Annotated in this window: 47 protein-coding genes, 1 tRNA gene and 1 riboswitch (1 of these 49 cut by a window edge); of the genes, 18 read left to right on the top strand and 30 right to left on the bottom strand. The window is 72.2% G+C overall.

What is annotated here, in order from left to right:
* Together ABT296_RS17580 and ABT296_RS17575 are read left to right on the top strand one after the other, a co-directional pair.
* Positions 1-522, top strand: partial view of an RNA polymerase sigma factor SigF gene (locus ABT296_RS17580; protein WP_351928125.1) — the 3' portion only. The gene continues 384 nt to the left of window position 1, outside the view; 522 of the gene's 906 nt are visible here — the last part of the coding sequence; its start codon lies off the left edge, out of view; it ends in the stop codon at positions 520-522.
* 201 nt (positions 523-723) lie between these two features.
* The gene (locus ABT296_RS17575) at positions 724-2,214 is read left to right on the top strand and encodes a ricin-type beta-trefoil lectin domain protein (protein ID WP_351928123.1); all 1,491 of its coding nucleotides are present in this window, start codon (positions 724-726) and stop codon (positions 2,212-2,214) included.
* A 46-nt stretch (positions 2,215-2,260) separates the two neighbouring features.
* Here ABT296_RS17575 and hutI read toward each other — a convergent pair whose 3' ends face one another.
* From hutI to hutU, 4 genes are all read right to left on the bottom strand, one after another.
* Positions 2,261-3,433, bottom strand: coding sequence for an imidazolonepropionase (gene hutI / locus ABT296_RS17570; RefSeq protein ID WP_351928121.1), 1,173 nt, complete (start codon positions 3,431-3,433; stop codon positions 2,261-2,263).
* A 20-nt stretch (positions 3,434-3,453) separates the two neighbouring features.
* The gene (locus ABT296_RS17565) at positions 3,454-4,794 is read right to left on the bottom strand and encodes a formimidoylglutamate deiminase (protein ID WP_351928231.1); all 1,341 of its coding nucleotides are present in this window, start codon (positions 4,792-4,794) and stop codon (positions 3,454-3,456) included.
* The gene (locus ABT296_RS17560) at positions 4,785-5,987 is read right to left on the bottom strand and encodes an allantoate amidohydrolase (RefSeq protein ID WP_351928119.1); all 1,203 of its coding nucleotides are present in this window, start codon (positions 5,985-5,987) and stop codon (positions 4,785-4,787) included. The genes ABT296_RS17565 and ABT296_RS17560 overlap by 10 nt, the downstream gene beginning before the upstream one ends.
* A 242-nt stretch (positions 5,988-6,229) precedes the next feature.
* Positions 6,230-7,894 carry a urocanate hydratase gene (hutU, locus tag ABT296_RS17555; protein ID WP_351928117.1) on the bottom strand — a complete coding sequence of 555 codons (1,665 nt, stop codon included), beginning with the start codon at positions 7,892-7,894 and terminating at the stop codon, positions 6,230-6,232.
* Positions 7,895-8,041: 147 nt separating this feature from the next.
* Here hutU and ABT296_RS17550 point away from each other — a divergent pair, with 147 nt between their 5' ends.
* From ABT296_RS17550 to ABT296_RS17530, 5 genes are all read left to right on the top strand, one after another.
* A complete protein-coding gene (locus tag ABT296_RS17550) occupies positions 8,042-9,421 on the top strand; it encodes a type III PLP-dependent enzyme domain-containing protein (protein ID WP_351928115.1) in 1,380 nt (459 codons plus the stop codon).
* Positions 9,422-9,665: 244 nt separating this feature from the next.
* The gene (locus ABT296_RS17545) at positions 9,666-10,076 is read left to right on the top strand and encodes a hypothetical protein (RefSeq protein ID WP_351928113.1); all 411 of its coding nucleotides are present in this window, start codon (positions 9,666-9,668) and stop codon (positions 10,074-10,076) included.
* Positions 10,073-10,951, top strand: coding sequence for a transcriptional regulator (locus ABT296_RS17540; protein WP_351928111.1), 879 nt, complete (start codon positions 10,073-10,075; stop codon positions 10,949-10,951). Before ABT296_RS17545 ends, ABT296_RS17540 begins: the two co-directional genes overlap by 4 nt.
* Positions 10,952-10,970: 19 nt before the next feature.
* A complete protein-coding gene (locus ABT296_RS17535) occupies positions 10,971-11,450 on the top strand; it encodes a roadblock/LC7 domain-containing protein (protein WP_351928109.1) in 480 nt (159 codons plus the stop codon).
* 14 nt (positions 11,451-11,464) lie between these two features.
* Entirely contained in the window at positions 11,465-11,839 is a 375-nt protein-coding gene (locus ABT296_RS17530) for a beta/alpha barrel domain-containing protein (RefSeq protein WP_351928107.1), read from the top strand.
* A 94-nt stretch (positions 11,840-11,933) separates the two neighbouring features.
* Here ABT296_RS17530 and ABT296_RS17525 read toward each other — a convergent pair whose 3' ends face one another.
* The 3 genes from ABT296_RS17525 to ABT296_RS17515 all read right to left on the bottom strand — a co-directional run bounded on the left by ABT296_RS17525 (position 11,934) and on the right by ABT296_RS17515 (position 14,969).
* Entirely contained in the window at positions 11,934-12,518 is a 585-nt protein-coding gene (locus tag ABT296_RS17525) for a hypothetical protein (protein ID WP_351928105.1), read from the bottom strand.
* An 88-nt stretch (positions 12,519-12,606) separates the two neighbouring features.
* Positions 12,607-13,467: a MurR/RpiR family transcriptional regulator gene (locus tag ABT296_RS17520; protein ID WP_351928104.1), complete on the bottom strand. Its 861-nt coding sequence runs from the start codon at positions 13,465-13,467 to the stop codon at positions 12,607-12,609.
* Positions 13,464-14,969 carry an aromatic amino acid ammonia-lyase gene (locus ABT296_RS17515; RefSeq protein ID WP_351928229.1) on the bottom strand — a complete coding sequence of 502 codons (1,506 nt, stop codon included), beginning with the start codon at positions 14,967-14,969 and terminating at the stop codon, positions 13,464-13,466. The genes ABT296_RS17520 and ABT296_RS17515 overlap by 4 nt, the downstream gene beginning before the upstream one ends.
* 195 nt (positions 14,970-15,164) lie before the next feature.
* Between ABT296_RS17515 and ABT296_RS17510 the strand changes: the two genes are divergently transcribed.
* On the top strand, positions 15,165-15,587 hold the full coding sequence (locus ABT296_RS17510) for a hypothetical protein (RefSeq protein ID WP_351928227.1): 423 nt from the start codon (positions 15,165-15,167) through the stop codon (positions 15,585-15,587).
* Between the two features lie 348 nt (positions 15,588-15,935).
* Here the strand turns inward: ABT296_RS17510 and ABT296_RS17505 are convergent, their stop codons facing one another.
* The gene (locus ABT296_RS17505; protein WP_351928102.1) at positions 15,936-17,324 is read right to left on the bottom strand and encodes a cystathionine beta-synthase; all 1,389 of its coding nucleotides are present in this window, start codon (positions 17,322-17,324) and stop codon (positions 15,936-15,938) included.
* Between the two features lie 162 nt (positions 17,325-17,486).
* Here ABT296_RS17505 and ABT296_RS17500 point away from each other — a divergent pair, with 162 nt between their 5' ends.
* From ABT296_RS17500 to ABT296_RS17485, 4 genes are all read left to right on the top strand, one after another.
* The gene (locus ABT296_RS17500) at positions 17,487-18,521 is read left to right on the top strand and encodes an SGNH/GDSL hydrolase family protein (RefSeq protein ID WP_351928100.1); all 1,035 of its coding nucleotides are present in this window, start codon (positions 17,487-17,489) and stop codon (positions 18,519-18,521) included.
* Between the two features lie 390 nt (positions 18,522-18,911).
* Complete coding sequence (locus tag ABT296_RS17495; protein ID WP_351928098.1) at positions 18,912-20,009, top strand: acyltransferase family protein; 1,098 nt, start codon at positions 18,912-18,914, stop codon at positions 20,007-20,009.
* Positions 20,010-20,123: 114 nt separating this feature from the next.
* Positions 20,124-21,344 (top strand): acetyl-CoA C-acetyltransferase, encoded by a 1,221-nt coding sequence (locus ABT296_RS17490; protein WP_351928096.1) that lies wholly within the window; start codon positions 20,124-20,126, stop codon positions 21,342-21,344.
* A gap of 266 nt (positions 21,345-21,610) precedes the next feature.
* A complete protein-coding gene (locus ABT296_RS17485; protein WP_453164419.1) occupies positions 21,611-22,402 on the top strand; it encodes a hypothetical protein in 792 nt (263 codons plus the stop codon).
* A gap of 3 nt (positions 22,403-22,405) precedes the next feature.
* Here the strand turns inward: ABT296_RS17485 and ABT296_RS17480 are convergent, their stop codons facing one another.
* Entirely contained in the window at positions 22,406-22,717 is a 312-nt protein-coding gene (locus tag ABT296_RS17480; protein ID WP_351928094.1) for a hypothetical protein, read from the bottom strand.
* A gap of 102 nt (positions 22,718-22,819) precedes the next feature.
* Between ABT296_RS17480 and ABT296_RS17475 the strand changes: the two genes are divergently transcribed.
* Complete coding sequence (locus ABT296_RS17475; RefSeq protein WP_351928092.1) at positions 22,820-23,050, top strand: DUF4287 domain-containing protein; 231 nt, start codon at positions 22,820-22,822, stop codon at positions 23,048-23,050.
* Positions 23,051-23,120: 70 nt separating this feature from the next.
* Here the strand turns inward: ABT296_RS17475 and ABT296_RS17470 are convergent, their stop codons facing one another.
* From ABT296_RS17470 to ABT296_RS17460, 3 genes are all read right to left on the bottom strand, one after another.
* A complete protein-coding gene (locus ABT296_RS17470; RefSeq protein ID WP_351928090.1) occupies positions 23,121-24,032 on the bottom strand; it encodes a Bax inhibitor-1/YccA family protein in 912 nt (303 codons plus the stop codon).
* A 190-nt stretch (positions 24,033-24,222) separates the two neighbouring features.
* Positions 24,223-25,398, bottom strand: coding sequence for a 4-hydroxybenzoate 3-monooxygenase (locus ABT296_RS17465; RefSeq protein WP_351928088.1), 1,176 nt, complete (start codon positions 25,396-25,398; stop codon positions 24,223-24,225).
* Positions 25,399-25,604: 206 nt separating this feature from the next.
* Positions 25,605-25,687, bottom strand: a tRNA-Leu gene (locus ABT296_RS17460).
* Positions 25,688-26,029: 342 nt separating this feature from the next.
* Here ABT296_RS17460 and ABT296_RS17455 point away from each other — a divergent pair.
* On the top strand, positions 26,030-26,878 hold the full coding sequence (locus tag ABT296_RS17455; protein ID WP_502977269.1) for an ABC transporter ATP-binding protein: 849 nt from the start codon (positions 26,030-26,032) through the stop codon (positions 26,876-26,878).
* Positions 26,878-29,406 (top strand): ABC transporter permease, encoded by a 2,529-nt coding sequence (locus ABT296_RS17450; RefSeq protein ID WP_351928084.1) that lies wholly within the window; start codon positions 26,878-26,880, stop codon positions 29,404-29,406. Before ABT296_RS17455 ends, ABT296_RS17450 begins: the two co-directional genes overlap by 1 nt.
* Before the next feature lie 48 nt (positions 29,407-29,454).
* Here ABT296_RS17450 and ABT296_RS17445 read toward each other — a convergent pair whose 3' ends face one another.
* From ABT296_RS17445 to ABT296_RS17380, 14 genes are all read right to left on the bottom strand, one after another.
* Positions 29,455-30,744, bottom strand: a complete 1,290-nt coding sequence (locus ABT296_RS17445; protein ID WP_351928082.1) for a class I SAM-dependent methyltransferase — start codon at positions 30,742-30,744, stop codon at positions 29,455-29,457.
* Between the two features lie 187 nt (positions 30,745-30,931).
* Positions 30,932-32,320 carry an NAD(P)/FAD-dependent oxidoreductase gene (locus ABT296_RS17440; RefSeq protein WP_351928080.1) on the bottom strand — a complete coding sequence of 463 codons (1,389 nt, stop codon included), beginning with the start codon at positions 32,318-32,320 and terminating at the stop codon, positions 30,932-30,934.
* A gap of 547 nt (positions 32,321-32,867) precedes the next feature.
* Complete coding sequence (locus ABT296_RS17435; RefSeq protein WP_351928078.1) at positions 32,868-33,809, bottom strand: Ppx/GppA phosphatase family protein; 942 nt, start codon at positions 33,807-33,809, stop codon at positions 32,868-32,870.
* Entirely contained in the window at positions 33,806-34,399 is a 594-nt protein-coding gene (locus tag ABT296_RS17430) for a DUF501 domain-containing protein (RefSeq protein WP_351928076.1), read from the bottom strand. Before ABT296_RS17430 ends, ABT296_RS17435 begins: the two co-directional genes overlap by 4 nt.
* A gap of 18 nt (positions 34,400-34,417) precedes the next feature.
* Complete coding sequence (locus ABT296_RS17425) at positions 34,418-34,894, bottom strand: FtsB family cell division protein (RefSeq protein ID WP_351928074.1); 477 nt, start codon at positions 34,892-34,894, stop codon at positions 34,418-34,420.
* A 110-nt stretch (positions 34,895-35,004) separates the two neighbouring features.
* The gene (gene eno, locus ABT296_RS17420) at positions 35,005-36,294 is read right to left on the bottom strand and encodes a phosphopyruvate hydratase (protein ID WP_351928223.1); all 1,290 of its coding nucleotides are present in this window, start codon (positions 36,292-36,294) and stop codon (positions 35,005-35,007) included.
* Positions 36,295-36,591: 297 nt separating this feature from the next.
* Positions 36,592-37,323 carry a transglycosylase family protein gene (locus ABT296_RS17415; protein ID WP_351928072.1) on the bottom strand — a complete coding sequence of 244 codons (732 nt, stop codon included), beginning with the start codon at positions 37,321-37,323 and terminating at the stop codon, positions 36,592-36,594.
* 4 nt (positions 37,324-37,327) lie between these two features.
* Positions 37,328-37,508: riboswitch (cyclic di-AMP (ydaO/yuaA leader) on the bottom strand.
* Positions 37,509-37,684: 176 nt separating this feature from the next.
* Positions 37,685-38,749 carry a transglycosylase family protein gene (locus ABT296_RS17410; RefSeq protein ID WP_351928070.1) on the bottom strand — a complete coding sequence of 355 codons (1,065 nt, stop codon included), beginning with the start codon at positions 38,747-38,749 and terminating at the stop codon, positions 37,685-37,687.
* A gap of 150 nt (positions 38,750-38,899) precedes the next feature.
* Positions 38,900-40,249: a cytochrome P450 family protein gene (locus ABT296_RS17405; RefSeq protein WP_351928068.1), complete on the bottom strand. Its 1,350-nt coding sequence runs from the start codon at positions 40,247-40,249 to the stop codon at positions 38,900-38,902.
* Positions 40,250-40,437: 188 nt separating this feature from the next.
* Positions 40,438-41,424, bottom strand: a complete 987-nt coding sequence (locus ABT296_RS17400) for a nucleoside triphosphate pyrophosphohydrolase (RefSeq protein WP_351928066.1) — start codon at positions 41,422-41,424, stop codon at positions 40,438-40,440.
* Between the two features lie 110 nt (positions 41,425-41,534).
* Positions 41,535-42,179 (bottom strand): SurA N-terminal domain-containing protein, encoded by a 645-nt coding sequence (locus ABT296_RS17395; protein WP_351928064.1) that lies wholly within the window; start codon positions 42,177-42,179, stop codon positions 41,535-41,537.
* Between the two features lie 228 nt (positions 42,180-42,407).
* On the bottom strand, positions 42,408-43,892 hold the full coding sequence (locus ABT296_RS17390; RefSeq protein WP_351928221.1) for a serine/threonine-protein kinase: 1,485 nt from the start codon (positions 43,890-43,892) through the stop codon (positions 42,408-42,410).
* Positions 43,893-43,930: 38 nt separating this feature from the next.
* Positions 43,931-44,593, bottom strand: a complete 663-nt coding sequence (locus ABT296_RS17385; RefSeq protein ID WP_351928062.1) for a hypothetical protein — start codon at positions 44,591-44,593, stop codon at positions 43,931-43,933.
* Positions 44,594-44,729: 136 nt separating this feature from the next.
* Positions 44,730-47,060, bottom strand: a complete 2,331-nt coding sequence (locus ABT296_RS17380; RefSeq protein ID WP_351928060.1) for an N-6 DNA methylase — start codon at positions 47,058-47,060, stop codon at positions 44,730-44,732.
* A 210-nt stretch (positions 47,061-47,270) separates the two neighbouring features.
* On the opposite strand from ABT296_RS17380, the gene ABT296_RS17375 reads away from it, so the two are divergent.
* Together ABT296_RS17375 and ABT296_RS17370 are read left to right on the top strand one after the other, a co-directional pair.
* Positions 47,271-47,963 carry an Rv1352/Rv1906c domain-containing protein gene (locus ABT296_RS17375; protein ID WP_351928058.1) on the top strand — a complete coding sequence of 231 codons (693 nt, stop codon included), beginning with the start codon at positions 47,271-47,273 and terminating at the stop codon, positions 47,961-47,963.
* Between the two features lie 167 nt (positions 47,964-48,130).
* On the top strand, positions 48,131-48,928 hold the full coding sequence (locus ABT296_RS17370; RefSeq protein ID WP_351928056.1) for a hypothetical protein: 798 nt from the start codon (positions 48,131-48,133) through the stop codon (positions 48,926-48,928).
* Positions 48,929-49,033: 105 nt separating this feature from the next.
* Here ABT296_RS17370 and ABT296_RS17365 read toward each other — a convergent pair whose 3' ends face one another.
* Positions 49,034-49,795: an HNH endonuclease family protein gene (locus ABT296_RS17365; protein WP_351928219.1), complete on the bottom strand. Its 762-nt coding sequence runs from the start codon at positions 49,793-49,795 to the stop codon at positions 49,034-49,036.
* Between the two features lie 141 nt (positions 49,796-49,936).
* On the opposite strand from ABT296_RS17365, the gene ABT296_RS17360 reads away from it, so the two are divergent.
* On the top strand, positions 49,937-50,122 hold the full coding sequence (locus ABT296_RS17360; protein WP_351928054.1) for an antitoxin: 186 nt from the start codon (positions 49,937-49,939) through the stop codon (positions 50,120-50,122).
* A 138-nt stretch (positions 50,123-50,260) separates the two neighbouring features.
* Here the strand turns inward: ABT296_RS17360 and mfd are convergent, their stop codons facing one another.
* From mfd to ABT296_RS17345, 3 genes are all read right to left on the bottom strand, one after another.
* A complete protein-coding gene (mfd, locus tag ABT296_RS17355) occupies positions 50,261-53,794 on the bottom strand; it encodes a transcription-repair coupling factor (protein ID WP_351928052.1) in 3,534 nt (1,177 codons plus the stop codon).
* 331 nt (positions 53,795-54,125) lie between these two features.
* Complete coding sequence (locus ABT296_RS17350) at positions 54,126-56,705, bottom strand: ABC transporter permease (protein WP_351928050.1); 2,580 nt, start codon at positions 56,703-56,705, stop codon at positions 54,126-54,128.
* Complete coding sequence (locus ABT296_RS17345; protein WP_351928048.1) at positions 56,702-57,490, bottom strand: ABC transporter ATP-binding protein; 789 nt, start codon at positions 57,488-57,490, stop codon at positions 56,702-56,704. The genes ABT296_RS17350 and ABT296_RS17345 overlap by 4 nt, the downstream gene beginning before the upstream one ends.
* Between the last annotated feature and the right edge of the window lie 181 nt (positions 57,491-57,671).

Here is a 57,671-nt window from a genome sequence, read left to right as displayed (position 1 = left end):
CCCACCTTCGCGATGCCCACCATCATGGGCGAGATCAAGCGTTTCTTCCGGGACACCTCCTGGTCCGTACGCGTACCGCGCCGGCTCCAGGAACTCAGGCTCGACCTGGCCAAGGCGGGCGACGAACTCGCCCAGCAGCTCGACCGCGCCCCGACGGTGGCCGAGCTCGCCGAACGCCTCGGGCTGACCAACGAAGAGGTCGTCGAAGGCATGGCGGCCTCGAACGCCTACACCGCCTCATCGCTGGACGCCCAGCCGGACGAGGACGACGCCGAGGGCGCGCTCGCCGACCGGATCGGCTACGAGGACCACGGACTCGAAGGCATCGAGTACGTCGAGTCGTTGAAGCCGCTCATCGCCCAACTCGCGTCCCGGGACCGCACGATCCTGTCGTTGCGGTTCGTCGCGGGCATGACCCAGTCGGAGATCGGCGAGGAACTGGGCATCTCCCAGATGCACGTCTCGCGCCTGTTGTCCCGCACCCTGGTGAAGCTGCGCAAGGGGCTGACCGTCGAGGAGTGACGGCACCCCGCGCGAACCTCCGCGACGCGCGGCACCCGTAAGACCTGTTGAGCGGCCCGGACCCCCTGGGGACCGGGCCGCCCGGCTTTTCCGCGCCCACGCCGCGAGTTACCGGCGGAAACTCTTTCCCCGGGGGCTCCCCGTCCCTCACCATGTGCCCTCATACCCGCCGGTAGGCGCGGGTTGCGAGGAGGCGAGTGCATGACGTGGGCCGACGAGAGTGACGCACGGCTGACGGAGCTGTTGCGGGGCGACTCGGCCACCGCGTACACGGCGCTCCAGGAGTTGCGCGCCCGTCACCGGCCCGCCGTGCTGGTGTACGCCCGACTCTGCGCCACGGGTGACACCGTGGCACGGCAGCTGGCCGGGCAGGTGTTCACCCTCGCGGCCCGCGAGACCTCGCGAGGCATCGACCCCGGCGGACCCTGGCGGCACCGGCTGCTGCTGCTCACCGGGCGGCTGGCCGCCTCCTGGGCCGCCGACGGGCGGGCGGCCGGCCTCGACCCCGGGCTGCTGCTGGTGCTCAGCACGGCGGAGCGGTCCGGTCCGGTGCCGCCCATGCTGGGCGCGTTCCGGTCGCTGACCGCCCGCGAGCAGGGCGTGCTCTGGTACGCCGTCGTGGAGCGCGAACCGGACGCCCGTACCGCCGCCCTCCTCGGCATCACCGCCGAGGACGTGCCCCGCGACACGGGTGCCGCGCTCCAGCGCCTGGGCCGTGCCTGTCTGCGCGCCCGCCTGGCCGCCTCCCCCGACCCCGACTGCCGTGACTTCCAGCGGCTGATCGAGGAGTCGGTACGGCCGGACGGTCCGCGTGCCAGCGCCGATCTGGACACCCACATGGCGCGCTGCGGAACCTGCACGGCCGCCCACGAGGAGCTGTCGGCACTGCGCGACGACCCGCGCGGGACGCTCGGCGAGGGCCTGCTGCCCTGGGCGGGGACGGCCTACGTCAGGGACGAGCCGGCGCCCGCGGCGGCGGAGCCCCGTCCCTCGGGCCGGCCGCTGTCCCGGCGCTTCGCGCTGATGTCGGCGGCGCTCGGGGTGGCGCTGGCGCCGCTGCTGTTCTTCCTGCCGGACCCGTCCGGCCCCTCGGGCCAGGCCCAGGAACCGGTGGTCTCGTCGGGCGGCCCGGTGGGCCCGCCGCCGGTGACCGTCACCGCCACGGTGTCGGCGACTCCGTCGCCCTCTCCCTCCAGGGCCTCCACGTCACCTTCCCCTTCCCCTTCCCCGACCAGGAGTTCGGCCGCCCCCACCAGGGCACCGAGCCCGACCCCGACCCCCGCGCACCGGCCGCCCGGTGCCGCGTACGCGCATGTGGTCAACGTCGCCAGCGGGCTGTGCCTGGACGTCCGCGACGGCGACTTCTCCAAGGGCACGGACGTCGTCACGGCACCCTGCACCTCCTCGCCCACGCAGGTGTGGCGGGTCGACTCCGGGCGCGGGGTCGTGCAGTCGTCCGCCGATCCCGACTTCTGCCTGGACAGCCGGGGTTCGGTGGAGCGCGGCGTCGGTATCTGGGAGTGCGACTCGGTGGACGGCGACAACGGCCGGAACCTGCGGTTCGCGGTCGACTCGCGCGGGGTCATCCGCCCGGGCATCTCCCCCGGCCACGCGGTGACACCGGCCGGCGGCGACACGGTGGCGCTGGTGCAGGAGAGCGGGGAGGCGGGGCAGCGGTGGCGGGCGGGGTGAGCGGGCCGGGCGCGGGGAGCGGGCGGGGCGGGCGGGAACCCGGTGGTCAGAGCTCGCGTACGCCCTTGCGCCACACCGCGCTGACCAGGGGCACGCCCGGCCGGTAGGCCAGGTGCACATGGCTCGGCGCGTCGAGCAGGACCAGGTCCGCGCGGGCGCCCGGGGCGATGCGGCCGACGTCCGTGCGGCGCAGGGCCGCCGCGCCGCCCGCGGTGGCCGACCAGACCGCCTCGTCCGGGGTCATCCCCATGTCGCGGACCGCGAGCGCGATGCAGAACGGCACGGACGAGGTGAAGGACGAGCCCGGGTTGCAGTCGGTGGACAGGGCGACGGTGACGCCCGCGTCGAGGAGCCTGCGGGCGTCGGGCCACTGGGCGCGGGTGGAGAACTCGGCGCCGGGCAGCAGCGTCGCGACGGTGTTCCCGGAAGCCAGCGCGTCGACGTCGGCGTCCGTGAGGTGGGTGCAGTGGTCGGCGCTGGCCGCGTCGAGCTCGACGGCGAGCTGGACACCGGGGCCGTGGGAGAGCTGGTTGGCGTGGACCCGGGGGTGCAGCCCCTTGGCCCTTCCCGCGGTGAGGACGGCGCGGGCCTGGTCGCCGTCGAAGGCGCCCTTCTCGCAGAACACGTCGATCCAGCGGGCGTGCGGCGCGCAGGCGTCGAGCATCTCGCCGGTGACCAGGGCGACATAGGCGGCCGGGTCGTCGGCGTAGTCCGGGGAGACGATGTGGGCGCCGAGGTAGGTGACCTCGTCGGTGTGGGCGGCGGCGATGCGCAGGGCGCGGGCCTCGTCCTCGGTGGTCAGGCCGTAGCCGGACTTGGTCTCGAAGGTGGTGGTGCCCTGGCGCAGGGCCTCGGCGAGGTAGCGGGTGAGGTTGGCCTCCAGCTCGGCGTCCGTGGCCGCCCGGGTCGCCGCGACCGTGGTGCGGATGCCGCCCGCGCTGTAGGAGCGGCCCGACATCCGGGCGTTGAACTCCTGCGTCCGGTCGCCGGCGAAGACCAGGTGGGAGTGGGAGTCCACGAACCCCGGCAGGACGGCCCGGCCCCCGGCGTCGACCCGGTTGTCGGTGGCGGGTGCTTTGCTTGACTCACCGGTCCACACGACGTGGTCGCCGTCGACGACGACGGCCGCGTCCTGGATCAGACCGAGAGGGGAACGGTCGCCGAGGGAGGGGTCGTTGGTGACGAGTGCGGCGATGTTGGTGATGGCTGTGCTGCTCATGGCGTCCTCGTGGGTGGTCGTCAGGCGCGGAGGGCTTCGACTGCCCGCGACAGGGCTCGCGGCACATCGGGGACGAGCGTGTGGGCCCCGTCGCGCACGATGTGCCGGCCCGCGACGACCGTGTGCCGTACGTCGGCCGCGGTCGCCGCGAATACGGCCGTCTCGGCGCCGAGCCGCGGCAGCGGCCCCGCCGTTCTGACCGAGTCCAGCGCGATCGTCGTGAAGTCGGCGCGGGCGCCCGTCTCCAGGGTGCCCAGGTCGTCCCAGCCGAGGGCCGCGTGGCCGTCGGCCGAGGCCGCCCGCAGGAGGGCCGCCGCCGTCCAGTGACCGCGGGTGCGGGTGCGCAGGCGCTCGTTCAGCTCCATCGCGCGCGCCTCCTCCAGCAGGTCGATGACGGCGTGGCTGTCGGAGCCGAGGGAGAGCGGGGAGCCCTCGTTCTGCAGGGCGACGGCCGGACCGATGCCGTCCGCGAGGTCCCGCTCGGTGGTCGGGCACATGCAGGTGCCGGTGCCGGTGCCGCCGATCAGGGAGACGTCCTCGGCGGTGAGGTGGGTGTTGTGGACGCCGGTGGTGCGCGGCCCGAGGACGCCGTGGAGGGCCAGGAGCTGGGTGGGGGTGCAGCCGTGGACCTCCAGGCACGCCTCGTTCTCGGCGGTCTGCTCCGACAGGTGCACATGGAGCGGGGCCCGCCGCTCCTCGGCCCAGCAGGCCACGGTCTCCAACTGGTCGGCGGGCACGGCCCGTACGGAGTGGATCGCCGCTCCGATCCGTGCGTGATCCCGTTCCTTGAGAACTGAACAGCGTTCGGCCCAGGCGTCCGCGCTGCCGTCGGAGAAGCGGAGCTGGTGGCTGTTGGGCGGCTGTCCGAAGCCGGCGGAGAGGTAGGCGGTGTCGAGGAGGGTGATGCGGATACCGGCGTCGGCGGCGGCCGCGATGAGCGCCTCGCCCATCGCGTTGGGGTCGGCGTAGGGGGTGCCGCCGGGGGCGTGGTGGAGGTAGTGGAACTCGCCCACTGCCGTGATCCCGGCGAGCGCCATCTCGGCGTACACGGCCCGGGCGAGGGCGTGGTAGCTGTCCGGGGTGAGCCGTCCGGCGGTCGCGTACATGACCTCGCGCCAGGTCCAGAAGGTGCCGGAGCCGACCTGGACGGTGCCGCGCAGGGCGCGGTGGAAGGCGTGCGAGTGGGCGTTGGCGAGCCCGGGGAGGGTGAGTCCGCGGAGGACCTCGGCGCCGGGGGGCGGCGCCGGGGTGCCGGTGCGGACGGCGGTGATACGGCCGTCGAGTACGTCCACGGCCGTATCGGGCTCGACATGGGTGCCGAGCCAGGCCTGCTCCAGCCAGTAGGTCCGGGTCACGGGCAGGCCAGTCCTTCCAGTACGTCGGCGAGTGCCAGCACTCCGGCGACGCAGTCGTCCTCGGCGGCGAACTCGGCCGGGGAGTGCGAGACACCGGTGGGGTTGCGCACGAACAGCATGGCGGTCGGGATCGTCCCGGACAGGATTCCGGCGTCGTGTCCCGCGCCGGTGCCGAGGACGGGCACCGTCAGACCGGTGTCCTTGCCGAGGATGCGGGCCAGTTCGTCGCGCAGGGCGTGGTCGAACTCGACGACGGGGGTGAAGGACTCCCGGACGATGTCGAGGGCGATGCCGTGGGCCTCCGCGTACTCGTGGGCCGCCCTCTCGATGCCGCCGACCACCTGGTCGAGGCTCGCCTGGTCCTGGGCGCGGGAGTCGAGCCAGCCGCGCACCAGGGAGGGGATGGCGTTGACGCCGTTCGGCTCCACGGAGATCTTGCCGAAGGTGGCCACGGCACCGGCGAGTTCCGCCTCCCGGCGGGCGGCGAGCACGGTCTCGGCGTACGACAGCATGGGGTCGCGCCGGTCCACGAGCCGGGTGGTCCCGGCGTGGTTGGCCTCGCCCCGGAAGTCGAACCGCCACCGGCCGTGCGGCCAGATGGCGCTGGCGATGCCGACCCGGTCGCCGCTCAGGTCCAGCGCCCGTCCTTGCTCGACATGGAGTTCGACGAACGCGCCGATCCGGGAGAGCCGCTCGGGGTCCGGCCCGATGGCCTCGGGGTCGTAGCCGGCGGCCTCCATGGCCTGCGGGAGGGTGACGCCGTTGCCGTCGGTCAGCCGGTGGGCGGCGTCCACGGTGAGCTGCCCGGCGGCCAGCCGGGACCCGACGCAGGCGAGCCCGAACCGGGCGCCCTCCTCGTCACCGAAGTTGACGATGGCGAGGGGCTTGCCGAACTCGGCTCCCCGGGAGCGCAGTTCGTCGAGCGCGGCGAAGGAGGACACGACGCCCAGGGGCCCGTCGAAGGCGCCCCCGTCGGGCACGGAGTCCAGATGCGACCCGGTGACCACGGCGTCCTCGGCACCGGGATCCCCGAGCCAGGCCCACTGGTTCCCGTTCCGGTCGACCTCGTACACCAGCCCCCGCGCCTCGGCCTCCCCCCGGAACCAGGCCCGACAGTCGACATCGGCCCCGGTCCAGGCATAACGCCGGTACCCACCGGACCCGGCATGCCGCCCCACGGCCAGCAGCTCCCGCCACATACCGTGAAAGGAGCTCCCACCCGACCCGGGCTGCGGTCCCCCAGGCTGCGGACCGCCGGGCTGCGGACGGCCGGGCTGCAGTCCCCCAGGCTGTGGGCAGTCGTTCCGCAGGGCGGAACGGGTGGGCACAGCCGGACCCGCGCCCGGCGACGAGGCACCCGCCCCCACCGAAGAGTCGCCGGCAGCCGGACCAGCGGCCGGCGACGAGGCGCCCGCCCCCACCGAGGAGTCGCCGCCCTCCGTCACGCGTCGTCACCCTCACGCATCGGCACCCGCACACCCTTGTCGCCCGCCACGGACTCCGCGATGTCGTACCCCGCGTCCACATGCCGGATGACCCCCATGCCGGGATCGTTGGTGAGGACCCGCCGGATCTTCTCCCCGGCCAGCGCCGTGCCGTCCGCCACCGTGACCTGCCCGGCATGGATGGACCGCCCCATCCCGACCCCACCGCCATGGTGGAGGGAGACCCACGACGCGCCCGAAGCCACGTTGACCATGGCGTTCAGCAGCGGCCAGTCGGCGATCGCGTCGGACCCGTCGAGCATGGCCTCGGTCTCGCGGTACGGCGAGGCCACCGACCCGCAGTCGAGGTGGTCGCGCCCGATGGCGAGCGGCGCGGCCAGCTCACCGCTGGCGACCATGTCGTTGAACCGCTCACCGGCCCTGTCCCGCTCGCCGTAGCCGAGCCAGCAGATCCGCGCGGGCAGCCCCTGGAAGTGGACGCGCTCCCCGGCCATCCTGATCCAGCGCGCGAGGGACTCGTTCTCCGGGAACAGCTCCAGCATCGCCCGGTCGGTCTTGGCGATGTCCGCCGGGTCACCGGAGAGCGCCGCCCACCGGAAGGGGCCCTTGCCCTCGCAGAACAGCGGACGGATGTAGGCGGGGACGAAGCCGGGGAAGGCGAACGCCCGGTCGTAGCCCGCCAGTCGCGCCTCGCCGCGGATGGAGTTGCCGTAGTCGAAGACCTCGGCGCCGGCGTCCATGAAGCCGACCATCGCCTCGACGTGCCGCGCCATGGACTCCCGCGCGCGGGTGGTGAACCCGGCCGGGTCCTTCGCCGCGGCGTCGGCCATGTCGTCGAAGTCGACACCGGCGGGCAGGTAGGCCAGCGGGTCGTGGGCCGAGGTCTGGTCGGTGACGATGTCGACCGGGGCGCCCTCGGCGAGCATCCTCGGCAACAGCTCCGCCGCGTTGCCGAGCAGGCCGATGGAGAGCGGGCGGCGGGCGTCGCGGGCCTCGACGGCGAGTTGGAGGGCGTGCTCCAGGGAGTCGGCCCTCACATCGAGGTAGCGGTGCTCGATGCGCCGTTCGATGGCGCGCGGGTCGCAGTCGATGCAGATCGCGACACCGTCGTTCATGGTGACCGCGAGGGGCTGGGCGCCGCCCATGCCGCCGAGGCCGGCGGTGAGGGTGATCGTCCCGGCGAGGGTGCCGCCGAACTTCTTCGCGGCGACGGCGGCGAAGGTCTCGTAGGTGCCCTGGAGGATGCCCTGGGTGCCGATGTAGATCCAGGAACCGGCGGTCATCTGGCCGTACATGGTCAGGCCGAGGGCCTCCAGGCGGCGGAACTCCTCCCAGTTGGCCCAGTCGCCGACCAGGTTGGAGTTGGCGATCAGGACGCGCGGCGCCCACTCGTGGGTCTGCATCACGCCGACCGGGCGGCCGGACTGGACGAGCATGGTCTCGTCCTGCTTCAGCCCCTTCAGCGTGCGGACCATGGCGTCGAAGGAGCGCCAGTCGCGGGCCGCCTTGCCGGTGCCGCCGTAGACGACGAGCTTGTCGGGGTGTTCGGCGACCTCGGGGTCGAGGTTGTTCTGGAGCATCCGCAGGGCGGCCTCCTGCTGCCATCCCAGGGCGCTCAGTTCCGTACCGCGCGGCGCTCGTACGGGGCGGGGTCCTGACATGGTCTGCCTCCTCGCGGAAAGTACTGCCGTTATTCACATCCTGACGCCCTGAATAGAGCTAGTCAATACAGGGGTGCGCCAGCGCGGGCGCGCCTCGGATGTTTGTCTGGATACGTGGTCTCGGGGAACGTCACGACGGGGGCGGCGATGAACGGTGCGAAGGACGGGCGGACGGACGGCGGCGAGCGGGCGGTCCGCCGGGACGAGGCGGTGCGGGCCGCCGTGGAGCGGGGGCTGCTGGGCCCGGACTCCCCCGTCGTGGGCCTGCTGGACGTCACCGGTATCCGGGAGTCGGCCGCGCGGCTGCGGGCGGCGTTCGACGCGGTCACCGCGCCGGGCACCCCGGTGCTGCACGCCTTCGCCGTGAAGGCGACCCCGCTGGTGCCGGTGCTGCGGCTGCTGCACGAGTCGGGGATCGGGGCGGAGGTGGCGAGCCCGGGCGAGCTGGAGCTGGCCCGCGCCGCGGGGCTGCCCCCGGAGCGGACGGTGCTGGACTCGCCCGCGAAGACGCCCGCCGAGCTGCGCCGGGCACTGGCGCTGGGCATCGCCGTCAACGCCGACAACCCGCAGGAACTGGCGCGCATCGACGCGCTGATGAGGTCGGCCCCGAGCCGCTCCCCGCTCGGGATACGGATCAATCCGCAGGTGGGCGCGGGTGCCATCGAGGCACTGTCGACGGCGACCGCGACCTCGAAGTTCGGGGTGGCGCTGCGCGACGAGGGCACGCGGGAGTGGGTGGTGCGGGCGTACCTGGACCGGCCGTGGCTGACCCGGCTGCACACCCACACCGGCTCGCAGGGCGTCCCGCTGTCCCTGATGGCCCGGGGGGTGGCGGAGGCGTACGCGCTCGCGGAGGAGATCAACGGCCGGGCCGGGCGCCGGCAGATCGACACCCTCGACATCGGCGGCGGTCTGCCGGTGAACTTCTCCTCCGACGTCACCACCCCGACGTACGCGCAGTACGCCCGGTTGCTGAGCGAGGCGGTACCGGGGCTGTTCGACGGGCGGTACGGGCTGGTGACCGAGTTCGGCCGGTCGCTGCTGGCCGAGCACGGCACGATCCTGGCCCGGGTGGAGTACACCAAGAGCGCGGGCGGGCGGCCGGTCGCGGTGACGCACGCGGGCGTCCAGGTGGCGACCCGGACGGTGTACGCGCCGGCGTCCTGGCCGCTGCGGATCGCCGCCTACGACGCCAAGGGCCGGCCCAAGGCGGGGGCCGAGGTGGTGCAGGACGTGGCCGGGCCCGCCTGCTTCGCGGGCGACCTGCTGGCCGAGGCGCGGGCGCTGCCGCCGCTGGAGCCGGGGGACCTGGTGGCGGCGCTGGACACGGGCGCGTACTACTTCGCCCACCACTACGCGTACAACTCCCTGGCCCGGCCCGGTGTCTACGGCTTCGCGCCGGACGGGCGCGGAGGTGTCGCGTTCGCGACCGTGCGGGAGCGGCAGGGCCTCGCGGAGATCGTGGCCGAGTCCGGCGGGGCGCACCCCACCGCCCTGACCACGCTCCGCGCACCCGGCCGCCCTTGACGCACTCCGGGGGCGCCGCGGTTCAACTGGTCCGTGAAACAAGCCGGTCGACTGGTTCGTGAAACAGGCCGGTCAACTGGTTCGTGAAACAGGTCGGTCGACGGGTCCGTGAACGGGGTCAGTCGACCCACCTTAGTCATCCGCAGCATGTTCCACCGGAAAATGCCAGATCCCTCACCCGCCGCCCACACGTTGCGTAGTTTCGCTGTCACTCAGCCGAACCGCAGGCGGGAGGGGAAGCAGCGTGCCCGGAATCGACGAGTGTCTGCTGGAGGCCATGCAGCTGCCCGGAGCCAGGGGCGCCGCACTGGTCGACTGGACCAGCGGGCTTGCCCTGGGCACGGTCGGCGAATCCCCGGGCGGCGACCCGGAGGCCAGCGCGGCGGAGGCGGCGGAGCTGGCCCGGCTGGCCGCCGAGCACCGGGCGTTCGCCCCCGCCGACGGCGCCGCCCCCGAGACCCCCGGCGAGGAGACGGACCCGCCCGTCGAGGACCTGATCCTCAGCAACCGGGACAGCTACCACGTCCTGCGCTTCGTGTGGACCTCGTTCGACAGCAGCGTGTTCCTGCACCTGTGGCTCGGCCGCGAGGAGGGCAACCTGGCGCTGGCCCGGATACGCCTCGGTGAACTGGCCGGACGGCTGGTGCTGGGATGACCACACTGCGCGCTGCCTCGGCCGCCCTGCCACCGCCCCGGCTGCCGGTACGGGACCGGAGCACCGCGGCCGAGCGGACCCCGCTGCGCGGGCTGTCGCCGATGCTGAGCCGGCTCGCCGCCGAGCGGGCCACCGGGGTCCTGCTGCGCGAACAGGGGACGCTGTACCTGGCCGAGGGCCGGGTGGTGCACGCCGAGAGCCCGGCCGCTCCCGGCCTGGACGTCCTGCTGACCACGCACGGCACCCTCTCCAGCGCCGCCTGGCAGGACGCCGTGGCCCGCGCCGACGAACGGCACGGCGCGGCCCGGCTGCTGGTCGACAGCGGCCGGCTCAGCCCCGGCACGCTGGAGCTGTGCCACCTGGGCGCCCTGTACGACGCCGCCTACTTCGCGCTCGCGCCGAGCAGCACCCCGGGCCGCTTCCGCTACGGCACCGGGCACTGGCTGGGGCCCGTGCACCCGGTGCCGGTGGCCGCCGTGGAGCGCGAGACGCTGCGCCGCCGCGACCTGCTGCAACGCATCTGGCCCGACCCCGGCACCGACAGCGCGCCGCTCACCCGCGCCGAGCCGCAGCCCGCGCTGCCGACGCTCACGACCCGTCAGCGGGCGGTCGTGGCACTGCTGGACGGGGCACGCACGGCGACCGACATAGCGCGGGTGCTGGGCCGCCCGGCGTTCCACACCCTGGTGGACATACGGCGGCTGGCGGCGGCCGGTGTCCTCGCCCCGCGTCCCGGGCGGCCGGCACCGGACCCGGCCGCCGGGCTGCCGAGGCTCCCCACCCGCCCCCGCCCGGCGCCCGCCGAGCGGCTGGCTCCCGACGACCCCGACGTCGCCCTGCTGAAGAGAGTCCGGGATGCGCTGGAGGCCCTTTGACCGACAGAGGAGAAACCTGATGGCCGCCGAGGCGCCGATACTCGACGAACTCCACCGGCTCAGAGCCCGCATCCCGCAGCTGACCGGCTCCCTCGCGGCCAGCGTCGACGGCCTCGTCGTCGCCGAGGACACCCCCGGTGTGGAACCGGAGGGCGTGGCCGCGCTGACCGCCGCCGCCCTCGGCGTGGCCGTACGGCTGAGCGACGTGACCGGCAGCGGAGAACTGCGCGAACTGCTCGTCCGCGGCCGGGACGGCTATGTGGCCACGTACGCGGCGGGCCAGGGCGCCGTGCTCACCCTGCTCGCCGGGGACGACGTCAGCGTGGGCCGGCTCCATCTGGAGGGCCGCCGCGCGGCGACCCGGATCGGGGAGCTGGTCGACGAGGCGGCACCCGAACCCAAGACCCGCACACCCGCGAGAGTGCCGGCCGCCCGGGCGAAGGCCCTGCGTGAACGGCGCACCGCACCCACCCATCCACGCACCACCACGGAGAGTTGAGAGGAAGTTCCATCATGGCCAACACCGAGACCTCGCTCAAAGAAGCGCTGACCTCGATCGAGGGCGCGACCGGCGTCGCGCTCGTCGACTACACCACCGGCATGGCACTGGGCACCATGGGCGGCAGCAAGAGCTTCGACCTGAACGTGGCCGCCGCGGGCAATACCGATGTGGTGCGCGCCAAGATGCGCACCATGGAACACCTCGGCCTCAAGGCCGAGATCGAGGACATCCTGATCACCCTGTCCGACCAGTTCCACCTCATCCGCCTGCTCAGCGGGCGCAGCGGCAACGGCCTGTTCATGTACCTGGTGCTCGACGCCAAGCGCGCCAACCTGGCGATGGCCCGCCACCAGCTCCGCAGGATCGAGCAGGACCTGGAGGTCTGATCCCGGGTCGCCAGCGCCTGTCGTCGGATTCGCGTCGTCCGCCCGCCGGGCCGACGGGAATCCGGCGACAGCCCCTGGAGGCCCGGCAGGCCCTCTAGGCGAGTGCCTCGGCGCGGCGGCGCGCTCCGCCCGGAGCCGCGTCGCCCGCCGCGATGCCGGTGCTGCGGAAGCCCTTCACCGCCTTGCCGGCCGGGCGGCCGCCGCGCGGGGTGAGCCAGTCCACCCGCACCCACAGCAGGGTGTCGGCGGCGTGTTCCCGGCGGCCGATCCAGGCGGACTTCAGCCACAGCCCGACGCCCGCCCCGGCGAGCAGCATCCCGCCCGTCGCGGGCACCGCGAACCCGCTGCCGAGGGCGCACAGGAACGCGAGCAGCAGCCACCGGCGGTGTCCCCGGCGCCAGACGCGCACGGTCACCGCGCGGTCCTGGAGCACATCGTGCTTGCCCGCGCGGGCCGCACCGTCCAGCAGGGCGCCGTAGCGCCGCCGTCCGCGGTACGCCACCACCGCCGCGGTGACGAGGAACAGCGCCGCTCCCGCCAGCACCCCGATCCGACGCCCCGTCACCCCCGGTACCAGTACGCCGATCCCGGCCGCACACAGCCCGAGCCACACCATCGGCGCCGCCCCGGCCCGTACGACGACGGCCACCCGAGCCAGTCCCTGACCTCCACGTGCCACGTCCGCCTCCTCGTCGTCCCGCACTTCGCGTGCCGGGGAGGTTAGCGGACCTGTGTGAGACGCGTCTGAGAACCGCGCCCCATCAGGCTCACTCCACGAACAGGCCCCGGGCCGCCGCCCGCGCGTCGAACTCCTCCAGGCGGGCCTGCGCGTCCGGCAGGTCGTCGCACATCGCCTCCAGCAGCACCCGGCCCAGCAGCATGGGCGCGCAGGCGGTGTCGAAGGCGAGCCCGGTGCCGACGGCGGCCGGGAGCAGCACGTCGGAGACCTTGGCGACGGGCGCGAAGGCGGAGTCGGCGACCGTCACCACGGCCAGCCCCGACTCGCGCGCGTGGGCGAGGGTGTCGAGGACCTCGCGCGGGTGCCGGGGCAGCGCGAAGCAGAGCAGGGCCGAGGCGCCGGCCCGGACGCAGGCGTCGATCCGGTCGTGGACCATCGTGCCGCCCTCGTTGAGCAGCCGGACGTCCGGATGGACCTTGGCGGCGAAGTAGGCGAACCCGTGCGCCTGGGCGGCCGCCGCGCGCAGCCCGAGCACCGGCAGCGGGCGGGAGGCGGCCAGCAGCCGGCCCGCCCGGTGCACCGGGCCCGGGTCGGCGAGCAGCTCCGCGAGGTGCCGCAGGTTCTCGATCTCCGCCTCGACGGCCTGCTGGTACTCGTTGAACGCGCCCGTGGCGGCGGCCGGTTCGACGGGCGCGACCTCGCGCAGGTGCCGGCGCAGGGCGGGGTAGCCGTCGAAGCCGAGGGCGACGGCGAAGCGGGTCACCGAGGGCTGGCTGACCCCGGCCAGCTCGGCGAGTTCGACGCTGGACAGGAACGGCACGTCGGCGGCCCGGCGCACCATGCTGTGCGCGATGCGCCGCTGGGTCGGGGTCAGCCGGTGCCCCTCGAACAGCGCCTGCAGCCGCGCCGCGGGAGTGTCCGCGGCCCTCGTGTTGCCGTCCGCGCTCATACGCCGTTCCCCCTCCAGATCTCCGTGAACCGGTCGAGCAGTCCCGCCGCCGCCGTCACGTCCCGTGTGAGCGGCCGGTCGGCCTGGTCCTCGTCGAGCACCGCCTCGGCCAGCTCCAGCGCCCGCGCCACCGGGAGCCCCGGGGCCGGCCTGAGATCGCGCTGGCGCAGCGCCCGTACGGCGGCGACGAGTTCGCAGCCGACGACGAGACGGTACGCGCCGCACGCGCGCAGGGTCTGCCGGGCGGCGAGCGAGGCGAAGCTGGCCAGCTCCTCGACGCCCCGGGAGAGTACAGCGTGGCCGAGGGAGGCGGGCGCGGAGAAGGCCCGCAGGTCACCGAGGGCGGCCGTGGCGGAGTACTCCAGGATCATCACGCCGGACGCGACGGGCACCTGGTCGGCGAGGAAGGGCCTGAGCCGGGTGTAGGCGGGTTCGTTGAGGGTGGAGAGCCGGGAGGTGGAGAGCCGGGCCACCTGGATCACCGCGAGCCGGAAGTGGTCCAGGGCGAGGGCGAGCTGGGCCTGGTAGAAGCCGCCGTGGTGGTAGGCGGCCAGGTCGTCCACGGCGATCAGGGGGTTCTCGGCGGCGGCGTTGAGCTCCACCGCGAGCACCGCCTCCAGGGCGTCGGCCGCGTCCAGCGCGGGTCCGTGTATCTGGGGCAGGCAGCGGAAGCCGTAGGGGTCCTGGATCCGGCCGAGCGGGGGTGCGGGGCGGTCCGCGGCGCCTGTCAGCTGCCGCATCCGGCGGGCCACCTCGGTGGAGCCGCGGTGCGGGCGGGCGGCGTGGACGGGGGCGGCGTACGGCTCGTGGGAGCCGTCGACGGCGAGCAGGGAGAGCGCGGCGACGACCTGGGTGGCGGCGACGAGCCCGCGCAGTTCGTGCAGGGCGAGGGCGGCCTGGCCGAGGGTGAGGGCGTTGCTGCTGATCAGGGCGAGGGCGTCGTTGTTGTCCAGCGGCTGCGGCGCGGGCGCGCCGGTGCCGCGCCAGGGGTGTTCCCCGGCGAGCGCGAGGCCGAGCTGGGCGAGGGCGGTGAGGTCGCCGGTGCCGACCGAGCCGAACTCGTTGACGACCGGGTGCGCCCCGTTCTCCAGCGCCTCGCACAGGGCGGTGACGACCGTGGGCCTCAGACCGGCGCCGCCGGCGAGCAGCTGGTTGGCGCGTACCGCGAGCATCGCCCTCACCTGCCGGGCGGGGAGTTCCTCGCCGATGCCGCCGGCGTGACTGCGCAGCAGGCGCAGCCCGTGTCCGGCGGCGGCCTCGGTGGGCACGTCCTCGTTGCGGTTGGCGCCGACCCCGGTGGAGCGTCCGTAGACGCGTCCGGTCGCGGCGATGTGCCGGGCGGCGTCCCAGGAGCGGGTGGCCCGCTTCATCGCCTCGTCCGCCGGGACGGGGCGGGCGGTCCCGTCCGCGAGCCGCACCACCTCGGCGACGGTGAGTTCCCGGCCGTCGAGGAGGACCGGGCCGCCGGTCACGGCCGCCGGCCCGTCCGCGATCCGAGGCATCGACACCACGCTCTGGACTCCCCTCACCCCGCACCGCCCATTCAAGCAAGGAGAACTCTGCATGAGGCCATACAGCCGGGCAAGCGGCGGCTCCCCCGCGCGGGCCGCGGGGGCGGTGCCGGCCCCCGTCCGGAGAGGGGGGATAGCCCCAGTGCCGGGGCCGCCGCCGCTCCCTACCGTGGTGCCATGACCGGAATGGACACACGGGACACCGAGCTGAAGAAGGAACTCGACGCCACCCTGCAGGCCCGCAGGGAACTGGGCGAGGAGTACGAGTCCGCGCTGGTCGACTCCTTCCTGGAGAAGGTCGACCAGCGGATCGACGGGGCGGTCGAGCGCCGGGTGCGCCGGCAGCTGGCCGAGCAGCAGATGGTGGTGGCCCGGGACTCCCGGTCACCGAGGCCGACGGACTCCTGGGGCGAGCGCTTCGGCTTCGGCATCGTCTCGCTGGTGCTGGCGATCCCGCTGTCCGGGATCGGCGGCGGGGTGGCGCATCTGCCGGGGCTGCTGGTCGCCTGGGCGGGGATCGTCGGCGTCAACGTCGTCCAGGCGGCCCGCTCCAACCCGGGCCTGTTCCGCCGGCGCAAGCCGCGCCGGGACGGGGACTGGGAGGACTGAGCGGGAGCGGTCGCCGCGTGAGAGGGATATGCGCGGGGACCGCCGCACCCCCGTTACCGGGGGGCGGGACGACGGCGGTCCCCGCGAGGGACGCTGACCGGGTCAGGGCCGGGCCTCGCGTCCGGCGTCCATGGAGGTCCGGGAGCCGCTCCGGAGGTCCTTGGACGTTCGGTGCCGGCCTGGGCGGGGAGCCGCTCCCGCCCCTGCCGACATCCACCAATGTGCCCGACGCGTGTTAAGCGTGTGCTGCGCGGACGTGACACGCTCGTACCACTTCCGCGAAGCGACGAAGGCTGTTGATCACCGTAAGTTCGCCGCCGACACGCCCTGTTCACCGCAGGTTCGCCGCTACTTCCCGCCCTTGGCGAGGAACGCCAGCAGGTCCTGGCGGCCGATCACCCCGGTGGGTTTGCCCTCGACGAGGACGATCGCCGCGTCCGCCGTGCCGAGCACGGTCATCAGGTCGCCGACCGGTTCTCCGGAGCCGACCTGCGGCAGCGGCGCGGACATGTGCTTCTCCAGCGGGTCGTCCAGCGAGGCCGCCTTGGTGAACAGGGCGTCCAGCAGCTCGCGTTCGACGACGGAGCCGATGACCTCGGCCGCCATCACGTCCGGGTGGCCCGCGCCTGGCTTGACGATCGGCATCTGCGAGACGCCGTACTCGCGCAGCACCTCGATGGCCTGGCCGACGGTTTCGTCGGGGTGCATGTGGACGAGGGACGGGATCGCGCCGTGCTCCTTGTCGTTGAGGACGTCGGCGACGCGGGCGCTGGGGCCCTCGTCCTCCAGGAAGCCGTAGTCGGCCATCCACTCGTCGTTGAAGATCTTGCTGAGGTAGCCGCGGCCGCTGTCCGGCAGCAGGACGACGACCACGTCGTCCTCGCCGAGCCGCTCGGCGACCCGCAGCGCGGCGACCACGGCCATGCCGCAGGAGCCACCGACCAGCAGGCCCTCCTCCTTGGCGAGGCGGCGGGTCATCTGGAAGGAGTCCTTGTCGGACACGGCGACGATCTCGTCGGCGACCGTGCGGTCGTAGGCGGTCGGCCAGAAGTCCTCACCGACGCCCTCGACGAGGTACGGGCGCCCGGAGCCGCCCGAGTAGACCGAGCCCTCGGGGTCGGCGCCGACGACCTGCACCCGGCCGTCACTGGCGTCCTTGAGGTAGCGGCCGGTGCCGGAGATGGTGCCGCCGGTGCCCACGCCCGCCACGAAGTGGGTGATCCGCCCCTCCGTCTGCTCCCACAGCTCCGGGCCGGTGGAGTGGTAGTGGGAGAGCGGGTTGTTGGGGTTGGAGTACTGGTCCGGCTTCCACGCGCCGGGCGTCTCACGGACGAGGCGGTCGGAGACGTTGTAGTAGGAGTCGGGGTGCTCGGGGTCCACCGCGGTGGGGCAGACCACGACCTCGGCGCCGTAGGCGCGCAGCACGTTGATCTTGTCGGTGCTCACCTTGTCGGGGCAGACGAAGATGCACTTGTAGCCCTTCTGCTGGGCCACGATGGCGAGTCCGACCCCGGTGTTGCCGCTGGTCGGCTCGACGATGGTGCCGCCGGGCTTGAGCGCGCCGCTCTCCTCGGCGGCCTCGATCATGCGCAGGGCGATCCGGTCCTTCACCGATCCGCCGGGGTTGAAGTACTCCACCTTGGCCAGGACGGTCGCCCTGATGCCCTGGGTCACGCTGTTGAGCCTCACCAGCGGGGTGTTGCCGACGAGGCTGATCATCGAGTCGTGGAATTGCACCGTTGTCTCCGGGATGCTGCAAAAGATGTGGTCACTAGTGGTTCCAGCCAGCCTATGACCTGAGCGACACCCGTGACGGTCGTTCACTCCTCGTTGGGATTGGGCCACGGTCCGTGCGGGGCAAGCAGTGGATGTACGGGTTCGAGGAGGTGACGGCGGGACATGACGAGCATGTCGAGGGCGCGGGCGGCCCGGCGCATCGCGACCGGGGCGGCGTACGGCGGCGGCGGGATCGGGCTGGCCGGCGCGGCCGCCGTGGGGCTGGTGCTGGCGGAGGCGCGGCTGGCCAGGCGGGCCGTGAACAGCAACGGCACGGCGCCGCACGCGCCGCGCGCGGAGGGCCGCTACGGCAACGGCTTCACCGTGGCGGGTGAACCTCCGCTCAGGCTGTTGCTGCTGGGCGACTCCACGGCCGCCGGCCAGGGCGTCAGACGGGCCGGGCAGACCCCGGGCGCGCTGCTCGCCTCGGGCCTCGCCGCGGTGGCGGAGCGCCCGGTGGAGCTGCGCAACGTCGCCCTCACCGGCGCCCGCTCCGACGATCTGGAACGCCAGGTGGCGGCCGCGCTCGCGGACCCGGGCCGGGTGCCGGACATCTGCGTGATCATGATCGGCGCCAACGACGTCACCCACCGCATGCCCCCGACCCGCTCGGTGCGCCACCTGTCCACGGCGGTACGGCGGCTGCGCACGGCGGGCGCCGAGGTGGTCGTCGGCACCTGTCCCGACCTGGGCACCATCGAGCCGGTCCAGCAGCCCCTGCGCTGGCTGGCCCGGCGGGCCTCCCGGCAGCTGGCCGCGGCCCAGACCATCGGGGTGGTCGAGCAGGGCGGGCGGACCGTGTCGCTGGGCGATCTGCTGGGCCCGGAGTTCGCGGCGAACCCGCGCGAGCTGTTCGGCCCGGACAGCTACCACCCCTCGGCGGAGGGGTACGCCACGGCCGCGATGGCGGTCCTGCCGACGCTCTGCGCGGCCCTCGGCCTGTGGCCGGCCGAGGAGGAGCGCCCCGACGTCGCGCGCCGCGAGGGCTTCCTGCCGGTCGCCCGGGCCGCCGCCGAGGCCGCTTCGGAGGCGGGCACGGAGGTCGCCGCGGCGATGCAGACGGGGCCGCGCGGGCCCTGGGCACTGCTCAAGCGCAGGCGCCGGCGGCGGGTCGGGGAGGCGGAGCCCTCACCCACCAGCACCTCGTCCGGCGTGTGAGGCAGAGCCTTCGCCCACCGGCACCTCGCCCGGCGCGTGAAGGCGCAGCCCTCACCCACCGGCGCGTCGTCCGGCGCGTGAAGGCGGAGACTTCGCCCACCGGCGCGGTCGCCCGGCGCGTGAAGGCGGAGACTTCACCCACCGGCGCGGTCGCCCGGCGCGTGAAGGCGGAGACTTCACCCACCGGCGCGGTCGCCCGGCGCGTGAAGGCACAGCCCTCGCCCACCGGCACCTCGTCCGGCGGGTGAAGCGGAACGTCCGCGTCCTGCGCGCAGCCTCGCGTACACGCATCGTTCACCGGGCGAACGGGGGCCCGTCACCGGATCACCCCCGGCTTTGGCGAGGGTGTGGCTCCGCTGTCGGTCCCCTGTCAGGAGTACCACCCCCGCGATGCGCGCCACGCCTCCGAGTTCCGCCGGTCCCGGCCGTGACCCCTGGTGGGACAACGCCCGGTTCGTCTCCGCGACGCTGATCGTCGTGCTGCACACGGTCGGCAGCATCATGGACCGGCACGACTCGCTGCACGTCTTCCATGTCGCGGCCTGGGCCTTCCGGGTGCCGGCCTTCGTGGTGCTGGCCGGTGTCTTCAGCAGCGCGGGTCCGCTCGGGCCGCGCCGGCTGCGCACCCTGCTGAGCAGCGTCGCGCTGCCCGCGCTGATCTTCAGCGTGCTGTTCTCGCTGGAGACGAAGGCGCTCGGCGGCCCGCTCGACCTGCATGTCGCCCAGCTGCCCTGGACGCTGTGGTTCCTGATGTCGCTGTTCTGCTGGCGGCTGCTGCTGCCGCTGGTCGTGCAGTTGCGCCATCCGCTGCTGGTGACCACCGCGGTGGCGCTCGGGCTCGGTTACCTGGACGAGTTCGGGCTCCAGTTCTCGGCCAGCCGCACCCTGGTCTACCTGCCGCTGTTCTACTTCGGCTGGCGTCTGGGCCAGGGCATGCTCCGGGACTGGTTCGACAGCCGCTGGAGCCTGCCGGCCGCCGTCGCCGGAGTGCTCGGCTCGGTCACGGCGGCCGCGCTGTGGCACCGGGACATCAAGGGGCAGTGGCTGTCCATGCGCCACGCCTACCGGGCCGACACCCCGCTGGGCCTGGAGGGCGCCTGGCTGGTCCGGCTGGCGGTGCTGGCCGCGGCGGCGGCGCTGGTGCTCTGTCTGCTGCGGCTGATGCCGAGGCGGCGGCTGCCCCTGGTCTCCGCGCTCGGGGCGGGCGGCTTCACCGTCTATCTGCTGCACCCGCTGGTCATCCTGCCGCTGCGGGAGAAGGGCCTGATCGCCCGGGCGGACACCCCGGCGGAGCTGGTCGCGCTCGTCACCTTCGGCGTGCTGCTCACGGTCGTGCTCGCCTCGCCGTGGGTGCGCCGCCTCGTCCGGCCGCTGACCCACCCCGCGGCCACCTGGCTGCTGGCCCCCGCGCCGGCGCGGCCGCCGGCCCCCGTACCGGCGCCGCGGGCCCCTGAGTCCGCTCCCGCCCCGGCCGTCCGTACACCCTAAGCAAGCGCTTGGAAAAGAGTCCCGCATCACACCGTGATGGCCGTGACCGACGGCTTACGTACAGGTAACTTCCCAAGCAGCCCTGACTGCCCCCGGAACGCCAATGGAGCCGTGATGCCCGAAGCCGTGATCGTCTCGACCGCCCGCTCCCCCATCGGCCGCGCTTTCAAGGGCTCCCTGAAGGACCTGCGCCCGGACGACCTCACCGCCACGATCATCCAGGCGGCCCTCGCCAAGATCCCCGAGCTGGACCCCCGGGACATCGACGATCTGATGCTCGGCTGCGGTCTGCCCGGCGGCGAGCAGGGCAACAACCTCGGCCGGATCGTGGCCGTGCAGATGGGCATGGACCACCTGCCGGGCTGCACGATCACCCGCTACTGCTCCTCCTCGCTCCAGACCTCCCGCATGGCCCTGCACGCCATCAAGGCCGGCGAGGGCGACGTCTTCATCTCGGCCGGTGTCGAGATGGTCTCCAGCTTCGCCAAGGGCAACTCCGACTCCCTGCCGGACACCCACAACCCCTTCTTCGCCGAGGCCGAGGCCCGCACCGCGGCCGTCGCCCAGCAGGAGGGCACCACCTGGCACGACCCGCGCGAGGACGGCCTGGTGCCGGACGCCTACATCGCGATGGGCCAGACCGCCGAGAACCTCGCCCGCTCCAAGGGCGTCACCCGCCGGGACATGGACGAGTTCGGCGTCCGCTCGCAGAACCTCGCCGAGGAAGCCATCAAGAACGGCTTCTGGGAGCGCGAGATCACCCCGGTGACGCTGCCCGACGGCACCGTCGTCGCCAAGGACGACGGCCCGCGCGCCGGCGTCACCCTGGAGGGCGTCGAGGGCCTCAAGCCGGTCTTCCGCCCCGACGGACTGGTCACCGCCGCCAACTGCTGCCCGCTCAACGACGGCGCCGCCGCGGTCGTGGTCATGAGCGACACCAAGGCCCGCGAGCTCGGCCTCACCCCGCTCGCCCGCATCGTGTCGACCGGCGTCTCCGGCCTCTCCCCCGAGATCATGGGCCTCGGCCCGGTCGAGGCCTCGCAGCAGGCGCTGCGCCGGGCCGGTCTCACCGTCGGCGACATCGACCTGGTCGAGATCAACGAGGCGTTCGCCGCCCAGGTGATCCCCTCCTACCGGGACCTCGGTATCGACCTCGACAAGGTGAACGTCAACGGCGGCGCCATCGCGGTCGGCCACCCCTTCGGCATGACCGGCGCGCGCATCACCGGCACGCTCATCAACTCCCTGCAGTTCCACGACAAGCAGTTCGGCCTGGAGACCATGTGCGTCGGCGGCGGCCAGGGCATGGCGATGGTCATCGAGCGCCTCAGCTGAACGTAGCCGTCACCGGACCCTGAGTGACGAGGAGGCCCGGGACCCGGTAACCACCGGGGTTCCGGGCCTTTTTGTGATCGAATCTCCCTCAGGATGTGACCTATCTCCCTCGGTTGAGGGGTTTTCGCAGGTCAGAGGCGATTCACCCCCACCGGGCGAGCCCAAAGTCCTGTCCGATTCGTGACGTTACGCACTGACAGCTCGGTAGTCCACCCTTCAAGCTGATGTAGGAAGTCGGGGGTCGACTTTGAACCGGGAGTACGTCAGTGAGCGCCATGCCGATCGCCCTGCTGCTCACCACGGCAGCCACCGGCGCCGTGGGCGTCGCCGTCCTGCGCACCCTCATGGGTCTGCGCCGGGAGGTGGCGGCCCTGCAGGCCGAGCTCGCCGCGAACAACGCGGCCGCGGTCCGGGGACTGGTCCCCGCCGCCCGTCCCTCCACCGACACCGCTGAGATACGCGCCGCCGTGGCCGAGGCCCTGGCGGAGGAGCGCGAGCGGGAGCTGGCGGAGGCGCGCGCGTTCTGGGCCGCCCAGGAGGCGCGGGACGCCTCCGACGCGCCGACCCTGCTGGGTCTGGGCGACAGCGAGCTGTTCCTGCCGCGGCAGAGCGACTTCGTGGGCCTGGAACCGCTGGAGCCGGTCACCGAGCCGGCCGCGGACGCCGACGAGTTCGCCGGGGAGTCCGCGGAGCTGGCCGCCGCCCGCCGCCGGCACCCCTCGCACCCGGACTTCGTGCCGGTGCAGTCGCCGGTGGTGAACGACCACGAGCGCACCGTCGCCACCCTGGAGGAGCTGGCCTCCACCGGCACCGAGCTGACGGACGTCCGCCCGGGCCCGCTGGGCACCCTCGACGTCTACGTCTTCGCCGACGGCACCACCCTGTGCATGACCCCGGGCCACCGGGAGACCGCGGAGCGCCTCGCCGAGGCCCTGCGCGCGGGCGAGTCCCCGGTGCTGCTGGGCGGCTCGGGGATATCGGGCGCGTACACGCTGACCTTCGCCTGCGGCGAGGAGAACGTCTACATCCTGGCGGACCGGGTCATAGCCAGCCTGTAGGAGTCAGACTCCGGCACGCTTCTGAGCCGCCGCCACCAGTTCCACGGCTTCCTCCACTTGGGCCTCGTCCGTCAGGACGAGGCCCAAGTCGTGCACGGCGACGGTGATTTGGTCGGCGACGGCGAACATCCCCGCGTCCGGCATCTCGCGCGGTTCGGCCGCGGGGTCCTCCAGCAGCTGCGCCCGGCGGGACAACTCCCTGGCCAGGCCCAGGGCCTCGGTCGCGCCACTGCGTTGCAGCCGGGACTGCGGCGCCGCCCGCAGCCGGTCGGCGAAGTGATCCACTGCCTGGGTCAGACGCGTCGTATCCACCACGCCGCAACCGTACGCGCCCCACCGGGACTGTTGCCAACGCGCGAACGCTCAGGCACGGTGACCTGAAGGACCGGCTTACATCCCATGCGTCCGGAGGCGCCGATGTCCCAAGTCTTCTCCGAGGAGACCCATCGCAACCTGCTCGCCCGCATCCCCCACTGCACCGGTCGTGAAGTGTCCGACTGGCTGCGCACCGTCGAGGAAGGCCCGGCACTCTTCCGCTTCGAGGAAAAGGTCAGCTGGCTCCGCCACGAACACAACCTCGCGTACGGCCACGCGAAGGCGCTCATCCACGAGTACGACCTGAGGAGGGCCGCGCGGAAGTTCTTCTAGCCGCGCACTGCTCGCAGACGCCGAAGGGCCCCGGGTCGCGACCCGGGGCCCTTCGCAGCAACGGCGTGGATCAGTCGCTGCTGTTGAGGATCGAGATGAGCCTCAGGAACTCCATGTAGATCCACACCAGGGTCATGGTGAGACCGAAGGCCGCGAGCCAGGCCTCCTCGCGCGGGGCGCCGTAGGCGATGCCGTCCTCGACCTGCTTGAAGTCCAGGGCGAGGAAGCAGGCGCCGAGCAGGATGCCGATGACGCCGAACAGGACGCCCATCGGGCCGCTGCGGAAGCCGAGGCCGTCGCCGCCGCCGAAGACCGCGAAGAGCAGGTTGATCGCCATCAGCATGATGAAGCCGAGCGCGGCCGCCATCACGAAGCCGACGAAGCGGCGGTTGACGCGGATCCAGCCGGCCTTGTAGGCGACCAGCACACCGAGGAAGACACCCATGGTGCCGAGCACGGCCTGCATGGCCGCGCCGTCCGCGATGCGGTTGTCGACGACGCTGGAGACCACACCGAGGAAGACACCCTCGAACGCGGCGTACGACAGGATCAGGGCGGGCGAGGCCTTGCGCTTGAAGGACTGCACCAGCGCCAGGACCATGCCGAGCAGACCGGCGACGATGGCGATGCCGTAGGAACGGCTGATGTTCGCGTCGTCGACCGGCAGCAGCGCCCAGGCGAGCGCGGCGGTGACGACGAGAACGCCGAGGGTCGTGCCGGTGCGCATGACGACGTCGTCCATCGTCATCCGGCCGGTGGTGACCGGGGCCTGCGGCGGCGCGCCGTGCTGCAGGTCACCCTGGGCGTAAGGGTTCTGCGCGTACGGGTTCTGGGCGTAGGGGTTGGCACCCTGCGGCTGGGCGTAGGGATTGCCCTGCGTGCCCACTGCGGCGCCCCCGGCCTGCGGCTGGGCGTTGAAGCCCGCGTGGCCGTTGTCGCGGCTGAACCCCCGTCGCGAGAAGACCGGGTTGCTGCTCCTCATTTCACTCCTCCATGGCCACCTTGCGCAGCCTTGGGCTCAAGAGTAATGGAAAGGCAAAAGAAAGACTCTAGTGCCTGGGGAGGATCTTTCCCTCGCTGTGCTGCCCAACACGCTACGCGGGTCCGTGATTCCCGACACCGGAGGGGCCTGTTCATGACCAACCCGGGACGTGCCCGGAACCCCTCGGTGATCAGTCGAGCGGGAAGCCCGTGTAGGCCTGGGCCAGCTCGGTCTCGGCGGCCCGCGAGGAGGCGAGGCGGGCGAGCCGGGCGCGCTGGATCCGGTCGTCGAAGGGGGTGGCGTCCGGGGCGCGGTGCAGCATCGTCGTCATGTCGTAGGAGAACCGCTCGGCCTGCCACACCCGTCGCAGACAGGTCGGCGAATAGGCGTCGAGGAGCTCCTCCGAACCGGTGTCCCGACGGTGGGTCAGGGCCCGTGCGAAGGTGACGACGTCGCCGACGGCCAGGTTCAGGCCCTTGGCCCCGGCCGGCGGCACGATGTGCGCCGCGTCGCCGGCGAGGAAGAGCCGGCCGTGGCGCATGGGCTCGTGGACCCAGGAGCGCATCGGGGTGACGGACTTCTGGGTGATGGGGCCGCGCTCCAGCCGCCAGTCGTCGTCCGTCTCGAAGCGCTGCGCGAGCTCCGCCCAGACGGCGTCGTCGGACCACTCCTCGGCGTCGGTGCCGTCGGGCACCTGGAGGTAGAGGCGGGAGACGGACGGGGAGCGCATGGAGAGCAGGGCGAAGCCGCGGTCGTGGCGGGCGTAGACGAGTTCGTCGTGCGAGGGCGGTACGTCGGCGAGGATGCCGAGCCAGGCGAAGGGATAGGCGCGCTCGAAGGTGCGGGTCAGCTCCTCGGGGATCGCCCGGCGGGCCACGCCCCAGAAGCCGTCGCAGCCGACGACGTAGTCGCAGTGGAGGACGGACTCGCGGCCCTGGTGCCGGTAGCGGATCCGGGGGCTGTCGCCGTCGGGGTCCTCCACCGCGAGCGCCTCGGCCTCGAAGAAGAGCGGGCCGCCCTCCTTCAGCTGGAGGGCTATGAGGTCCTTGCAGACCTCGGTCTGCGCGTAGACCGTCACCGACCGGCCGCCGGTGAGCGCGGGGAAGTCGACCCGGTGGCGGGTGCGGTCGTGGCGCAGCTCGATGCCGTCGTGGCGCAGGCCCTCGCGGTCCATGCGCTCGCCGGCGCCGGCCGCGCGCAGGACGTCGACCGTGCCCTGTTCGAGGATTCCGGCGCGCTGGCGCTGTTCGACGTAGGCGCGGTCACGGCTCTCCAGGACGACCGAGTCGATGCCGGCGCGGTTCAGGAGCCGGGCCAGGAGGAGGCCGGCCGGTCCGGCTCCGATGATGCCGACGGTGGTGCGCATCGGTCGTTCCCTTCCGCTGAGGTGCCACGGTGTGCCACAGGGGATCACAGCGCGTCATCTGTTCGTCTGGTGAAGTTTGTTTCACTCGTTTCTTGCCGTGAGTCTCCGACTGCAACCGGCCGCTGTCAACGGTCGGTGCGGTGAACTTCTCGATGAAGGGTGCACGGAAACGGGCCGGGATCCGGCGGCCGTGCGTGGTTCGGAGGTGCCCGGAACCGGACTTGAACCGGTACGCCCGCGAGGGGCAGCGAGGTTTAAGCTCGCCGTGTCTGCATTCCACCATCCGGGCAGGCCATGGGCTCCGCGTCGAGGTTCCGAGCCTATCGGGGCGCGTCCCCCGAACAGCGGACGGACGACTCGATGTTGTCTTATTTTATTGACGTCTGAGGGTGCATCAGCCCACGGAACGGGCCATCCGCACTTGCCAATAGCCTTGCAACCCGCGCTCGCCCACGTATGCGGAATGACGTAATTTCACCGCCCGAACAAGGACGCTCCACCTGTTCTCGACAGACGCGCCGTCAGGGGCAGCCGTCATCCCCAGGTATGACCCGGCGGCGCGCGGTCCGACCGGAGTCTGCCTTCGGAACCGGAACAGCGGCTGACTTCACGGACGCGGGCGGCCGGGACGATGGAAGAAGTCCCCCGAACACTTCCGTCGTCAGTCGAGGAGCACCCTGTCGTGACCACCGCATCCACTCCCGGACTCCGTCCGGGGGAGCACCGGGACGGCCGCGCCACCGCCGTGGCCGCGCGCGCCACGGACCTGTCGAAGATCTACGGCCAGGGCGAGACCCAGGTGGTCGCCCTGGACCGGGTCTCGGTGGAGTTCCGGCAGGGCGAGTTCGCCGCGATCATGGGTCCGTCCGGCTCCGGCAAGTCCACGCTGATGCACTGCGTGGCGGGCCTGGACACCTTCTCCTCCGGTTCGGTGCGCATCGGCGACACCGAGCTGGGCTCGCTGAAGGACAAGCAGCTCACCAAGTTGCGCCGGGACAAGATCGGCTTCATCTTCCAGGCGTTCAACCTGCTGCCGACGCTGACCGCGCTGGAGAACATCACGCTCCCGATGGACATCGCGGGCCGCAAGCCGGACAAGCAGTGGCTGGACTCGGTGATCGCGATGGTCGGGCTCGCGGACCGGCTCGGCCACCGCCCGGCCCAGCTCTCCGGCGGCCAGCAGCAGCGCGTCGCCGTGGCCCGCGCCCTCGCCGCGAAGCCGGAGATCATCTTCGGTGACGAGCCGACCGGCAACCTCGACTCCCGCTCCGGCGCCGAGGTGCTCGGCTTCCTGCGCAACTCGGTGCGGGAGCTGGGGCAGACCGTGGTGATGGTGACGCACGACCCGGTCGCCGCGGCCTACGCCGACCGGGTGGTCTTCCTCGCCGACGGCCGGATCGTGGACGAGATGTACAGGCCCACGGCCGACACGGTCCTCGACTTCATGAAGCGTTTCGACGCGAAGGGCCGGACCTCCTGATGTTCCGCACCGCCCTGCGCAACGTCCTCGCGCACAAGGCCCGGCTCGCGATGACCGTGCTCGCCGTGATGCTCGGCGTCGCCTTCGTGTCGGGGACCCTGGTCTTCACCAACACCCTCTCCAACGCGCTGCAGAACAGCTCCGCCAAGGGCTTCGACCAGGTCGACGTCGCCGTCACCGCCGAGCACCAGGAGTCCGAGGGCAACCGGATCGGCCGGACGCACGAGCTGACCGAGGCGCTGCTCGACCGGAGCGCGGCCGTGCCCGGCGCCGCCTCCGCGACCGGCGTCGTCAACGGCTTCACCGCCATCGCCGACAAGGACGGCAAGCTCGTCGGCGGCGGCTTCCAGTCCCGGGGCGGCAACTACTGGGGCACCGAGGACGCCCGCTATCCGCTGGTCGAGGGGCACGCCCCGAAGGGCGCGGACGAGGTCGTCGTCGACTCCGGGACCGCCGAGCGCGCCGGGTACGAAGTCGGCGACACGGTACGGCTGTCCGTGGACGGCCCGGTGCTCCAGCCCACCCTCGTCGGCGTGTTCACCACCGACGACGGCAATGTCGCGGCCGGCGGCAGCCTCGCCCTGTTCGACACCGCGACGGCGCAGAAGCTGTTCGGCAAGCCCGGCACGTACGACGAGATCGATGTGAAGGCGGCGGCCGGGACCAGCCAGGAGCGGCTGAAGGCGGCGCTCGACCAGGCGCTGCCGGGCGATGCCGTCGAGACCACCACCGGCGCCCGGCTCGCCGAGGACCAGGCCGAGACGATCTCCTCGTCGATGAGCGGCCTGAAGCAGGGGCTGCTGGTCTTCGCCGGGATCTCCCTGTTCGTCGGCACGTTCATCATCGCCAACACCTTCACCATGCTGGTCGCCCAGCGCACCAAGGAGCTGGCGCTGCTGCGCGCGGTGGGCGCCTCGCGCCGGCAGGTCACCCGGTCGGTGCTGATCGAGGCGTTCGTGGTCGGCGCGGTGGCCGCGGTGGCCGGACTGGTCGCGGGCATCGGCATCGGCGTGGGGCTGCGCGCGCTGATGGGGACGCTCGGCGCGACCGTCCCGGACGGGCCGCTGGTGGTCTCGCCGGGCACGGTGGTGACCGCGCTCGTGGTCGGCGTGGTGATCACCATGCTGGCGGCGTGGCTGCCCGGCCGCCGGGCGGCGAAGATCCCGCCGGTGGCCGCGATGAGCAGCGTGCACGCGCAGGCGACGGCCAAGTCCCTGGTGCTGCGCAACACCCTGGGCGCGCTGTTCTCCGCCGCCGGTGTCGCGGTGGTGCTGGCGGCGACCTCGATGCAGGGCTCCGACGGACAGGCCCCGATGGGGCTCGGCGCGGTCCTGCTGATCATCGGCGTCTTCATCCTGACGCCGCTGCTGTCCCGCCCGCTGATCGCGGCCGCGGCACCGGTCCTGCGGGTGTTCGGGGTGTCGGGCAAGCTCGCCCGGCAGAACTCGGTGCGCAATCCGCGCCGTACCGCCGCCACCGCGTCCGCGCTGATGATCGGACTGACGCTGATCACCGGCATGACGGTGATGGCGGGCAGCCTCCAGAAGAGCATCGACAAGATGGCGAGCGCGGCGCTGCGCGCGGACTACGTGGTCTCCATGGCCAACGGCAACCAGCTCTCCCCCGACGTCGACGAGAAGCTGCGCGGGCTGGACGACGTCACGGCCACCAGCCCGCTGCGCAACGCGGCCTCCCGGATCGGCGGGGAGACCGAGTACCTCACCGGGGTGGACGGCTCCTCCATCGGCGAGCTGACCGAACTGCCGGTCACCGACGGCGCGTTCGAGGTCGGCGGCGCCCGGGTGGTCGTCGACGGGGACACCGCCGAGTCCCACGGCTGGCACGCCGGTTCGCGGTTCACCGCGCACTTCGAGGACGGCGAGGCGCGGCGGCTGACGGTCGCCGGGGTGTACGAGGGCAACGAGATGATCCGCGGGATCATGCTCGACAACCGCACCCTCACCCCGCACCTCGACGACCCGGTCGACATGCAGGTCATGGTGAAGACGGCCGGCGGCGCCTCGGACTCGGCGAAGGACGCGCTGGAGAAGGCCCTCGGCTCCAACCCGGCGATCAAGGTCCAGGACCGGCAGGACCTCTCCGAGGAGATCGCGCAGATGTTCACGCTGATCCTCAACATGGTCTACGGCCTGCTCGCCATGGCGGTGATCGTGGCGGTCCTCGGTGTCGTCAACACCCTGGCGATGTCGGTGTTCGAGCGCTCGCAGGAGATCGGCATGCTCCGCGCGATCGGCCTGGACCGCAAGGGCATCAAGCGGATGGTCCGGCTGGAGTCGCTGGTGATCTCGCTCTTCGGCGGGGTGCTGGGCATCGGTCTGGGCGTGTTCTTCGGCTGGGCGGCCGGTGAGCTGCTGGCGTCGCGGATGGCGACGTACGAACTGGTCCTGCCCTGGGCCAGGCTGGGCGTCTTCCTGCTGCTGGCGGCGACCGTGGGCGTGCTGGCGGCCCTGTGGCCGGCCCGGCGGGCGGCGCGGCTGAACATGCTGACGGCGATCAAGTCGGAGTAGGCACGGGGACCGAGGGCCCCGCTTCCGGGAAGGAGGCGGGGCCCTTCGTCAGTTCCAGGTGCGGGGTCTGAGGGGCATGCCGGAGCCGCCGGGGTCGGTGGCGCGGACCGCGAGGACCTGGTTCACGCCGAGGTGGTTGCGTTCAAACGCGAGCGCGCAGGCCGCCATGTAGAGGAGCCAGACGCGGGTCCGGCCGGGTCCGGCGAGTTCGGCCGCGCGGTCCCGGTCGGCCTCCAGCCGGGCGACCCAGCGGCGCAGGGTGAGGGCGTAGTGCTCGCGGATCGCCTCGACGTCGCGGACCTCGAACCCGGCCCGCTCCAGCTGGGTGACGGTGGCGCCGACGGGCTGGAGTTCGCCGTCGGGGAAGACGTAGGCGTCGATGAACTCGTCGACGTCGTAGGCCGTCTCGTCGCGCCGCGGGCGCCGGGCGATCTGGTGGTTGAGCAGCCTGCCGCCGGGGGTGAGCAGCGCGTGCAGGTCGGTCGCGTACTCCAGGTAGCGGTCGGCGCCGACGTGTTCGGCCATCCCGATGGAGGAGATCGCGTCGTAGGGCCCGTCGGTGACGTCGCGGTAGTCCTGGACGCGGATCTCGATCCGGTCGGTCAGTCCCCGGTCGGCGGCGTGTTTTCGGGCGTGGGCGGCCTGTTCCCGGGAGAGGGTGACGCCGACGACGCTCACGCCGTGCTCGCGGGCGGCGTGCGCCGCGAGGGCGCCCCAGCCGCAGCCGACGTCCAGGAGCCGCATGCCGGGCGCGAGGGCGAGCTTGCGGCAGACCAGGTCGAGTTTGTCGTGCTGGGCGGCCTCCAGCGTGCCGTCCGGGTCCCGCCAGTAGGCGCAGGAGTACACCATGGACGGGCCGAGGACGATCGCGTAGAAGTCGTTGCCGACGTCGTAGTGGTGGCTGATGGCGCGCCGGTCGGTGCGGCGGGTGTGGAGGTGGCCGCGGCGGCGGACCTCCTCCTCGGGGGGCGCCGGCGGGGGCAGCGGCCCGGCCAGCCGGACCAGGCCCCTGATCGCCGAGCGGACCTCCTTGTCGCGCAGCGCCTCCCGCAGCGAGCGGGCGTCCTCGCCGCGCTCCCAGATGAGGCCGGAGAGCAGGTCGAGGGCGGTGTAGAAGTCCCCCTCGATGTCCAGGTCGCCGGCCACCCAGGCGCGGGCGAGCCCGAGTTCGCCCGGCCGCCACAGCAGCCGGCGCACGGCGCGGCGGTGGTGGACCACGAGCGCGGGAGCGCCCGGCGGGCCCGCCTGCGAGCCGTCCCAGGCGCGGATGCGCAGGGGGAGCGGCTCTCCCAGCAACTGTTCGACCAGGCCCTTCAGCCGCGGCGCGGCGTCTGCCACGGGGCACCTCCATGACGGAGACATCGGAGTGTCCAGGAGACATCGGAATGTCCGGGTACCCGCGCAGACACCAACGAGGGTGCCCGCTCAGTCCCCCATCGGCGTCAACGGCGTCCGGGAACGCCGAAGGACCTCCCGCACCACGGATGGCGGGAGGTCCTTCGGTTCGTTCGGTGACCGGGAGGGGTCAGGAGGCCTTGGCCTTCTCCTCGGACTTCGGCGTGGCGGCCGCGGGGGCCGGCGCGGGCTTGGCGGCCTCGTAGAACTCCTCGCGCGGGGACTCCAGCGCGCCGAGCGCCACGACCTCACGCTTGAGGAACATGCCGAGGGTCCAGTCGGCGAAGACGCGGATCTTGCGGTTCCACGTCGGCATCGCCAGGCCGTGGTAGCCGCGGTGCATGTACCACGCCAGCCGGCCCTTGAGCTTGATCTTCATCTTGCCGACGACGATCATCGCGACGCCCTTGTGGAGGCCGAGACCCGCGACGGCGCCCTTGTTGGCGTGGCTGTAGTCCTGCTGCGGGAAGCCCCGCATGCCGGAGATCACGTTGTCGCCGAGGACCTTGGCCTGCCGCAGCGCGTGCTGCGCGTTGGGCGGGCACCAGGCGTTGGGGTTGCCGGCCTTGCGGCCGACGAGGTCCGGGACCTGGGCGTTGTCGCCCGCGGCCCAGATGTAGTCGGTGCCGGTGACCTGGAGGGTCGGCTCGCAGTCGACGTGACCGCGGGGGCCGAGCGGCAGGCCGAAGCGGGCCAGCGCCGGGTTCGGCTTCACACCGGCGGTCCACACGATCGTGTTGGAGTCGACCTCGAGGCCGTTCTTCAGCACGACGTGGCCGTCGACACAGGAGTCCATCGAGGTGGAGAGGTAGATCTCCACACCGCGGCTCTCCAGGTGCTCCTTGCCGTACTGGCCGAGCTTGGGGCCCACCTCGGGGAGGATCTTGTCGGCCGCGTCGACGAGGACGAACCGCATGTCCTCGCGGGAGACGCTGGTGTAGTACTTGGCCGCGTCGCGGGCCAGGTCCTCGACCTCACCGATGGTCTCCGCGCCCGCGAAGCCACCGCCGATGAAGACGAAGGTGAGCGCCTTGCGGCGGATCTCCTCGTCGGTGGTGGAGTCGGCCTTGTCCAGCTGCTCCAGGACGTGGTTGCGCAGGCCGATGGCCTCCTCGATGCCCTTCATGCCGATGCCCTGCTCGGCGAGGCCGGGGATCGGGAAGGTGCGGGAGACCGCGCCCATCGCGATGACGAGGTAGTCGAAGGGCAGCTCGTACGCCTCGCCCACCAGCGGGGCGATCGTGGCGACCTTGCGGTCCTGGTCGATGGTGGTGACCCGGCCGGTGAGGACCTCCGCCTTGGGCAGCACGCGTCGCAGCGGGACGACGACATGGCGCGGGGAGATGTTGCCGGCGGCGGTTTCGGGGAGGAAGGGCTGGTAGGTCATGTACGACCGGGGGTCGACGACCGTGACGGTCGCCTCTCCGTAGCGCATCTTCTTGAGGATGCGCCGAGCTGCGTACAGGCCTACGTACCCACCGCCTACTACGAGGATCCTGGGACGCTCCGTGGTGCTCATGCCATCGAGTATCCACCCGCCCCAGGGGGGTCGCTCGTGCGCCCCTTCACAAGCATCGACAGGGGGTGTGCTATCCTCCGCGACCCGCGTGATCCACGTCATGGCGGAGAGTGGGAACCACGGTGTAGTGCGGGCCGTTGTCAATGCCGCGTGAGCTGCCTCTCTGTCCGTTTCGAGGCGCCGTGAGGACCCTGGAACACCCCCGCGCGAACCCCCTCCCGAGGACCCCCTTACGCCCCTTCTGAACACGTTCAAGGGGGTGTCGAAGCCCCGGAAGGGCCAACCGGGCCCCTTTCGCGCTCCGAGAGGGCCGAATTCCTTGTGAAGAACTTCACGAACTTTCCCGGCGGGGCGTCGAAGAGGGGCCCCGGAAGGCCCCTCGAAGACGCTCAGACGCTACATGACCTGCTCAGCCGAGGCTACCGGCCAGTAATAAACAGGGCCTGCACCACCGGTCCGCGTCACCCGCCCACGACGCCGGTCCGCGCCACTCGCTCACGCCGCCGGTGCGCGCCACCGGCTCACGCCGCCGGTCCGCGTCAGCGGCTCACGCCACCGACCACGCGATGCCGTCGAGGATGTCGTGCTCGCTCACGACGACCTCCTCGGCCCCGATCCGCTCCATGATCGCCAGCAGCACCAGCGCGCCGGAGGCGATGACGTCGACCCGGCCGGGGTGCATGGACGGCACCGCCGCGCGCTCGGCGTGGGTGGAGCGCAGCAGCCACTCGGTGATCTCGCGGACGCGGTCGTGGGAGACGCGGGAGTGGTGGATGGCGGCCGAGTCGTAGGCGGGCAGCTCCTGGGCGATGGCCGACACGGTGGTGACCGAGCCGGCGAGCCCGACCAGCGTGTGCGCCTCCCGCAGCGGCACGGTCCGCTCGGCGAGGTCCAGGGCCGCCTCGATGTCGGCGCGCACGGCCTCGACCTGCTCCTCGGTGGGCGGATCGGAGACGACGCCGTCGCGCACCAGGTGACGCTCGGTCATCCGTACGCAGCCGATGTCCACGGAGCGCGCCGCGCCGACGTGTTCGTCGCCGACCACGAACTCGGTGGAGCCGCCGCCGATGTCCACGACCAGGAAGGGCCGCCGCAGCTCGGGGCGGCCCGTCAGCTCCTTGGTGGCACCGGTGAAGGAGAACTCGGCCTCCTGGTCCCCGCTGATGACCTCCGGCTCGACGCCGAGGATGTCGACGACCCCGCGCACGAAGTCCTCGCGGTTCTCGGCGTCCCGGGAGGCGGAGGTCGCCACGAAGCGGACGCGTTCGGCGCCGAGTTCCTTGATCACCTCGGCGTACTCGCGGCAGGCGGCGAAGGTCCGCTCCAGCGCCTCGGGGGCGAGCCGCCCGGTGCGGTCGACGCCCTGGCCGAGCCGCACGATGGTCATCCGGCGGTCCAGTTCGACGAGTTCGCCCGTCGCGGGGTCGCAGTCGGCGACCAGGAGGCGGATGGAGTTGGTGCCGCAGTCGACGGCGGCGACGCGGGTCACTCCCCGTCCCGTCCGTCGAGGGGCGCGGCGGCGAAGTGGCCGCCCGCGGTCGTCTCCGCGGCCCCCGCGGACTCAGCGGCCGGGACCACGCAGGCGCCCTTGCGCCACCACTCGGGCAGCATCGCGAGCGCCTCGTCGCCCAGCGGGTTCACCCCGGGCCCGGCGGCCAGCGAGTGCGCCACCAGCACATGCAGGCACTTCACCCGGTCCGGCATGCCGCCCGCGCTCGGGAACCCGGCGAGTTCCTCGATCTCGTCCCGGCGCCGGATGTAGTCCTCGTGGGCGGCGCGGTAGGCGGCGGCCAGCTCCGGGTCGCTCTCCAGACGGGCCGTCATCTCCTTCATCACCCCGTTGGCCTCCAGCGTCCCGATCGCGGACGCGGCCTTGGGGCAGGTCAGGTAGTACAGCGTCGGGAACGGCGTGCCGTCCGGCAGGCGCGGGGCCGTCTCCACCACGTCCGGCTGCCCGCACGGGCACCGGTGCGCGATGGCGCGCAGCCCGCGCGGCGGCCGGCCGAGCTGCTGCTTGAAGGCCTCGACGTCGGCGTCGGTCGGCTCGGTGCGCGGGGTGGTGGGCGGGGGCGTTTCCATCACAGTCTTTCGTCTCTTCTATCGGTCCGCGGCGTCGGACTTGTCGACGCCGTCCCAGACGTTCGCGTACCAGGGCCGGTCGGCCGCGCCCAGCTCGGTGCGCGCCTGCTTCGCCGCGTCCGGATCGACCACGACGAACCCGGTCTCCCCCGGCATCACGTAGTGCAGCCGGTCCCTGATCCGCTGCTCGGCGTAGGCGTCGTCCTGCCAGCGCGCCTTGAGGTCGCGCAGCTCCTCCACCCGCTCCCGGGCCTGCCGCTTCTGCCGCTCCAGATCGGAGATCTCGGCGCGCTGGGCGACGTACTGCCTTATCGGGTAGGCGAGCGCCACGACGAGGGAGCAGACGACGAGGGCGAGCAGGGCGGCGCGGCCGGTGAGGCGGGAACGGCGGGCCTGGCGCCTGGTCTGCGAACGGTAGACGCGGGCCGCCGTCTGCTCACCGAGCAGGCGGATCCTGGTCGCGGTGGAGAAACGGTCCCGGTCCTTGACGGCCATCTCTCACTCCCGTTCACCCACGCGCGTACGTCCCCGCACACGGTACGGGACCGAGTACGGGGACGTACGTACGACTGGCTAGGCCTTGGCGGGCTCAGCCCTTTCCGTGCTTACTGGTTCGCAGAGCGAAACCGGGGGAACGCCGAGCGGCCGGCGTACACCGCGGCGTCGTCGAGGATCTCCTCGATGCGCAGCAGCTGGTTGTACTTGGCGACACGGTCCGAGCGGGCCGGGGCGCCGGTCTTGATCTGACCGCAGTTCACGGCGACGGCGAGGTCGGCGATGGTGACGTCCTCGGTCTCGCCGGAGCGGTGGGACATCATGCACTTGAAGCCGTTGCGCTGGGCCATCTCGACGGCGTCCAGGGTCTCGGTCAGCGAGCCGATCTGGTTGACCTTGACGAGCAGGGCGTTGGCGGAGCCCTCCTCGATACCGCGGGCGAGGCGCTCGGGGTTGGTGACGAAGAGGTCGTCGCCGACGATCTGGACCTTGTCACCGAGCTTGGCGGTGATGGTGTTCCAGCCGGCCCAGTCGTCCTCGAACAGCGGGTCCTCGATGGAGACGAGCGGGTACGCGGCGACGAGGTCGGCGTAGTACTCGGTCATCTCGGCCGCCGAGCGCTCCTTGCCCTCGAAGGTGTAGACGCCGTCCTTGTAGAACTCGGACGCGGCCACGTCGAGGGCGAGGGCGATCTGCTCGCCGGGGGTGTAACCGGCCTCCTTGATGGCCTCGATGATGAGGTCCAGGGCGGCGCGGTTGGACTCCAGGTTCGGGGCGAAGCCGCCCTCGTCGCCGAGGCCGGTGGACAGGCCCTTGGTCTTCAGCACCTTCTTGAGGGTGTGGTAGACCTCGGCGCCCCAGCGCAGGGCCTCGGAGAAGGACTCCGCGCCGATGGGGGCGATCATGAACTCCTGGATGTCCACGTTGGAGTCGGCGTGCGAGCCGCCGTTCAGGATGTTCATCATCGGAACGGGCAGCAGGTGCGCGTTCGGGCCGCCCAGGTAGCGGAAGAGCGGCAGGTCGCTGGCCTCGGAGGCGGCGTGGGCGACGGCGAGGGAGACGCCGAGGATGGCGTTGGCGCCGAGCGAGCCCTTGTTGTCGGTGGCGTCCAGGTCGAACATCGCCTGGTCGATCAGGCGCTGCTCGGTGGCGTCGTAGCCGACGAGCTCCGGGCCGATCTGCTCGATGACGGCGAGGACGGCTTTCTCGACACCCTTGCCGAGGTAGCGGTTGGGGTCGCCGTCACGGAGCTCGATGGCCTCGAAGGCACCGGTGGAGGCACCGGACGGAACGGCGGCACGACCCGTGCTGCCGTCGTCGAGGCCGACCTCGACCTCGACCGTGGGGTTGCCTCGGGAGTCCAGGATTTCCCGGGCTACGACGACGTCGATGGACGGCACGAGCATCTCCTTCATGGGATGTGACGCTGGAAGTGCGGGGCACATGAGCCTTGCGACTAGAGCCTAACCGCCCCGGGGACGTAGGCCAGCCGACCGACCGTCCCGTGGACAAGGAGAGACGGTACCCATTGTTTCCCGTCGGAACAAAGCCTGGGTGAACGACGGGACAAGAAAACCCCGCCCCGGCGCGTACGGGGGAACGCGCCGGGGCGGGGGCCCGTGGGGACGGGGGGTGACCCCACGGGGCCTCCAGTATGGAGGCCCCCGATGGGGGGACCCTGTGATTCGGCTACGGGATCACTTGAGGTGGAGCTGCTGACCGGGGTAGATCAGGTCGGCGTCCGCGACGATGTCCTTGTTCAGCTTGAAGAGCTTGGCCCAGCCGCCCTTGACGTCGTGCTCCTCGGCGATGGTGCTGAGGGTGTCGCCCTTGACGACCTTGTACTCGCCGTCGCCCTTCTTGACCTTCTTGCCGGTCGGGGTGGTCACCGTCTTCTGGGCCTTCTGGGTCGTCTTGGCGGCCGGACGCTCGGCCGAACGCGAGGCGGACTGCTGCTCGGTGGAGCGCGTGGAGGTCCCGGTGGAGCCGCCGTTGTCCGTGGAGCCGGTGGAGCCGGTGGAGCCCGTGGAGCCGGTGGACGAGCCGCCGTTGTACGAGGCGCTCGACAGGCCGACGCCGCAGCTCGGCCAGGCACCCTTGCCCTGACCGGCGAGGACCTTCTCGGCGATCTCGATCTGCTGCGCCTTGCTGGCCTGGTCGGCGGTGGAGGCGTACTGCGTGCCGCCGTACGCGGCCCAGGTGGAAGCGGAGAACTGAAGGCCGCCGTAGTAACCGTTGCCCGTGTTGATGGACCAGTTGCCGCCGGACTCGCACTGGGCGACGGCGTCCCACTCGGAGGCGGTGGCGGCGGAGGCGTTGCCGGCCACCATGAGCGGGGCGGCGACGGCCGCGCCGGTCACACCGGCGATGGCGATGGCGCGAGTGGCCTTGGACGGACGACGGTGCTTGCCCTTGCCGGAAAACAGCATGGATCGATCCCCTCACCGACGCCTGCGAGGTGAGCTGTCGGGTTCGGGCCGGTTGAGTTGCCCGGCCGCGCGGCCTGTCGGTCGCACGGCTTCACCCCAAGCCGGATCCGGTGTCGAGTCTCCTCAACCGCCGGTCCCGGCGCTTACCTTGGGTCCCCCGCTCCTGCCTACGGCGCATGACGCGACGACTGTTCCCGTACGGCCACCGGCAGGATTCGGCGTGCGGCGGTCGGGGCCCGCTGCTGCGAGCGGTCACGACCGTAGGCAGGCGATCCGGGGAATTTCAAAGACGATCAGGGCTTCTGAGACTCATCCCACACTTTCACCAAAGCGGACATTCAGGTGCGAAGTGTGACGCGAACTAGCCCTGGTTTCCGACCGATTCGTCCCCTACTTCAAGGGTCTGACCGGGAGTGATACGGCTGGGGTCGGAGCCGATGGCGGACCTGTTGTCGGCGTAGAGCCCGCGCCATCCGCCGTCGAGGTCAAGGGAGTCGGCGATGCTCCCGAGGGTGTCGCCCTCGCGGACGACGTACGTCCGCTCCGCCCCGCCCTCGTCCGCGGGCTGGCCGCGGTGGCGGCCGGCACCGGTGTCCATGAGGGTGGAATTGCCGCCGACCCAGAGGATGTTGTCCGAATTGTCCAGCCCGGAGATTCCGGTGAACAGCCCCTCGGTCACACCCGAGGAGGCGCTCCCGGAGGAACCGGACGAACCCTCCGACGCCTCGGCCTCCGAGGTCTGTGACGATTCGGCAGCCTTGTCCGAGTTGTTCGCCTTATTCGACTTGCCCGACTTATCGGCATTCACCGAATCGGCCGAATCCGTCGAGCCGTTCGAGCCCTTTGAGCCCTTCGAACCGTTCGATTCACCCGAGGCCCCGGGTGACGCGGAGGCACTGGCGTCCGCCCCGGCCTCGGTCTCGTCGTCCGTGGAGGTGCCGCCGCCGATGGTGTCCAGCAGCCCGGCCGAACCGGACGAGTTGGAAGATCCGGACGAGTCGGACGAATCGCCGTCCTCTTCGAGGCCCGTGTCGATGCCGACCGAACCGGAGTCGGCGTCGAGGCCGGAGAGCGGACCGCAGGTCGGCCAGGCGGCGAGGCCCTGGTCGGCGAGTATGCGTTCGGCGACGGCTATCTGCTGGGAGCGGCTGGCCTGGTCCGGGCTGGCCGCGTACGCCTTGCCGCCGTACGCCTCCCAGTTCTCCTGGGTGACCTGGAGGCCGCCGTAGTAGCCGTTGCCGTCGTCCGCGCTCCAGGAGCCGCCGCTCTCGCATTCGGCGACCTTGTCCCAGGTGCTGCCCTCGGCCGCACTGGCGCCGGTGGCGCCGAGCAGCGGGATGGCGATGGCGGAGCCGGTCACGCCGGCCGCGACGAGGAGAGCCGGAGCCTGGCGGGGGCGACGGTGACGACCGTTCCCGGAGAGCATGCGGGGACCTTTCGCAGAACAGCAGGGACCGGCGCGGTACCCGTGGAGCGGGGCGCCGCGCTGACGAGTGAACGTATAGGCAGACGATCACTTGTCACAAGTCGATGCCGCACAGATCACGTCAAGATCACAGAGTTGACGGTGCGTCACCTATACCGGGAGCGCGACGGGTCGGTCGCAGGGTGTGAACTCGACCGGCAGAGTGCGCAGTCCGCGCATGATGAGGCCGCCCCTCCAGCGCAGGTCGGCGGGTTCGGCGCCGAGCCGGAGGTCGGGCAGCCGGGTGAGGAGGGTGGCCAGCGCGGTCTGCCCCTCCAACCGGGCCAGCGGGGCGCCCAGGCAGTAGTGGATGCCGTGCCCGTAACCGAGGTGCTGGTTGTCGCGGCGGGAGAGGTCGAGGGTGTCGGGGTCGGTGAACCGCGCCGGGTCCCGGTCCGCGGCGGCCAGGACCACGAGCACCGGGTCGCCGGCGGCGATGTCCTGGCCGCCGATGGTGAGGGGCCGGGTGGCGAAGCGCCAGGTGGCGAGCTCCACGGGGCCGTCGTAGCGCAGGAGTTCCTCCACTCCGGTCTCCAGCAGGCCGCTCTCCCCCGCGGCGAGGGAGTGCTGGAGGCGGGCCCGCTGCTCGGGGTGGGTGAGCAGGGCGAAGGTGCCGTTGCCGATGAGGTTGACGGTGGTCTCGAAGCCAGCGAAGAGCAGGATGAAGGCCATCGCCGCGGCCTCGTTCTCGGTGAGGTGCTCGCCGTGGTCGGAGGCGCGGATCAGACCGGAGATCAGGTCCTCGCCGGGCTCGGGCTCGGCGGGGAGGGCGGCGCGCTTGCGGTGGATGAGTTCGGCGAGGTAGCCGCGCATCTTCTTCACCGACCGGGCCACCCCGCCCCGGGGGCCGCCCTGGTGGCGGATCATCATGCCGGCCCAGTCCCGGAAGTCGTCCTGGTCCTCCGGGGGGACGCCGAGCAGGTCGCAGATGGCGTAGATGGGCAGCGGGAAGGCGAACTCGTGGATGAGGTCGGCGCTGCCCCTCTCGGCGAACCCGTCGATGAGCCGGTCGGTCAGCTCCTGCACCCGCGGGGCGAACTCGGCGACCCTGCGGGGTGTGAACGCCTTGCTGACGAGCCGTCGCAGCCGGGTGTGGTCCGGCGGGTCGATGTTGAGCAGATGCGTCATCAGCTCCGCCTTGCGCTCACCGGGGATACCGGTCCTGCCCCGGGCGTGGGCCGGCTCGGCGTGGTGCTCGGGGTTCTTGCTGAGCCGCTGGTCGGCGAGGGCCTGCTTGGCGTCGGCGTACCGGGTGACCAGCCATGCCTCCACCCCGCTGGGCAGCGTGGTCCGGTGCACGGGCGCGTGCTCGCGCAGCCAGGCGTAGGCGGGGTACGGGTCCGCGGCGAACTCCCAGGTGAAGAGCTCGGGAGCGGGGGCGGACCCGGGCCCGGAGGCGCCGGTGGAGGGCTGCGCGTGCGGCTGTGCGGGCGGCTGTGCAGGGGTGGGGTGGTCGGTCACTCCTTGACGGTATCGGGCGGGGTGGCGGGGCTCGCGTCCGCCGTCGGGGCGGGGTGCACCGTCAGGACCGGGTGACCCGTCGAAGCCGGGTGCACCGTCAGGACCGGGTGTCGGCCGAGCATCATGTCGAGGGCGAGTGCATTGGCTCGCGCGGAGGACAGCTCCGGGCCGGCTCCGGGGCGACCGTGCTAACCCCCCAGGCCCTCTGCAGCCCGCACCGCGTCCCGGTAGGCGCGGCCCGCCGCGCGCAGTGCCGCCTCCGGGTCGACGCCCTCCGCCTCGGCGCGGACCGCCAGGGCGAGGAGGTCGTAGCCGATGCCCTCGGTGACCGGCAGGGGGACCTCCAGGCCGGCGGTTCTGACGCGGGACGCCAGCTTCGCCGCGAGGGCGAGCCCGGGCTGGCCGAGGGGGACGCCGTCGGTGACGGACTCCCGGCGCTTCTCCTGCGCCTTGGTGCGCAGCCAGTGCTCCTTGACCTCCTCGGGGGTGGTGGCCGTCTCCTCCCCGAAGACATGCGGGTGGCGGTGGATCAGCTTGGCGACGATGGTGCCCGCGACGTCGTCGACGGAGAAGGGCTCGTCGGGGTCCTCCTCGGCGATGCGGGCGTGGAAGACGACCTGGAGGAGCACGTCCCCCAACTCCTCGCGCAGTTCGTCCCGGTCGCCCTCCTCGATCGCCTCGACGAGTTCGTAGGCCTCCTCGATGCCGTACTTGGCCAGGCCCTTGTGGGTCTGCTGGGAGGACCACGGGCACTCGACGCGGATGCGGTCCATGACCTGGACGAGGTCGAGCAGCCGGGCGCCCGGCAGGTCGTAGGAGGCGGGGAGCAGCTCCAGCTCGGGCATCTCGACGCGGCCCGAGCCGGCCAGGCGGGCGAGGCCGTCGGTGAGCGCCGGTTCGCCCTCCCCGGTCGCCACGACCACGACGGTGCGGCCGCCGGCGCAGGTGTCGACCAGCTCCTGGGCGGTCGGGGCCGCCTCCGCCACCCGTATGCCCGCCTCGCGCAGATACGGCAGCTGGGGGTGTGTGCCGTCCGCGCACAGCACGCTGTCGGCGGTGCGCAGGGCCTGCCAGGCGGGCCAGGACAGCAGGCCGGGGGCCACCCGGTGGCTGGTGGTGAGCAGGACGATCCGGCCGGTGGCGGACGGGGCGGCTTCGGGGCTGGTGGTGTTCACGTCTCGAAGCTAACGCACGGCGCGGACGGACCCGTCGAGTTGTCCACAGGCCGGGGTGCGGGGTGTGATCGTAGGACCGCACACGGCGGCCGGGCCGTCCGGGACAGCCGCTACGCCGTCTTCGGCTGCCCCGCCGCCGTCACCTCGCGCACCCACGGTGTCTCGGCGTCCACCCGGCTGCTCTTCTGGACGTCCCAGGTGCCGTAGCGCGGGTTGAGGTCGACGTCGAGCTTCTTGGAGGCGTTGGACAGCGCCTGCCAGAACTCCGGCCGGGAGGTGTCCGTGCCGAGCTTCGCGGCGAGCTTCTGGGCCTCCAGCTGGAGGCGGAGGTTGTCCTCCAGGCGCTGCGGGGGGACGCCGTACTCCTGGAGCCAGACCGTCTCCAGTGCCTTGGCGCCGCCGGCCTGCTGCTCCAGTCCGCCGCGCATGGACTGGATCTCCTTGCGGCTCACCGTCACGCCCGCGTCCTGGGCCGCCTGGTGCAGCACCCGGTCCAGGACCATGCCGTGCAGGGTGTCGCGGGTGAGGCTGCCGCTCTGGGCCACGGCCTGGGCGTACTGCGTCTCGTCCGGCACGGCGGCGCGCTGCGCCTCGCGCACCTCGTTCACCCGGTTCTCCAGCTGGGAGACGGTGATCCGCTGGTCTCCGACGACGGCGGCCGCGCCGGGATGCGCGTCGTTTCCGCAGGCGGTCAGGACAGGCGCCGCCGCGATGGCGGCGGAGAGGAGGAGCGCGGTGCGACGGCGGCGGTGCAAGGAAACCTCCCGAGGAGATTGTGCGGCGGTGCACAAAGTCTTGCGGTGATCGATGTTAGGCAGTGGTCAGGCTCTGGCCAACCCATTCGACCAACGATTCACCGGGACTTCGGGCACCGGCGCGCTCGCGCCGCCCCGCACGTCCGTCCACTGCCGCCACCGCGGCTGCTGCCACGGACTCTGCCGTCGCCTCTGCCGCTGCCGCTTCTGCCGCCGCCGAGATGCGGGCTAGCCGCGGACCTGGCCGAGCCACTGGAGGGTGCGCCGGATGTCCGCGGCCAGCGGGTGGGCGGGGCCGTGCAGGCGCTCCACGTCGTGCAGCAGGCGTACCAGGGTGTCGTGGGCGGCGGCCCGGTCGCCGAGGGCGAGCAGCAGATGGCCCATGCGCCGGCGGACGTCGTGGGCCAGCTCGGGATCGCCGGACACGTACTGGTTCTCGTAGTACGGCAGCAGCGACCGGTACTCGTTGAGCGCCGCCGCCGGGTCGCCGAGCTGCTCCAGGCACTGCGCCGCGTCGTAGCGGAAGCGCAGGGACTGGGGGTCGGCCTGGCCGGCCTCGGCGGCGCGCTCGGTGGCGAGGGCGCGCAGGACGGGCAGCGCGCGCCGGTACTGGCCGTCGTCCATGAGCGTGGCCGCGTACTGCTTGCGCAGGGTGCGGACGACGGGCGAGTGCTCGCCGTGCTGTTCGGCGGCGACCGGGAGGATCGAGCCGAGCAGGTCGACGGCCTGGGTGATCCGGCCCTCGCCGAGCAGGCGCTTGACCTCGTCGACGGCGCGCGCGACATCGGGCCGCTCCACCGTGGGAGGCGCGGGCGTCGGCTGGGGCGCCGGCGTACGGGCGCGGTCCGGCCAGGGCGCGTGCGGGCGCAGGAAGGGGCGGGTGGGGTCCAGGGGCGCCCCGGTGGGCATCCCGCGCGCGGGCAGCAGGCGGGCCAGATCCTCGTAGACCTCCTGGGCGGAGGCCGGGCGGTGCTGGGGGTCCTTGGCCAGCAGGCGCAGGACGAGCGCTTCGAGCGCCTCGGGCACCTCGGGGCGCATCCGCCGCACGGGCAGCGGCGGCTCGTACAGGTGCCGGTGCAGCACGCCGAGGGCCGTGGAGCCGGAGAACGGCACGTCGCCGCTGAGGAGTTCGTGCATCAGCACCCCGAGCGCGTACAGGTCGGTGTACGGGCCGACGGCGCCGCCCATGGCCTGCTCGGGCGCCATGTACGCGGGCGAGCCGATGGGGGTGCCGGTGTGGGTGAGGCGGGTGGTGTCGGCATCCATGACGGAGGCGACGCCGAGGTCGAGGACGGTGACCGTGCCGTCCTGCTTCACCATCACGTTCCGCGGCTTGAGGTCGCGGTGGACGATCGGCACGGCGTGCACGGCGCTCAGTACGGCGCACAGTTGCGCGGCGACCGCGACCGCCCACTGCCAGGGGTACGGGTCGTGCTCGGCGAGGTGGTCGGAGAGGTCCGCGCCGTCGACGTACTGCATGACGAGGAACAGCTCCTCGCCCTCGGTGCCCGCGTCGTGCACGGTGACCAGACCGGGGTGGTCGACCTGCGCGGTCACCCGGCACTCGCGCAGGAAGCGGCGGCGCAGCTCGTCCGCCTCCTGCCCGGCCACCTTGTCCGGGCGCAGCAGCTTCACCGCGACACGCCGGTCGAGCCGCTGGTCGTAGGCGGTCCAGACCTGGCCCATGCCGCCCTGGCCGATGAGCGTGGACAGTTCGTAGCGGCCGGCGACGACACGCCCCGTCGTCACGGTCACCTTCCGCCCTCGTGCTCACCGTTGCGGCCGTCGTGGTTGCGCAGGTAGTCGCTGAGTTCGTCGAGCTCGGCGCGCACCTGGTCGATGCGCGCGGGCGCGGGCCGCTGCGGCGGCGGGGGCACGGAGCCGGAGCCGGACGGTGTCGCGTCCTGCGGCCTCGGCGGGTGGGACGCCGGCTGGTGCGGCAGCGGCGCGGCCGGCTGCCCGCCGAGCGGCGGCTGCTGGACCGGGGCCGTCGTGTACGGCGGCCGGGGCTGCGGGTAGCCGTACCCGGGGGAGCCGTGGCCGTGGACCGTGGTGGCCCCCGGGTGCGCGTAACCGCCGTACGCCGGGAGCGTCCGCTTGTGGAAGCGGATGTCCATCACCAGGAAGTACACCGCGCTGAACGCGCCGAGCAGCAGGACGGCGCCCAGCGCCACGTCCGACCTCGGGTCGGACTCCGGCACCGAGCCGACCACCGCGAAGCAGGTGATGGAGACCGGCAGGCTCACCCAGGCCAGCAGCCAGTCCGACCACCGCCCGCGCAGGAAGGCCACCCGGAACAGCGGCACGCAGGCGAGAATCCCGCAGGACAGGAAGCCGCAGGCCGCGAACAGCACGCGCAGGGAGATGACGGTTGCCGCGCTGCGAGAGGGCGGCGCCGCACCATGGCCGTACATGACTGCTCCTGGACCGGTTGGCCGTTGGGGACGGACGGACGAACGACAGAGTTCGAGCGTATAGGCCGACGAGGACAACCGGTCCCGGGTTGTACCGAACCGTTGTCGACCTGATCACTTCCCGTCGGCCCGCGGCTCAGTCCGGGGCGACCGTCCCGTCGGTCAGTCCGTCGTACATCCCCCGCACCAGCTGGTCCCCGAGCCGGTTCGCGTGCCGCAGGGCCCGCTCGAACTCGTCGAGCGCCCTGAAGCGCGCGCCGTAGCGCCGCTGTTCGTCGAGCGGCAGCCGCGGCAGCTGGAGCCGGCGCACGTCCAGGCGGGTGGCGGTGGAGGCGTAACTGCTGGCCCGGCGGTTGTTGGCGGTCCCGCGCAGGAAGCCGGCGAGGAACCACGCGTCGAGGGACGCGCGGTCGGGGCGCAGCAGTACGAGGCTGCGCCCGAGGGCGGCACCCGCGGTGGCGTCGTCGATCACCCGCGCCATGGAGCCCCCGCCGAGCACCGGCACGACCACGTCGCCCGGTTCGGTCAGCACGGCCTCCTCGTCGCTCTCGGGCAGCGTCCCCGAGGGGGCCGTGCCGGCGAGGACGTCGGTGTCGGTGAGCACCGGCACGCGCGCGTGGCCGCCGTTTCCGCCGGTGCGCATCACCAGCGCGCCCCCGCGCGCGAGTTCGCCGACGGTGGTCAGCGGCCAGCGCACGGCCCCGGCGCCCTCGGCGGGCGGCGGGGTGAGCTCGGCGGCCCGTCCCAGGGTCGCGCCGAGGCGCTCGCGCACCGCGGTGAGCGCCTCGGCCCCGTCGGCGGCCGCGGGAGGCGGCAGGTGGCGGGCGGGGGCGAGGTCCACGTCGTCGTCGAGGAGGTCGATGACGGGCAGCGCGCGGGCGAGGCCGGGCCGTTCGTCGAGGGTGCCGGTCCGGTCGAAGAGCTGCCAGGCGTCGAGCACGGCGTCCCGTACAGCCCGCCAGTCGGGTCCGCCGCGTCCTTCCGTGGCGAACCGCCCCGCGTCCGCGAGCAGCACCTCGGGCCGCGCGGGCGACTGGTCGGGCCTGCGCAGCACCCACAGGTGCAGCGGGATGTTGTACGGCGGTGCCGCGCCGACCGGCAGCGCTACGACGGCACGCAGCGCGCCGCGCCGCAGCAGGTCGGCGCGGATCCGGCGGCCGGAGCGGCGGGAGGCGGCGGCGGGCGGCATCAGCAGCACCGCGGTACCGCCGTCCCGCAGCCGGGCCAGCGCGTGCTGCACCCAGGCCAGCTCGGACTCGGTGCGCGCCGGGAAGCCGTACTCCCAGCGCGCGTCGTAGGCGAGTTCGTCGTGGCCCCAGTTGCGCTCGTTGAACGGCGGGTGGCACAGGACGGCGTCGGCGCGCAGGTGCGGGTACGCGTCCGCGCGCAGGGTGTCGCCGACGGCGGAGCGCACGGTGGCGCGGGTGCGCAGGGCGAGCCGGAGCGCGGTGAGGGCGGCCGGTTCGGGGGCGGCGTCCTGGGCGTACAGCTCCTGGTCGGGGCGGGGGGTGACGGCGCGCAGGAGGGCGCCGGTGCCGCAGGCCGGGTCGAGGACGGTACGGGCCGGGCCGGCCAGGTCGGCCATGAGGGCGGCGAGTTCGGCGGGGGTGAGCGTGTACTGGCGCGGGTTGGCGTCGAGGTGGCGGCCGAGCAGGAACTCGAAGGCCTGGCGGGCCCCGCCCAGTTCGGCGGCGAGTTCGGCGGCGCCGCGCAGGAGCGGGGCGGAGGCGAGGAGTTCGGGGCCGGTGGGGAGATACACGGCGGGGGTGTGAACGGGGTGGGGGGTGTTCGCGGGGTATGCGCTGTTCACGGCGTGAGGGCTGTTCGCCGGTTGCGAGCTGATCGGCGATTGCGGGCTGTTCACAGCCCCGGCCGGTTCCGCGCCGTCGCCGGTGTTCACAGCGGCCGATGGGTTCACAGATCGGGGTGAGTTCACACTCCCGGCCGAGTTCACGGCGTCACGCAGGTTCACAGCGTCACGCGGGTTCACACCACTCGGTGAGTTCACGCCCCCGGGTGAGTTCACAGCCCCGGCCGAGTTCACAGCAGCCGGCCTCTTCCGCGTCGACGCCACCCCGAACCGCTGCACCAGTACCTGCTCCAGCGCTCCGGGCAGCATCGCCGCGAGCCGCTCGTCGGAACCCCCCGCCACCTCCAGCCACAGCGTCGGCCGGTCGTGGATGAGCAGCAGGACGCATCCGGCCCGGGTGAGCGCGGCGACCGGCCCCTCGGGATGTCCCGCGAGCTGCTGCCAGACCCGCTCACGCAACGGCACCTCGGCGAGTTTCCCCTGGCCGCGCAGCCACGCCTCCACCTCGGCGAGCGCGAAGGACGGGCTGGTCTCGGTGCCGCCCACGGGCTTGGGGAAGTCCGCGTGACGGCGCCGCCAGTTGCTCACGGCGGCACGGCCCACGCCGGCCAGCCGGGCGATCCCGGCGGCGGTCACCTCTGTCGCGTTGTCCTGCACCGTCGGCTCCCCTCGCCCCGCCCGATGTCACCTGCATCCGCTCTGTGGCGACGAGCATACCGACGTACGGGCGACCCAAGCATTCACGGCCGTGTACGCGCTCTTTCGTGTGAACCATGTTGACTCGGTTCACAGGCTCTGTTCTTATTGACCCATCGAACGAGCGACCGCCAGGGAGAGGCGGTCGCCGCTCAGGGAGGGGACACAGTCATGGGTATGAAGAGCAAGGTCGCGCTCGGCGCCGTCGTGGGGATCGTCGTCATCGGTGCCGTCTCGGCGAACGCCGGTGACAGCAGCGGCGGCTCCGGCGACAAGGGCTCTTCGGCCTCCGCGGACCGCGCCGGCGGCAGCAGCGACAGCGGCAAGGGCAAGAAGTCGGACGCGGAGGAAGTCGCCGAGAAGAAGGTCGCGTTCGAGGGGGACGGTGACTTCGAGGTCGGTTCGGACGTCAAGCCCGGCACCTACCGCACGACCGGCAACACCGACGGCATGTGCTACTGGGAGCGGGCCAAGGACTCGTCCGGCGAGTTGGACTCTCTGCTGGCCAACGACAACGTGACCGGCACCGGTTACGTCACCGTGAAGGCCACCGACAAGCTCTTCTCCTCCAGCGACTGCAACGACTGGGAGGCCGTCGACGAGAAGGCGAAGGGCACCCCGGCCTCGAAGATGTCCGGCGACGCCGGAATGCTCAGAGTCGGCGTCGACATCGCCCCCGGCACCTACAAGTCCAACGGCAACGCCGACGACGCCTGCTACTGGGAGCGTTCCAAGAACGCCGACCACTCGATCGACTCGATCATCGCGAACAACAACGTGACCGGCACCGCCGTCGTCACCATCAGCGCCTCGGACGCCTACTTCAAGACCTCCGGCTGCCAGGACTGGAAGAAGTCCGCCTGACCCGGGGCCCCGCCCGAGCCCGCCGCACCGCTCGCACCACCGCACCGCTCGCACCACCCCATCCACGCGCCGCCGAGCGGGGCGCGGCACCGCGCCGCCACGCCCCGCTCCGCCCGCGCCACCCACCAACAGCGCCCCGCGCGCTCCGTCATCACCGAGGTGTTCCCATGCGTCGCACCGCACTCGCCGCTCTCTGTCTGACCGCCGTCGCCTCCCTCGCCGTCACCGGCTGCCAGGGCGACAAGGCCACGAACGAGGGCAAGGACAGGACCAGCACCGGCACGTCCGCCGGGCAGAAGGAGAAGGACACGCCGAAGGAGGCGTTCGCCGGGCTGAGCGGCGGGGAGATCGCCGAGCGGGCGGTCAAGGCCACCTCCGGCGCCGACTCCTTCCGTATCGAGGGCGACATCCGCGACGAGGAGTCCGGGGGCACGATCAGCCTGAACATGGCCATGGACCGCAAGGGCGACTGCGCCGGCCACATGAGCATGGGCGGCGAGGGCCGGGCCGATCTGATCAAGAACGGCGACACCGTCTACATGAAGTACGACGAGGACTTCCTGCGCGCCCAGAGCGAGGGTGAGCCGAAGGAGGAGGTCGACGCCGCGGTGGCGCTGCTGGCCGGGCAGTGGACCAAGATGTCCGCGACGGGCGAGGGCGCCGAGGAACTCACCTCCTTCTGCGACCTGGACGCCATCCTCGGCGACGACACCGACGGCAAGTCCGACGCGACCCGCGGCGAGACCTCCACCATCGACGGCACGCCCGCGATCGCCCTGCACGAGAAGGACGGCGAGGACGACCACACGCTGTACGTGGCCACCGAGGGCGAGCCGTACGTGCTGCGGATGGTCAGCAAGTCGGCCGCGGACCCCGGTTCGCTCACCTTCAGCAACTACGACGAGCCCGTCGCCGCGGACAAGCCGACCGGTGACATCCTCGACCTGGACGAACTCGGCGCCTGAGCCGAAGGCCCAACAGCAGAGGGCCCGACAGCAGAGGGCCCGACAGCCGAAGGCCACAGCGCCCGGACCCCGAACCCCGGACCCCCCGGAGTGCTCCGGCCGGCGTCAGCCGCCGCACTGCTGGAGCATCATCCGCTTGTCCGCGGTCGTGACCGGCAGGTCGTACTTCTGCGAGACCTGCGCGAAGCGGACCACGTACGAGCAGCGGATCCGCTTGTCCGGGGGGAGCCAGGAGGCGGGACCCGAGTCGCCCTTGGAGCTGTTGGTCGGACCGTCGACCGGCATCAGGTTCAGCGGGTCGTTGGCGATGTCCTTGCGCTTGGCCTCGGTCCAGCGCGAGGCACCCATCTGCCAGTCGTAGGAGAGCGGCATGACGTGGTCTATCTGGACCGCGGTGGCCTTCGCCTTCTTCCAGGCGATGTCCTTGCCGGTGTACGGGTCGTAGAGGTCCATGGAGACGACCACGCAGTCGGAGCCGGAACGGAACTCGACGTTGCGCCCGTGGAGTTTGAGCAGGTCGTTCCGGGTGTCGCAGCCGTTCCGCGCCAGCGGGACTCCGTCGGCGGTGTCCAGCCAGGCGTAGCCGAACGCGTCGCGGTCGTAGCCGGTCTTCGGTCCGCGGCCCTTGGTCCGGGTCTTCTCGATCAGCTCCCGTGCCTCGGCGCGGTCGGCGTCGGAGGTGATCGCCGCGAGGCCGGGGCGGGTGCCGTCGGGGTTGTCCAGCGGGCTGACGGCCCGGCCGTCGCCGGAGCCCGAGGCGGAGGCGGCGTCGTCCAGCGGCAGGTCCCCGATGTCGTCGCAGCCCGTGAGAACGAGTGCCGTACCGAGCAATGCGGCGCCGACCGCCGTCCCGCCCCTCAGACGCATCACGACGCGCCCCTCCCCTGTGTTCCGGTATGCGCCTCCACCGTAGCGGCCAAGAGGTCCACACCATATGGGCCGAAAACGCGCATTCGTCATATCGCGGGCGTATCGTCGGTGCTGAGTCGCCTTCGGAAGGAGCTCTGGATGGGCATCCTCGACAGGTTCAAGGGCCACCGCGGAATGCAGGACAAGGCCAAGGACATGTCCGACACCGCGGAGAAGAAGGTCAACGAGAGGACGGGCAACAAGTACGAGGGCCAGGTCGACGGCGCACAGCAGAAGGCTGAGGGCGCGCTCGGCATGGACCGCGACCGGCCTGAACAGCCGTAGCCCGCCCCGGACCGTTCTGGGAACCGAGGCCGTCCGCGAGACCCACCACCCGCGGACGGCTTCGCACGTCCCGAACCCGAACCGGCGCCCGCCCCCCGACCTCGGCGCCGGCTACGGGTCCGGACCTGAGCCGTGCCGCTACGAGCCCAGCACCGAGGTCAGGAACTCCCCCACCCAGCCGAGCAGTTCACGCCCGACCAGCGGCTTGCCGCCCACCTTCGCGGTCTTCGGGCGCGGCACCAGCACCTGGTGCGCGGCGGGCTTGATCACCGTGCCGGGGTACAGCCGCTTCAGGCGCAGCTCCTGCGACTCCCTCAACTCCACCGGCGCGAAGCGGATGTTGGCGCCCTGGAGGACGACCTCGCCGACCCCGCAGGCACGGGCGAGCATCCGCAGCCCCGCCACCAGCAGGAGGTTCTCCACCGGCTCGGGCAACTTGCCGTAGCGGTCGACGAGTTCCTCGCGTACGGCCTTGATGTCCTCCTCCGTGTTGGCGGAGGCGATGGCGCGGTACGCCTGGAGGCGCAGCCGCTCGCCGGGGGCGTAGTCGTGCGGGACGTGCGCGTCGACGGGGAGCTCGATCTTGACCTCCAGCGGCGGCTCCTCCTCCACGCCCCCTTCGAGGGAGGCGCGGTAGTCGGCCACGGCCTCGCCGACCATACGGACGTAGAGGTCGAAGCCGACGCCCGCGATGTGGCCGGACTGCTCGCCGCCCAGGAGGTTGCCGGCGCCGCGGATCTCCAGGTCCTTCATCGCCACGTACATGCCCGCGCCCATCTCCGTGTGCTGGGCGATGGTCGCCAGGCGCTCGTGGGCGGTCTCGGTCAGCGGCTTCTCCGGCGGGTACAGGAAGTAGGCGTAGCCGCGCTCGCGGCCGCGGCCGACCCGGCCGCGCAGCTGGTGCAGCTGGGAGAGGCCGAAGTTGTCGCCGCGCTCCACGATGAGGGTGTTGGCGTTGGAGATGTCGATGCCCGACTCGACGATCGTCGTGGAGACGAGGACGTCGAACTTCTTCTCCCAGAAGTCGACGACGACCTGCTCCAGCGCCGACTCCGACATCTGGCCGTGGGCGGTGGCGATCCGCGCCTCGGGGACGATCTCGCGGAGCCGGGCGGCCGCCCGGTCGATCGACTCGACCCGGTTGTGGATGTAGAAGACCTGGCCCTCGCGCAGGAGTTCACGGCGGATGGCCGCGCCGATCTGCTTCTCCTCGTAGGGGCCGACGAAGGTCAGCACCGGGTGCCGTTCCTCCGGCGGGGTGGTGATCGTGGACATCTCGCGGATGCCGGTGACCGCCATCTCCAGGGTGCGCGGGATCGGGGTCGCGGACATGGTCAGGACGTCGACGTTGGCGCGGAGCTTCTTCAGCTGCTCCTTGTGCTCGACGCCGAAGCGCTGCTCCTCGTCGACGATGACCAGGCCGAGGTCCTTGAACTTGGTCTCCGAGGAGAACAGCCGGTGGGTGCCGATGACGACGTCGACCGCGCCCTCCTTGAGCCCCTCCAGGACCGCCTTGGCCTCGGTGTCGGTCTGGAAGCGGCTGAGTGCGCGGACGTTGACCGGGAACTGGGAGTAGCGCTCGGAGAACGTCCCGAAGTGCTGCTGCACCAGCAGCGTGGTCGGCACCAGCACCGCCACCTGCTTGCCGTCCTGGACGGCCTTGAAGGCGGCCCGGACCGCGATCTCGGTCTTGCCGTAGCCGACGTCGCCGCAGATCAGGCGGTCCATCGGGACCGTCTTCTCCATGTCCTCCTTGACCTCGGCGATGGTGGTGAGCTGGTCGGGCGTCTCCGCGTAGGGGAAGGCGTCCTCCAGTTCGCGCTGCCAGGGGGTGTCGGGGCCGAAGGGGTGGCCGGGGGCGGCCATCCGGGCGCTGTACAGCTTGATCAGGTCGGCGGCGATCTCCTTGACGGCCTTCTTCGCGCGGGCCTTGGTCTTCGTCCAGTCGGCGCCGCCGAGGCGGTGCAGGGTGGGGGCCTCGCCGCCGACGTACTTGGTGATCTGCTCCAGCTGGTCGGTGGGGATGTAGAGGCGGTCGCCGGGCTGGCCGCGCTTGGCGGGGGCGTACTCCACGACGAGGTACTCGCGGGTGGCACCCTGCACGGTGCGCTGGACCATCTCGATGTAGCGGCCGACGCCGTGCTGCTCGTGGACGATGTAGTCGCCCGCCTCGAGGGTGAGCGGGTCGATGGTCTTGCGGCGGCGGGCGGGCATCCGGGCGCCGTCCTTGCCGGCCGCCTTCTGGCCGGAGAGGTCGGTCTCGGTGAGGACGGCGAGCCGGAGCGCCGGGTCGACGAAGCCGTGGTCGATGGAGCCGCAGGCCACGTGGACCACGGACGGGTCGAGGGTGGTCAGGTCGGCGTCGAGGCGGGCGGCGATGCCCTCGCCGCCGAGGACCTCGACGGTGCGGGCGGCGGGGCCGTGGCCCTCGGTGACGTAGACGGCGCGCCAGCCGTCGGCGAGCCAGCCCTTGGTGTCGGCGAGCGCCCTGGCGGTGTCGCCGCGGTAGGTCTCGGGCGCGTGCATGCCGAGCTTGAGGGTGTCGGCCTCTTCGAGGGCGTCGTCCGCGGCGAACGGGGACACCGACCACCACATCATGTCCAGTTCGCGGGCGCGGTCCCGGACGTCCGCGATGGACCACAGGGAGGCGGCGCCCACGTCGATGGGGGCCTCGCCGCCGCCCGCGGTCGCCGCCCAGGACGCCTGGAGGAACTCCTGGCTGGTGGCGACGAGGTCGGCGGCGCGGGTGCGGACCCGCTCCGGGTCGCACACCAGGGCCATGGCGCCCTTGGGCAGGACGTCGATCAGCAGTTCCATGTCGTCGACGAGGACCGGCGCGAGGGACTCCATGCCCTCCACCGCGATCCCCTCGGCGATCTTGCCGAGCAGTTCGCCGAGTTCGGGGTGCTGTTCGGCGAGGGCGCGGGCGCGGGCCCGGACGTCGTCGGTGAGCAGCAGTTCGCGGCAGGGCGGCGCCCACAGTCCGTGCTCGGCGATCTCCAGGGAGCGCTGGTCGGCGACCTTGAAGTAGCGGATCTCCTCGATGTCGTCGCCCCAGAACTCGATGCGCAGGGGGTGTTCCTCGGTGGGCGGGAACACGTCGAGGATGCCGCCGCGTACGGCGAACTCGCCGCGCTTCTCGACCAGTTCGACACGGGAGTACGCGGCGGCGGCGAGGGCCGCCACGGTTGCGTTGAGGTCGGCGGTGCCGCCGGTGCGCAGGGCGACCGGCTCCAGGTCGCCGAGGCCCTTGACCTGGGGCTGGAGGACGGAGCGGACCGGGGCCACGACGACGGAGACCGGGCCGGTCTCGGGGTCGTCGGGGCGGGGGTGGGACAGGCGGCGCAGGACCGCGAGGCGGCGGCCGACGGTGTCGCTGCGGGGGCTGAGGCGCTCGTGCGGGAGGGTCTCCCAGGAGGGGTACTCCACGACGCCCTCCGGGGGGAGGAGGGAGCGCAGGGCGGCCGCCAGGTCCTCGGCCTCCCGGCCGGTGGCCGTCACCGCCAGTACGGGGCGGGCGGCCTCGCGGGCCAGGGCGGCGACGGCGAAGGGGCGGGCCGCCGGGGGGCCGACGAGGTCGACGTGCATGCGGTTGCCGTCGGTGGCCGCGGTGATCGCTTCCGCGAGGGCGGTGTCCTTGACTACGGCGTCGAGCAGACCGTGCAGGGTCATTCGGGGCGGCTTTCGTCCGGGGGTGGGCAACGCGAACGGCCCGACGCGCGTCGCGGGCCGGGGGTGTGTCCAGCGTACGTCGGGGCGGGGTGGTGTGGGCGCCTACGGGGTGCGGCCCGGCCGCCGTCTCGTCCGCGCGGGGTGGGGGCCGGGTGGGGTTCGCCCCCGCCGCCCCTTCCCGTCCCGACCCCGGGGGCTGCCGCCCCCGGACCCCCGTTCGGCCCCGAAAGGGCCTCGTCCTCAAACGCCGGACGGGCTGAAACGCACCCGGTGCGGGGAGGCCCCCCAAGGCCTCCCCGCACCGGTCCCCCGCAACCCCCGTCTGCGGTGGCTACTCCGTGGCGATGGCGTTCAGGACGTTCATCCTGCCCGCTCGGAACGCCGGGATCAGTGCTGCCAGCAGGCCCACGAAGGCCGAGCCGACGAAGACTCCGCCGATGGTGACCCAGGGGATCTCCAGGACCTTCAGGCCCTCCAGGGCGAGCAGTTGCTGGGCCGCCGCGCCCCAGCCCATGCCGAGGCCGAGGCCGAGCAGGGCGCCGAAGAGGGCGATGACCACGGACTCCAGGCGGATCATGCGGCGCAGCTGGCGGCGGGAGAGGCCGATGGCCCGCATCAGGCCGATCTCCCGGGTCCGCTCGACCACCGACAGGGCGAGGGTGTTCACCACACCGAGGATCGCCACGATGATCGCGAGGGCCAGCAGGCCGTAGATCATGTTGAGGAGCTGCCCGATCTGGTCCTTCAGCGCCTCCTTGTAGTCGGTCTGGTCGCGCACGGTGTACTGCGGGTAGTCGTGCAGCGCCGACTTCAGGGACTTGTACGCGGCGTCCTGCTGCCCGTCCTTCGCCGAGGCGAAGACCAGCTGGTCGAGCGGCATCCGGTCGGCCGGCAGGTACTTGGCGAGGGTGGCGATCGAGGTGTACTTCGAGCCCGCGTCGATGACGACGTCACTGCTGGTGATCGCGCGGACCGTCAGCTCGGCCGTCTCGCCGCCCTTGAAGGCGACCTCGATCTTCGAGCCGAGCTTGATGCCGTGGTCCTTGGCGAAGGTCTCGTGGACGGACATCGAGTCCGGCTTGTAGGCGTCGGCGAGGTTGCCCGCCACCGTCTTGGTGCGCAGGTCCTGGGCGTAGGACGCGTCGGCCGCGGTGATGTCGGTGTTCTTGAGCGTCTTGCCGTCGGGCGTGGTGTAGTCCGCCTCGGCGATCTTGTACTGGGTGACGTGGTCGAGGCCCGGCGTGGCCCTGACCGCCTCGACGGCCTGCGGGGTGACGAGCTGGCCGCTGTCGGACTGGATGATGAAGTCGGTGCCGACGGTCTTGTCGAGCTGGTCGGTGGCCGAGGCGACCATCGAGGAGCCGACGACCGACAGACAGGCGACCAGTGCCAGGCCGATCATCAGGGCGGCGCCGGTGGCCCCCGTGCGACGCGGGTTGCGCAGCGCGTTGCGCTCGGCCATGCGGCCCACGGGGCCGAAGACCCGCAGGATCGCGGCGCCCAGGACGCGCACCACACCGCCGGCCAGCAGGGGGCCGATGACGACGAAGCCGATCAGGGAGAGGACGATGCCGAGGCCGAGCCAGAGCGAGCCCTGCTTGGCCTCGTCAGCCGCGGTGGCCAGGTAGAGGCCGTAGGCGCCGCCCGCGGTGAGCAGGGTGCCGAGCACGGCCCGCACCACGCCGGCCCTGGCGTCCGCCGGGGCGCCCGCGTCCCGCAGGGCCGCCATGGGAGAGACCTTGCCGGCGCGGCGGGCCGGCAGATAGGCGGCGAGGACGGTGACGACCACGCCGAGGACCAGGCCGACCACCGGGGTCGTCCAGGCGATCGTCAGGTCGGAGGTGGACAGTTCCATGCCCATGGAGCCCATGAGCTTCATCAGGCCGATGGCGAGTCCGACGCCCGCGCCGACGCCGAGGACCGAGCCGAACACGCCCAGCAGCAGCGCCTCCACCAGCACCGACCGGTTGACCTGCTTGCGGCTGGAGCCGATGGCCCGCATCAGGCCGATCTCCCGGGTGCGCTGGGCGACCAGCATGGAGAAGGTGTTGATGATCAGGAAGATGCCGACGAGGAAGGCGATCCCGGCGAAGCCGAGCATCGCGTACTTCATGACGTTCATGAAGCTCGCGACGTCCTTCTGGTTGGCGTCGGCGGTCTCCTTGGCCGTCTGCACCTTGTAGTCGCCGCCGGTCGCGGCGAGCACGTTCTTCTTCAGTTGCGCGTCGCTGACGCCGGCCGCCGCGGTGACGTTGACGTTGGTGTAGACGTCCGGCTCGCCGATCAGGGTCTGCTGGGCGGTCGCGGTGTCCAGGTAGAAGAGGGCCGCGCCGGGGTTGGTGACCTGGAAGTCGGCGATGGCGGAGATCCGCGCGGTGTGGGTGCCGACGGCGGTGATCACGCCGATCTCGTCGCCGAGCTTCAGGTCGTGCTTGTCGACGGTGTCCGAGTCGACCATCACCTGGTCGGAGCCCTTGGGCGCCGTACCGGAGGTGATCTTCATGGTGCGGGCCTCGTTGGCGTTCCAGCTGCCGACGATGGTCGGGGCTCCGCTGGTCGGCGAGAGGCTGTCCTTGTCACCGTCGACGACGGTGACGGAGGTGGAGAAGACGGTGCCCTCCGCCGACTTCACGCCCTCGGCGCCGCGCACCTTCTCCACCACGGAGGCCGGCATGACCGGCGGCTTGCCGGTGTCGTTGGTGGTCTCACCGGTGTCGGAGGCGTCCTTCGAGCTGACCGTCACATCGGAGGAGGTGGCGGCGAAGAGCTTGTCGAAGGTGGTGTTCATGGTGTCGGTGAACACCAGGGTGCCGCAGACGAAGGCGACCGAGAGCAGCACGGCGACGGCCGAGAGGGCCATGCGCCCCTTGTGCGCGAAGAAGTTGCGCATCGAGGTCTTCATGACGGTCATGACGTGCGCCCCCGGGCGTCGAAGTCCTTCATGCGGTCCAGGACGGCCTCGGCGGTCGGCTTGAACATCTCGTCGACGATCCGGCCGTCGGCGAGGTACAGCACCCGGTCCGCGTAGGAGGCGGCCACCGGGTCGTGGGTGACCATCACGATGGTCTGGCCCAGCTCGTCGACCGAGCGGCGCAGGAAGCCGAGGACCTCGGCGCCGGCCCGCGAGTCGAGGTTTCCGGTCGGTTCGTCACCGAAGATGATCTCGGGCCGGGCGGCCAGCGCCCGGGCCACCGCGACGCGCTGCTGCTGGCCGCCGGAGAGCTGGGTGGGGCGGTGCTTGAGGCGGGAGGAGAGTCCGACGGTCTCCACCACCCGGGCCAGCCACTCCCGGTCGGGCTTGCGGCCCGCGATGTCCATGGGGAGCGTGATGTTCTCGATCGCGTTCAGCGTCGGCAGCAGGTTGAACGCCTGGAAGATGAAGCCGATCCGGTCGCGGCGCAGCCGGGTGAGCTTCTTGTCCTTCAGGCCGGTGATCTCGGTGTCGTCCAGGTAGATCTGCCCGCTGGTCACGGTGTCGAGGCCGGCCAGGCAGTGCATCAGCGTGGACTTGCCGGACCCCGAGGGGCCCATGATCGCGGTGAACTGCCCCCGTGCGATGTCCACGTCCACCTGGTCCAGGGCGACGACGCGGGTCTCCCCCGACCCGTACGCCTTGACGACCTGACGCGCCCGGGCGGCAACGGCCGTACGCCCTCCAGTGTCCCCGTGCTTGGGAATGGTCACGGCCGATGTCATGGCAAGTCTCCTATGTCGGTCAGCAAGATGGTCGTGCGGGCGGTACGTGCGAAGCGGTGGTGCGAAGCGGTGGTGCGAAGCGGTACGTGCCAAGCGGTGGTGCGAAGCGGTACGTGAGAAGTCTGGTCGTCGCGGGGGCCGGGCGCGCTGGTGCCAAGTGCCGTCTTCCTGCGGGGGAAAA

Origin of the sequence: Streptomyces sp. NPDC000983, assembly GCF_040299205.1 — a bacterium.
GTDB lineage: Bacteria > Actinomycetota > Actinomycetes > Streptomycetales > Streptomycetaceae > Streptomyces.
This window is presented reverse-complemented; position numbering and strand designations above follow the sequence as displayed.

Coding starts and splice junctions, on each gene's coding strand:
- ABT296_RS17375 (WP_351928058.1), top strand. CDS start 47,271: ATGGGTATGAAGAGCAAGGTCGCGCTCGGCGCCGTCGTGGGGATCGTC.
- ABT296_RS17440 (WP_351928080.1), bottom strand. CDS start 32,320: ATGAGCACCACGGAGCGTCCCAGGATCCTCGTAGTAGGCGGTGGGTAC.
- ABT296_RS17365 (WP_351928219.1), bottom strand. CDS start 49,795: ATGCGTCTGAGGGGCGGGACGGCGGTCGGCGCCGCATTGCTCGGTACG.
- ABT296_RS17475 (WP_351928092.1), top strand. CDS start 22,820: ATGTCCCAAGTCTTCTCCGAGGAGACCCATCGCAACCTGCTCGCCCGC.
- ABT296_RS17430 (WP_351928076.1), bottom strand. CDS start 34,399: ATGGAAACGCCCCCGCCCACCACCCCGCGCACCGAGCCGACCGACGCC.
- ABT296_RS17360 (WP_351928054.1), top strand. CDS start 49,937: ATGGGCATCCTCGACAGGTTCAAGGGCCACCGCGGAATGCAGGACAAG.
- ABT296_RS17520 (WP_351928104.1), bottom strand. CDS start 13,467: ATGAGCGCGGACGGCAACACGAGGGCCGCGGACACTCCCGCGGCGCGG.
- hutI (WP_351928121.1), bottom strand. CDS start 3,433: ATGAGCAGCACAGCCATCACCAACATCGCCGCACTCGTCACCAACGAC.
- ABT296_RS17415 (WP_351928072.1), bottom strand. CDS start 37,323: ATGCTGTTTTCCGGCAAGGGCAAGCACCGTCGTCCGTCCAAGGCCACT.
- ABT296_RS17410 (WP_351928070.1), bottom strand. CDS start 38,749: ATGCTCTCCGGGAACGGTCGTCACCGTCGCCCCCGCCAGGCTCCGGCT.
- ABT296_RS17535 (WP_351928109.1), top strand. CDS start 10,971: ATGGCCGCCGAGGCGCCGATACTCGACGAACTCCACCGGCTCAGAGCC.
- ABT296_RS17370 (WP_351928056.1), top strand. CDS start 48,131: ATGCGTCGCACCGCACTCGCCGCTCTCTGTCTGACCGCCGTCGCCTCC.
- ABT296_RS17385 (WP_351928062.1), bottom strand. CDS start 44,593: ATGTACGGCCATGGTGCGGCGCCGCCCTCTCGCAGCGCGGCAACCGTC.
- ABT296_RS17350 (WP_351928050.1), bottom strand. CDS start 56,705: ATGACCGTCATGAAGACCTCGATGCGCAACTTCTTCGCGCACAAGGGG.
- ABT296_RS17495 (WP_351928098.1), top strand. CDS start 18,912: ATGCGCGCCACGCCTCCGAGTTCCGCCGGTCCCGGCCGTGACCCCTGG.
- ABT296_RS17560 (WP_351928119.1), bottom strand. CDS start 5,987: ATGTGGCGGGAGCTGCTGGCCGTGGGGCGGCATGCCGGGTCCGGTGGG.
- ABT296_RS17515 (WP_351928229.1), bottom strand. CDS start 14,969: ATGCCTCGGATCGCGGACGGGCCGGCGGCCGTGACCGGCGGCCCGGTC.
- ABT296_RS17455 (WP_502977269.1), top strand. CDS start 26,030: ATGGAAGAAGTCCCCCGAACACTTCCGTCGTCAGTCGAGGAGCACCCT.
- ABT296_RS17450 (WP_351928084.1), top strand. CDS start 26,878: ATGTTCCGCACCGCCCTGCGCAACGTCCTCGCGCACAAGGCCCGGCTC.
- hutU (WP_351928117.1), bottom strand. CDS start 7,894: ATGTCAGGACCCCGCCCCGTACGAGCGCCGCGCGGTACGGAACTGAGC.
- ABT296_RS17425 (WP_351928074.1), bottom strand. CDS start 34,894: ATGGCCGTCAAGGACCGGGACCGTTTCTCCACCGCGACCAGGATCCGC.
- ABT296_RS17470 (WP_351928090.1), bottom strand. CDS start 24,032: ATGAGGAGCAGCAACCCGGTCTTCTCGCGACGGGGGTTCAGCCGCGAC.
- ABT296_RS17510 (WP_351928227.1), top strand. CDS start 15,165: ATGGACACACGGGACACCGAGCTGAAGAAGGAACTCGACGCCACCCTG.
- ABT296_RS17530 (WP_351928107.1), top strand. CDS start 11,465: ATGGCCAACACCGAGACCTCGCTCAAAGAAGCGCTGACCTCGATCGAG.
- ABT296_RS17345 (WP_351928048.1), bottom strand. CDS start 57,490: ATGACATCGGCCGTGACCATTCCCAAGCACGGGGACACTGGAGGGCGT.
- ABT296_RS17465 (WP_351928088.1), bottom strand. CDS start 25,398: ATGCGCACCACCGTCGGCATCATCGGAGCCGGACCGGCCGGCCTCCTC.
- ABT296_RS17490 (WP_351928096.1), top strand. CDS start 20,124: ATGCCCGAAGCCGTGATCGTCTCGACCGCCCGCTCCCCCATCGGCCGC.
- ABT296_RS17540 (WP_351928111.1), top strand. CDS start 10,073: ATGACCACACTGCGCGCTGCCTCGGCCGCCCTGCCACCGCCCCGGCTG.
- mfd (WP_351928052.1), bottom strand. CDS start 53,794: ATGACCCTGCACGGTCTGCTCGACGCCGTAGTCAAGGACACCGCCCTC.
- ABT296_RS17500 (WP_351928100.1), top strand. CDS start 17,487: ATGACGAGCATGTCGAGGGCGCGGGCGGCCCGGCGCATCGCGACCGGG.
- ABT296_RS17575 (WP_351928123.1), top strand. CDS start 724: ATGACGTGGGCCGACGAGAGTGACGCACGGCTGACGGAGCTGTTGCGG.
- ABT296_RS17550 (WP_351928115.1), top strand. CDS start 8,042: ATGAACGGTGCGAAGGACGGGCGGACGGACGGCGGCGAGCGGGCGGTC.